Annotated in this window: 53 protein-coding genes, 2 pseudogenes and 1 riboswitch (1 of these 56 cut by a window edge); of the genes and pseudogenes, 20 read left to right on the top strand and 35 right to left on the bottom strand. The window is 69.4% G+C overall.

Annotated elements, in window-relative coordinates; translation table 11 throughout:
- The 22 genes from ileS to NI2_RS29360 form a co-directional block, all read right to left on the bottom strand.
- Positions 1–164, bottom strand: partial view of an isoleucine--tRNA ligase gene (ileS, locus tag NI2_RS29465; RefSeq protein ID WP_067497498.1) — the start only. The gene continues 2,971 nt to the left of window position 1, outside the view; 164 of the gene's 3,135 nt are visible here — the first part of the coding sequence; the start codon lies at positions 162–164; its stop codon lies off the left edge, out of view.
- A 270-nt stretch (positions 165–434) separates the two neighbouring features.
- Positions 435–635 (bottom strand): hypothetical protein, encoded by a 201-nt coding sequence (locus NI2_RS29460; RefSeq protein ID WP_067497495.1) that lies wholly within the window; start codon positions 633–635, stop codon positions 435–437.
- Between the two features lie 86 nt (positions 636–721).
- Entirely contained in the window at positions 722–1,585 is an 864-nt protein-coding gene (wag31, locus tag NI2_RS29455) for a DivIVA-like cell division protein Wag31 (RefSeq protein WP_067497492.1), read from the bottom strand.
- Between the two features lie 60 nt (positions 1,586–1,645).
- Positions 1,646–1,948, bottom strand: a complete 303-nt coding sequence (locus NI2_RS29450) for a YggT family protein (protein ID WP_067497489.1) — start codon at positions 1,946–1,948, stop codon at positions 1,646–1,648.
- Between the two features lie 89 nt (positions 1,949–2,037).
- Entirely contained in the window at positions 2,038–2,793 is a 756-nt protein-coding gene (locus tag NI2_RS29445) for a cell division protein SepF (RefSeq protein ID WP_067497486.1), read from the bottom strand.
- 107 nt (positions 2,794–2,900) lie between these two features.
- On the bottom strand, positions 2,901–3,638 hold the full coding sequence (locus NI2_RS29440; protein ID WP_067497483.1) for a YggS family pyridoxal phosphate-dependent enzyme: 738 nt from the start codon (positions 3,636–3,638) through the stop codon (positions 2,901–2,903).
- Positions 3,639–3,672: 34 nt separating this feature from the next.
- Complete coding sequence (pgeF, locus tag NI2_RS29435; RefSeq protein WP_067497480.1) at positions 3,673–4,404, bottom strand: peptidoglycan editing factor PgeF; 732 nt, start codon at positions 4,402–4,404, stop codon at positions 3,673–3,675.
- Positions 4,405–4,553: 149 nt separating this feature from the next.
- Positions 4,554–5,813, bottom strand: coding sequence for a cell division protein FtsZ (gene ftsZ, locus NI2_RS29430; protein WP_067497477.1), 1,260 nt, complete (start codon positions 5,811–5,813; stop codon positions 4,554–4,556).
- 131 nt (positions 5,814–5,944) lie between these two features.
- Positions 5,945–6,622: a cell division protein FtsQ/DivIB gene (locus tag NI2_RS29425; protein WP_067497572.1), complete on the bottom strand. Its 678-nt coding sequence runs from the start codon at positions 6,620–6,622 to the stop codon at positions 5,945–5,947.
- 8 nt (positions 6,623–6,630) lie between these two features.
- Positions 6,631–8,073 (bottom strand): UDP-N-acetylmuramate--L-alanine ligase, encoded by a 1,443-nt coding sequence (murC, locus tag NI2_RS29420; RefSeq protein ID WP_067497566.1) that lies wholly within the window; start codon positions 8,071–8,073, stop codon positions 6,631–6,633.
- Between the two features lie 125 nt (positions 8,074–8,198).
- Positions 8,199–9,308: an undecaprenyldiphospho-muramoylpentapeptide beta-N-acetylglucosaminyltransferase gene (murG, locus tag NI2_RS29415; RefSeq protein ID WP_067497474.1), complete on the bottom strand. Its 1,110-nt coding sequence runs from the start codon at positions 9,306–9,308 to the stop codon at positions 8,199–8,201.
- The gene (ftsW, locus tag NI2_RS29410) at positions 9,305–10,753 is read right to left on the bottom strand and encodes a putative lipid II flippase FtsW (protein ID WP_243750119.1); all 1,449 of its coding nucleotides are present in this window, start codon (positions 10,751–10,753) and stop codon (positions 9,305–9,307) included. Before ftsW ends, murG begins: the two co-directional genes overlap by 4 nt.
- Positions 10,750–12,186, bottom strand: a complete 1,437-nt coding sequence (gene murD / locus NI2_RS29405; RefSeq protein ID WP_067497471.1) for a UDP-N-acetylmuramoyl-L-alanine--D-glutamate ligase — start codon at positions 12,184–12,186, stop codon at positions 10,750–10,752. The genes ftsW and murD overlap by 4 nt, the downstream gene beginning before the upstream one ends.
- Positions 12,187–12,236: 50 nt before the next feature.
- Complete coding sequence (gene mraY / locus NI2_RS29400) at positions 12,237–13,313, bottom strand: phospho-N-acetylmuramoyl-pentapeptide-transferase (RefSeq protein ID WP_067497468.1); 1,077 nt, start codon at positions 13,311–13,313, stop codon at positions 12,237–12,239.
- On the bottom strand, positions 13,310–14,809 hold the full coding sequence (locus NI2_RS29395; RefSeq protein ID WP_067497465.1) for a UDP-N-acetylmuramoyl-tripeptide--D-alanyl-D-alanine ligase: 1,500 nt from the start codon (positions 14,807–14,809) through the stop codon (positions 13,310–13,312). The genes mraY and NI2_RS29395 overlap by 4 nt, the downstream gene beginning before the upstream one ends.
- Positions 14,806–16,530 carry a UDP-N-acetylmuramoyl-L-alanyl-D-glutamate--2,6-diaminopimelate ligase gene (locus NI2_RS29390; RefSeq protein ID WP_084476956.1) on the bottom strand — a complete coding sequence of 575 codons (1,725 nt, stop codon included), beginning with the start codon at positions 16,528–16,530 and terminating at the stop codon, positions 14,806–14,808. The genes NI2_RS29395 and NI2_RS29390 overlap by 4 nt, the downstream gene beginning before the upstream one ends.
- A gap of 57 nt (positions 16,531–16,587) precedes the next feature.
- Complete coding sequence (locus NI2_RS29385; protein ID WP_067497462.1) at positions 16,588–18,471, bottom strand: peptidoglycan D,D-transpeptidase FtsI family protein; 1,884 nt, start codon at positions 18,469–18,471, stop codon at positions 16,588–16,590.
- Positions 18,468–19,397, bottom strand: coding sequence for a cell division protein FtsL (gene ftsL / locus NI2_RS35400; protein ID WP_243750118.1), 930 nt, complete (start codon positions 19,395–19,397; stop codon positions 18,468–18,470). The genes NI2_RS29385 and ftsL overlap by 4 nt, the downstream gene beginning before the upstream one ends.
- Positions 19,394–20,392: a 16S rRNA (cytosine(1402)-N(4))-methyltransferase RsmH gene (gene rsmH, locus NI2_RS29375; RefSeq protein WP_067497458.1), complete on the bottom strand. Its 999-nt coding sequence runs from the start codon at positions 20,390–20,392 to the stop codon at positions 19,394–19,396. The genes ftsL and rsmH overlap by 4 nt, the downstream gene beginning before the upstream one ends.
- Positions 20,393–20,584: 192 nt before the next feature.
- Entirely contained in the window at positions 20,585–21,016 is a 432-nt protein-coding gene (mraZ, locus tag NI2_RS29370) for a division/cell wall cluster transcriptional repressor MraZ (RefSeq protein WP_067497455.1), read from the bottom strand.
- A 429-nt stretch (positions 21,017–21,445) separates the two neighbouring features.
- A complete protein-coding gene (locus NI2_RS29365) occupies positions 21,446–21,868 on the bottom strand; it encodes an SCO2097 family morphological protein (RefSeq protein ID WP_067497452.1) in 423 nt (140 codons plus the stop codon).
- 125 nt (positions 21,869–21,993) lie between these two features.
- On the bottom strand, positions 21,994–22,443 hold the full coding sequence (locus tag NI2_RS29360; protein ID WP_067497449.1) for an SAV_6107 family HEPN domain-containing protein: 450 nt from the start codon (positions 22,441–22,443) through the stop codon (positions 21,994–21,996).
- A 100-nt stretch (positions 22,444–22,543) separates the two neighbouring features.
- Between NI2_RS29360 and NI2_RS29355 the strand changes: the two genes are divergently transcribed.
- From NI2_RS29355 to NI2_RS29335, 5 genes are all read left to right on the top strand, one after another.
- Positions 22,544–23,179, top strand: coding sequence for a GNAT family N-acetyltransferase (locus NI2_RS29355; protein WP_067497446.1), 636 nt, complete (start codon positions 22,544–22,546; stop codon positions 23,177–23,179).
- On the top strand, positions 23,176–24,753 hold the full coding sequence (locus NI2_RS29350) for a phytoene desaturase family protein (protein ID WP_067497442.1): 1,578 nt from the start codon (positions 23,176–23,178) through the stop codon (positions 24,751–24,753). Before NI2_RS29355 ends, NI2_RS29350 begins: the two co-directional genes overlap by 4 nt.
- A gap of 172 nt (positions 24,754–24,925) precedes the next feature.
- Positions 24,926–25,729, top strand: coding sequence for a carotenoid biosynthesis protein (locus tag NI2_RS29345; RefSeq protein WP_067497560.1), 804 nt, complete (start codon positions 24,926–24,928; stop codon positions 25,727–25,729).
- Positions 25,730–25,826: 97 nt separating this feature from the next.
- Positions 25,827–26,570, top strand: a complete 744-nt coding sequence (locus NI2_RS29340; RefSeq protein WP_067497557.1) for an LppM family (lipo)protein — start codon at positions 25,827–25,829, stop codon at positions 26,568–26,570.
- Between the two features lies 1 nt (position 26,571).
- Positions 26,572–27,744 (top strand): glycosyltransferase family 2 protein, encoded by a 1,173-nt coding sequence (locus tag NI2_RS29335; protein WP_067497439.1) that lies wholly within the window; start codon positions 26,572–26,574, stop codon positions 27,742–27,744.
- An 84-nt stretch (positions 27,745–27,828) separates the two neighbouring features.
- Here NI2_RS29335 and NI2_RS29330 read toward each other — a convergent pair whose 3' ends face one another.
- Positions 27,829–28,536, bottom strand: coding sequence for a hypothetical protein (locus NI2_RS29330; protein WP_067497436.1), 708 nt, complete (start codon positions 28,534–28,536; stop codon positions 27,829–27,831).
- Positions 28,537–28,794: 258 nt separating this feature from the next.
- Positions 28,795–28,891: riboswitch (SAM riboswitch) on the top strand.
- A gap of 6 nt (positions 28,892–28,897) precedes the next feature.
- On the opposite strand from NI2_RS29330, the gene NI2_RS35790 reads away from it, so the two are divergent.
- The 5 genes and pseudogenes from NI2_RS35790 (at position 28,898) to NI2_RS29305 (ending at position 32,523) form a co-directional block, all read left to right on the top strand.
- Positions 28,898–29,281: an LLM class flavin-dependent oxidoreductase gene (locus tag NI2_RS35790; RefSeq protein WP_067497433.1), complete on the top strand. Its 384-nt coding sequence runs from the start codon at positions 28,898–28,900 to the stop codon at positions 29,279–29,281.
- Positions 29,278–29,919: pseudogene (locus tag NI2_RS29320) on the top strand (LLM class flavin-dependent oxidoreductase); the annotation flags it as partial. The gene NI2_RS35790 and the pseudogene NI2_RS29320, both read left to right, overlap by 4 nt.
- A gap of 61 nt (positions 29,920–29,980) precedes the next feature.
- Positions 29,981–30,790 (top strand): DUF1684 domain-containing protein, encoded by an 810-nt coding sequence (locus NI2_RS29315; RefSeq protein ID WP_067497430.1) that lies wholly within the window; start codon positions 29,981–29,983, stop codon positions 30,788–30,790.
- Positions 30,791–31,840, top strand: coding sequence for an LLM class flavin-dependent oxidoreductase (locus tag NI2_RS29310; RefSeq protein ID WP_084476954.1), 1,050 nt, complete (start codon positions 30,791–30,793; stop codon positions 31,838–31,840).
- 98 nt (positions 31,841–31,938) lie between these two features.
- The gene (locus NI2_RS29305) at positions 31,939–32,523 is read left to right on the top strand and encodes a DUF2867 domain-containing protein (RefSeq protein WP_067497427.1); all 585 of its coding nucleotides are present in this window, start codon (positions 31,939–31,941) and stop codon (positions 32,521–32,523) included.
- Between the two features lie 34 nt (positions 32,524–32,557).
- On the opposite strand, the gene NI2_RS29300 is transcribed toward NI2_RS29305, so the two are convergent.
- Positions 32,558–33,499 (bottom strand): methylenetetrahydrofolate reductase, encoded by a 942-nt coding sequence (locus tag NI2_RS29300; protein ID WP_067497554.1) that lies wholly within the window; start codon positions 33,497–33,499, stop codon positions 32,558–32,560.
- A 374-nt stretch (positions 33,500–33,873) separates the two neighbouring features.
- Between NI2_RS29300 and NI2_RS29295 the strand changes: the two genes are divergently transcribed.
- From NI2_RS29295 to NI2_RS29280, 4 genes are all read left to right on the top strand, one after another.
- Positions 33,874–35,028 (top strand): polyprenyl synthetase family protein, encoded by a 1,155-nt coding sequence (locus NI2_RS29295; protein WP_084476952.1) that lies wholly within the window; start codon positions 33,874–33,876, stop codon positions 35,026–35,028.
- A 19-nt stretch (positions 35,029–35,047) separates the two neighbouring features.
- Complete coding sequence (gene crtI / locus NI2_RS29290) at positions 35,048–36,622, top strand: phytoene desaturase family protein (protein WP_243750117.1); 1,575 nt, start codon at positions 35,048–35,050, stop codon at positions 36,620–36,622.
- Positions 36,623–36,723: 101 nt separating this feature from the next.
- Positions 36,724–38,385, top strand: a complete 1,662-nt coding sequence (locus NI2_RS29285; RefSeq protein ID WP_067497420.1) for an alpha-(1->6)-mannopyranosyltransferase A — start codon at positions 36,724–36,726, stop codon at positions 38,383–38,385.
- Positions 38,382–39,428, top strand: coding sequence for a phytoene/squalene synthase family protein (locus NI2_RS29280; protein WP_067497417.1), 1,047 nt, complete (start codon positions 38,382–38,384; stop codon positions 39,426–39,428). The genes NI2_RS29285 and NI2_RS29280 overlap by 4 nt, the downstream gene beginning before the upstream one ends.
- A 77-nt stretch (positions 39,429–39,505) precedes the next feature.
- Here NI2_RS29280 and NI2_RS29275 read toward each other — a convergent pair whose 3' ends face one another.
- On the bottom strand, positions 39,506–39,874 hold the full coding sequence (locus tag NI2_RS29275; RefSeq protein WP_067497548.1) for an Rv2175c family DNA-binding protein: 369 nt from the start codon (positions 39,872–39,874) through the stop codon (positions 39,506–39,508).
- Positions 39,875–40,001: 127 nt separating this feature from the next.
- Here NI2_RS29275 and pknB point away from each other — a divergent pair, with 127 nt between their 5' ends.
- A complete protein-coding gene (pknB, locus tag NI2_RS29270) occupies positions 40,002–41,921 on the top strand; it encodes a Stk1 family PASTA domain-containing Ser/Thr kinase (protein WP_067497545.1) in 1,920 nt (639 codons plus the stop codon).
- Positions 41,922–42,019: 98 nt separating this feature from the next.
- Here pknB and NI2_RS29265 read toward each other — a convergent pair whose 3' ends face one another.
- Complete coding sequence (locus tag NI2_RS29265; RefSeq protein ID WP_067497414.1) at positions 42,020–43,405, bottom strand: class II 3-deoxy-7-phosphoheptulonate synthase; 1,386 nt, start codon at positions 43,403–43,405, stop codon at positions 42,020–42,022.
- Positions 43,406–43,599: 194 nt separating this feature from the next.
- Here NI2_RS29265 and NI2_RS29260 point away from each other — a divergent pair, with 194 nt between their 5' ends.
- Positions 43,600–44,097, top strand: a complete 498-nt coding sequence (locus NI2_RS29260; RefSeq protein WP_067497411.1) for a polyadenylate-specific 3'-exoribonuclease AS — start codon at positions 43,600–43,602, stop codon at positions 44,095–44,097.
- 54 nt (positions 44,098–44,151) lie between these two features.
- Here the strand turns inward: NI2_RS29260 and qcrB are convergent, their stop codons facing one another.
- Genes qcrB through ctaE form a run of 4 tightly spaced genes read right to left on the bottom strand, consistent with a single transcriptional unit; the run spans position 44,152 to position 48,487 of the window.
- Positions 44,152–45,783 carry a cytochrome bc1 complex cytochrome b subunit gene (qcrB, locus tag NI2_RS29255; protein WP_067497408.1) on the bottom strand — a complete coding sequence of 544 codons (1,632 nt, stop codon included), beginning with the start codon at positions 45,781–45,783 and terminating at the stop codon, positions 44,152–44,154.
- Positions 45,780–46,919 carry a cytochrome bc1 complex Rieske iron-sulfur subunit gene (gene qcrA, locus NI2_RS29250; protein ID WP_067497406.1) on the bottom strand — a complete coding sequence of 380 codons (1,140 nt, stop codon included), beginning with the start codon at positions 46,917–46,919 and terminating at the stop codon, positions 45,780–45,782. Before qcrA ends, qcrB begins: the two co-directional genes overlap by 4 nt.
- Positions 46,920–46,959: 40 nt before the next feature.
- Positions 46,960–47,817 carry a cytochrome bc1 complex diheme cytochrome c subunit gene (qcrC, locus tag NI2_RS29245; RefSeq protein ID WP_084476949.1) on the bottom strand — a complete coding sequence of 286 codons (858 nt, stop codon included), beginning with the start codon at positions 47,815–47,817 and terminating at the stop codon, positions 46,960–46,962.
- Positions 47,818–47,875: 58 nt separating this feature from the next.
- A complete protein-coding gene (ctaE, locus tag NI2_RS29240; protein WP_067497399.1) occupies positions 47,876–48,487 on the bottom strand; it encodes an aa3-type cytochrome oxidase subunit III in 612 nt (203 codons plus the stop codon).
- Positions 48,488–48,667: 180 nt separating this feature from the next.
- Between ctaE and NI2_RS29235 the strand changes: the two genes are divergently transcribed.
- A complete protein-coding gene (locus NI2_RS29235) occupies positions 48,668–49,087 on the top strand; it encodes a hypothetical protein (protein WP_067497396.1) in 420 nt (139 codons plus the stop codon).
- Positions 49,088–49,166: 79 nt separating this feature from the next.
- Positions 49,167–50,228, top strand: coding sequence for an anthranilate phosphoribosyltransferase (gene trpD / locus NI2_RS29230; protein ID WP_067497393.1), 1,062 nt, complete (start codon positions 49,167–49,169; stop codon positions 50,226–50,228).
- Positions 50,229–50,233: 5 nt separating this feature from the next.
- On the opposite strand, the gene NI2_RS29225 is transcribed toward trpD, so the two are convergent.
- The 5 genes from NI2_RS29225 to NI2_RS29205 form a co-directional block, all read right to left on the bottom strand.
- Positions 50,234–50,509 (bottom strand): Lrp/AsnC family transcriptional regulator, encoded by a 276-nt coding sequence (locus NI2_RS29225; protein WP_067497390.1) that lies wholly within the window; start codon positions 50,507–50,509, stop codon positions 50,234–50,236.
- Between the two features lie 4 nt (positions 50,510–50,513).
- Positions 50,514–51,053, bottom strand: a complete 540-nt coding sequence (gene trpF, locus NI2_RS29220; protein ID WP_481850187.1) for a phosphoribosylanthranilate isomerase — start codon at positions 51,051–51,053, stop codon at positions 50,514–50,516.
- A gap of 107 nt (positions 51,054–51,160) precedes the next feature.
- Complete coding sequence (locus NI2_RS29215) at positions 51,161–53,026, bottom strand: DEDD exonuclease domain-containing protein (protein ID WP_371852022.1); 1,866 nt, start codon at positions 53,024–53,026, stop codon at positions 51,161–51,163.
- Between the two features lie 132 nt (positions 53,027–53,158).
- A complete protein-coding gene (locus NI2_RS29210; protein ID WP_067497381.1) occupies positions 53,159–54,169 on the bottom strand; it encodes a tetratricopeptide repeat protein in 1,011 nt (336 codons plus the stop codon).
- Positions 54,170–54,179: 10 nt separating this feature from the next.
- Positions 54,180–55,409, bottom strand: coding sequence for an ATP-binding protein (locus tag NI2_RS29205; RefSeq protein WP_067497542.1), 1,230 nt, complete (start codon positions 55,407–55,409; stop codon positions 54,180–54,182).
- A gap of 661 nt (positions 55,410–56,070) precedes the next feature.
- Here NI2_RS29205 and NI2_RS29200 point away from each other — a divergent pair.
- Together NI2_RS29200 and NI2_RS29195 are read left to right on the top strand one after the other, a co-directional pair.
- Positions 56,071–56,640 (top strand): C40 family peptidase, encoded by a 570-nt coding sequence (locus tag NI2_RS29200; protein WP_067497378.1) that lies wholly within the window; start codon positions 56,071–56,073, stop codon positions 56,638–56,640.
- A gap of 219 nt (positions 56,641–56,859) precedes the next feature.
- Positions 56,860–57,337, top strand: a pseudogene (locus NI2_RS29195) (protein p60 precursor); the annotation flags it as partial.

The following is a 57,337-nucleotide window of genomic DNA, read 5'->3' as shown; positions in this document are numbered from 1 at the left end:
ACGAACTCACTGTTGCCGTCGCGGTTGTCGATGCTGGCGCGGAAGGTGTCGTCGCGGGCCCAGTAGTCGAGCACCGTGGTTTCCAGTTCCGGGAACGTCGCGCCGGAACCGGCACCGAAATCGACCCGGGGGTATGCGCCACCGGTGGTTGTCTCGTCCGCCATTGCGGAATGCTCCTCGTGCCGCCGCGCCGCCGGCGCGGATCCGTGGCACGGGGACGATGCCGACGCAGGTGCGCCGAAACCGCGGTACCACCCCGTTTGCCCGCGCCGGGAAAGCACGCGAGCCTCTCGTTGCGAGCTGTGACGGGCTCACCCGTTCGGTTCTACTGAGCGCAAATGCGCCGTTCTTCCGAAGACTCCCCGGTGATGGCCGGATCAACGCCGTGTGTCAGACGATTCTAACCGGGCTCGTCCAGCCCATATTCCGCGCGGTCAGTCCTTGCGGGCATGTCGCCCCGGCGGGACCGGGTCGTTCTCGGGTCGCCCACCGGCGAGCGCGCTCACCAGGAGGGTGCCCGCGCCGATGACGCAGATCAGGATGCAGCCCCACGCCCACGCCACCGAGCCGGTGGCGAGTGCCGCCACGAGCAGTGCGAATCCGATCGCGGCCAGAACGAGCGTCAAGACGAGCATGCTGACTCCCAAGCAACCGAGCAGCCCGACGAACTGGGCGTTCCCGAATCACGCGACGCGCTGCGCCGCGCGACCCGGGTTCCAGTTTACTTGGCGCCCTTGGCGAAGGAGGAGGCCGGAGCCAAACTGTTGGACGATCCGTTGGTGTCGCCCGCGAACTCGCCGCCGTCGACCGGAACGGCCGAGCCACGGTTCTCCAGTTCCTCGAGCTGCGACTCCAGGTAGGACTTCAGGCGCACGCGGTACTCGCGCTCGAAGGTCTTGAGCTGCTCGATCCGGCTTTCCAGCACCGTGCGCTGCTGAGTGATGGTCGCCATGATCTCGGCGTGCTGACGCTCGGCGTCGGCGGTGAGGGCCTCGGCCTTGTCCTTGGCCTGGCGGATCTGGGTCTCGGAGCGGTTCTGCGCGTCGGCGAGCATCGCGTCGGACTTCTGCCGCGCGTCGGCGATCATCGCCTCGGAGCGGGTGCGGGCGTCGCCCACCAGACGCTCGGAGTTTGCCCGCGCGTTCGACAGCAGGCTCTCGGCCTCGGTCTTGGCGTCGGTGGTGAGGCGATCGGCCATCTCCTGCGCCAGGGTGAGGACCTTCGCGGCCTGCATGTTTGCGTCGGGGCCCGAGTTGTCGCGGACGGGCGCGGCCACCGGCATCGGCGCGGGCGGCGCCGCCGGGACCGGCGCCGGAATAGGTTCCGGCGCGGGCGGCGGTGCCTGTTGGACCGGGGCCTTCACGGCGGCGACCGGGGCCGCCCCGCGATTCTTCTTCGCGTCGGCTAGCTCGGTGTCGAGCTCGGCGACCCGCTGACGCAGGTCGGCGTTCTCCTCGATCAGGCGCGAAAGCTCCTGCTCGACGAGATCCAGGAAGGCATCGACCTCGTCCTCGTTGTAGCCGCGCTTACCGATCGGCGGTTTGCTGAACGCGACGTTGTGCACATCGGCGGGAGTCAGCGGCATCGAAGGATCCCTTCACGCGGTCTTTGGAGAACTAGCAAGCGGTCTTCTCGACTCATTGTGTCACACGGAGGTCACGGGCTGCCCGAGCCTACCCACGATGGACATCAGGATGAACACGACGAAGAGCAGAACCATAATCGACAGATCGAGCCGAATACCGCCCAGATTCACGGGAGGTATCAAGCGTCTCAACAGTTTCACCGGCGGATCGGTGACGGTGAAGATGAACTCCAACACGATCACCACCACGCCGGTCGGGCGCCAGTCACGCGCGAAACTGCGGATGAACTCCACGATCACCCGGCTGATCAACAACAGCCAGAAGATGAAAAGCACGAGGTACAGAACCGCGAACAGGGCCACGGGTTCACTCTGCCGCAAAATCGGCGACGTGCAAAATGGCCGCGCCGCGCAATGCGCGGGCGGCCATCATGACAGTTCACCGGTCGTCGCTATTTCTGGTTGTAGAAGCCGTTTTCGGCGATCCGGCGGCGCTCCTCGGCCGATACATCGACATCGGCGGGTGAGAGCAGGAACACCTTCGTCGCCACCTTGTCGAACGAGCCACGCAGCGCGAACGCCAGCCCGGCCGCGAAATCGACCAGCCGCTTGGCATCGGCGTTGCTCAGGTCGACCAGGTCCATGATGACCGGGTTTCCCTCGCGGAAACGCTCACCGATGATCCTGGCCTCGCTGTAATCGCGCGGACGCAGCGTGGTGATCTTGGACAAGGGACCTCCGTCCTCGAAGATCCCGGGCCGCCGCACGGGCGCGGGCTCGGGGCGCAAGCGCTCCTCCAACCTGCGCTCCTCGGCGTCGGGATCGACCGCGAGCGCGCCACGGGTCGAGCCGCGCATCCCCGGCGCGACCCCGCCCGCCCGGAACGCACGGCCCGACGAGGGCGCCGTCTCGATCCTGGTCGGGCGCCGCGGCGGCTCGTAGCGATCCTCGGCGTAGGCGTCGTCGACGTAGTCGTCGCGACGCGCCTGATAAGCCGGCTTGTAGGCGGGCTGGGGGAAGTCGTCGGCTTCGTCGCCGAAACGTTCGGAGCCGTAACGATCTTCGGCGTAGCGGTCGTAGCTGCGCGGGCGAGTACGGCCGGCGCGCTCCTCGGGGCCGCGCGAGGCGTGATCGTCGACGTAGTCGTCTTCGTACTCATCGAGCGGAACCATGCCGAAGTACGCCTTGAACTTGTGCAGCGTGCTCATCCTGGACGACCTTCCTTCGGCCCCGGTGGCGGCCGGGTGTTGAAGTTCTTGCTCAGCGCCTCGTCGGCCAATCGTATGTGTCGAATGTGACTGATGAGGTTTCTTTGCTACGCCGAGGTTATCGGTCGGGCGCCCATCAAGGCGGTACCGACACGCACACACGTCGAACCGTGTTCGACCGCGATCTCCAAATCACCCGACATACCTGCAGAAAGTTCGGTGGCATCGGCGTGTTGCGCGAGCAGCGAAGTGTGCAAAGTCGCAAGCTTCGCAAAGGACGCATGAATGTCGGCGTCAAGGGGTGGAATCGCCATCAGACCGGCCAGATGCAGTCCGGGGGCCTTCGCTACCAGGTCGGCGAGGGCGGGCAGATCAGCCGGTTCGACACCCCCGCGTCCGGGGTCGGCGTCCAGGCTCACCTGCAGCAGCACACGCAGGGGCGCGGTACGCTCGCCGGCTGCCTGTGCGTCGGTCACCGCCCGGTCCAGCGCGTTTGCCAGCCGTTCGCTGTCGACCGAGTGCACGGTGTGTGCCCATCGGGCCACGGCGCGGGCCTTGTTGCGCTGCAGGCGGCCGATCATGTGCCATTCGACGTCGTCGTAGGCCAGCTCGGCGACCTTGGCCGAGGCCTCCTGCTCACGCGACTCGCCGAACTCGCGCCTGCCGAGGCGGTAGAGGATGTCGACATCGGCGGCCGGGAAGAATTTGGTCACCGGCAGCAGTCGGACGGAGCCCGCGGGGCGACCCGCGGCGGCCACGGCGGCGTCGAGCCGCGTGAGCAGCCCGTCCAGGCGGGTCGAGAGTTCGCTCGCGCGATCGGTGCCGGTCGAGGTCTCCTGGGTCATGCGGCCTCCCCTCGCCGGGTGGTGTGCTTTCGGCTCATGCGGTCGCGTCCATCCAGATCACGCCCGCGATGCGGCCGGTCGGGGCGCCGCGGCGGTGACTGAACAGGGTTTTGTCCTCGATGGTGCAGCGCGGGTCGAGGGCGATGCCGCCGACGCCCGCCTCGGTGAGCTGCCTGCTGATGCCCGCCCGCAGATCCAGGCCCGGCGTCTTGCGGACCGTGGTGGTTGCGCTACCGGGCAGGTGGGCCTCCACGTCGGCGCGCATGGCGGCGGGCACCTCGTACTGACGACCCGATGCGGCGGGTCCGAGGAAGGCGCCGATGCGCTCCATCCGGGCGCCGACCGAGACCATCGCCTCGAGTACCCGCGGCACGATGCCGATTCTGGCGCCGATGCGGCCCGCGTGCACCGCCGCGATCACGCCTGCCTCGTCGTCGGACAGCAGGATCGGCACGCAGTCGGCGGTGAGGACGACCAGGGCGAGGCCGGGCACGGTGGTGACGAGTGCGTCGGTCACCGGGACCGGTTCGGCGCGCGGCCCGTCGACGATCTCGACATTGCGGCCGTGTACCTGCTCCATCCACACCAGCCGGTCCGGGGTGAGCCCGATGCCCTCGGCCAGGCGGATCCTGTTGCGGCGCACGGCCTCCGGATCGTCACCGACGTGATCGCCCAGGTTGAACGAGTCGTACGGGGCGACGGAGAAGCCACCGGCGCGGGTGGTGGTCACCCGGCGAACGGTCACGGTGGGGGGTGCGGAAGTCATGGTTCGAGGGTAGTGCGGTCGGCGGGTCGATCGGTGCGCGCGCGGGGTGACATCGGTCAACCCGCCGCTGGCCGCGGCGGCCCCGGGGCTGAGCCGGAGACGCGAAAGCGCCCGAACTCACCGGGGAGTTCGGGCGCTGTTGTCCGTGCCTAGCGGCGCATGAAGATCGGCACCTCGATGTCGTCGTCATCGTCGCCGTCGTCGCGCGGTTCGGGATTGTTGACGCGGTTGAGCGCCTGTTCGGTGACCCGCTGACGCTCCGACTCCCGGTACCGCTCGGTGTCGCGGTAGTTGGGCGCCGCCGCCCGTCCGCTCGACATCCCCGCGGTGGCGGGCTCGGTGGGCCGGGCCGGGGCCTCCGTGCTTCGGCTCTGCCCGACCTCGCCCGCACGACCGGAGCCGATCGGGTTGGACGAGGACCGGCCGGTCTGCATGGTGTTCTCGACCGCGCGCCGCGAGGGGCCGCCGCCGTCGAAACCGGCGGCGATCACGGTGACGCGCACTTCGTCGCCGAGCGAATCGTCGATGACCGTACCGAAGATGATGTTGGCCTCGATGTGGGCGGCCTCCTGCACCAGCGAGGCGGCCTCGTTGATCTCGAACAGACCGAGATCGGAACCACCCGCGATCGAGAGCAGCACGCCGTGCGCACCGTCCATCGACGCCTCGAGCAGCGGCGAGTTGATCGCCGTCTCGGCAGCTTTCACCGACCGGCCCTCACCGCGCGCCGAACCGATGCCCATGAGGGCCGACCCGGCACCCGACATCACGCTCTTGACGTCGGCGAAGTCGACGTTGATCAGGCCGGGGGTGGTGATCAGGTCGGTAATACCCTGAACACCGTTGAGCAGCACTTCGTCTGCCGACCGGAAGGCATCCATCAGACTCACCGCCGCGTCGCCCAGCTGCAGCAGCCGGTCGTTCGGAATGACGATGAGGGTGTCGCACGACTCGCGAAGCAGGTTGATGCCCACTTCGGCCTGGTTCCCACGCCGTTTTCCCTCGAAGGAGAACGGCCGGGTCACGACACCTATAGTCAGCGCGCCCAGCTTGCGAGCGATGCTGGCGACGACAGGGGCGCCACCGGTTCCGGTACCACCGCCTTCGCCTGCGGTGACGAAGACCATGTCGGCGCCCTTGAGCACCTCTTCGATCTCGTCCTTGTGGTCTTCGGCCGCTTTGCGACCGACTTCCGGATCGGCTCCGGCGCCCAGTCCTCGGGTGAGTTCACGGCCGACATCGAGCTTCACATCGGCGTCGCTCATCAGCAGGGCCTGTGCGTCGGTATTGACCGCGATGAACTCGACTCCCTTGAGTCCCTGTTCGATCATCCGGTTGACGGCGTTCACGCCGCCGCCGCCGATACCGACGACCTTGATCACGGCAAGGTAGTTGTGCGGGGGCGTCATGGGCTCTCGCCTTCCTTCGATCTAAAACCCTCAACCTCAACCATAGGGTTGGCGTTATGTCAAGTATCCGACTGCTGCGGAACGCTATTCGCAGCCACCGCGATCCCGGCGCAGGCGCGCCGAAGTTTCGCTCACTTTACCGTGACCAGATTCGGACTCGAAACGTCGAACACGGTGCCTTCCCGGGTGAGCAGCGGCATTACGACGGCAGCTTTGCGCTCCCCGTCGCCCGTGCCGCCCCACACTACCTTTCTTCCGTCGCGCAGGTTGAGCGAGACATCCGAATCCGACCGTGCGACAACCTCACCCACCTGCACCGACAACGCGGGCGGCAACGTGACCAGCACGGCGACGGCGGCGCGGGCCGCATCCGGTCCCGGCATCGAGTTCTCGGTGACCAATTTCGGCACACCGATCGGCGGTGCCGGCTCGATCGCGAATTCCACACTCTCGGCGTCGATCAGGTGGGCGCCGTCGGGAGCGTCGATGTACACCACCGGAGTTCGCTCCACGACCGTCACCAGCACCGTCGACGGGAACTTTCGCTGCACCCGGACCGAGCGCACCGTGGGAATCGCGGCCACGCGGCGGGCGATCTCGGTGGTGTCGATGCGCAACATCGAACGCCCGTCCGGGATTTCGAGCCGCTCGCGCACCTGTTCCTCGGGCACGGCGGTCAGGCCGTCGATCCGCACGGTCCGTACCGACAGTGCCGGGGTGAACCATGCGAGCACCGCGAGCACGGTGACGACGACCAGCCCGACCGCCGTCCAGAGCCGGTAGCCGTGCCACCCGCGCGCCGCGGGCATCGGCAATCTCACCGGCTGCCCTGCTGCGGGCGGGCCCGCAAGCCGTCGAGGATCTGGTTGCCGAGCATGGTGACATCGCCCGCGCCCATGGTGATCACGACATCACCGGGCTGCGCGAGCGCCGCGACCTGACGGCCGACCTTCGACATATCCGGCTGATAGTGCACGGGTTTGGTCACCGACTGGGCCACCAGCGCACCGTTCACGCCGGGCAGCGGTTCCTCGCGCGCGCCGTAGACGTCGAGCACGACCACCTCGTCGGCCAGGCTCAGCGCGGTGCCGAACTCGGCCGCGAAAGTGGCGGTGCGGCTGTAGAGATGCGGCTGGAAGACCACGATCACCCGGCCGCGTTCGATGCGCGCTCCGTCGCGCGCCTCCTGCGCGACGAGCTGCGCGGCGGCCTCGAGCACGGCCCGCACCTCGGTGGGATGGTGGGCGTAGTCGTCGAAGACGCGCACGCCGTTCTCGCGACCGGTGAACTGGAACCGGCGGTGCACGCCACCGAAACCCTCCAGGCCCTGCACGATCTCGTCGATGTCGGCACCGGTCGCCCGGGCCGCGAGCAGCGCGGCGAGGGCATTGAGGGCCATGTGCCTGCCGGGCACCGACAGACGGACCGTGCGCGGCGTCGTCTCGCCGCCGAGCTGGAATTCGACGATGCCGCCGACATCGCGCGGCTGCCAGTCGAGCAGCCGGGCACCGACGGGCACGGGCGCGTTCGTCAGGTCGCCGGAGCCGTAGCCGAGCACCTGCACACCGCGTTCGGTGAGCCGGGGCGCGACCCGTTCGGCCAGGGCGAGCGAGCCGGGATCGTCGAGGCAGACCACCAGCAGCCCGCCGGGGGCGAGCCGGTCGGCGAAGTCGTCGAAGACCTGGATGTAGGCCTCGTCGGTGCCGAAGTAGTCGAGGTGGTCGGATTCGATATTGGTGACCACGGCGACGTCGGGGTCGTATTGCAGCAGCGAACCGTCGGATTCGTCCGCCTCGGCGACGAAGATGTCACCGCTGCCGTGGTGGGCGTTGGTGCCCGCCTCGTTGAGTTCGCCACCGACCGCGAACGAGGGGTCGGCGCCGCAGTGCTGCAGTGACACGATCAGCATCGAGGTGGTCGAGGTCTTGCCGTGGGTACCCGAGACGAGCAGGGTCTTGTGCCCGCGCATCAGGGCGGCGAGCACGGTGGGACGCATCAGCACGGGAATGCTGCGCCGATTGGCTTCGACCAGTTCGGGGTTGGTCTTCGGAATGGCGGCGTAGGTGGTGACGACGACGGTCGGGCCGCCGGGCAGCAGGTCGAGCGCGTCGGCGTCGTGCCCGATGCGCACCTGCGCGCCGCGGGCCCGCAGCGACAGCACGCCACGGCTCTCCCTGGCATCGGATCCCGACACCGCACCGCCGCGCGCCAACAGGATTCGCGCGATACCGGACATGCCCGCACCGCCGATTCCGACCATGTGCACCCGCGCGAGTTCGGCGGGCAACGCCGAACCCACGGGCTCGCCCGCGGCGTTCACCGCGGTGCCCGTGCTCGGGCGGCCCGGCTGGTCACGCTCGGCTTCCGCCTCCGGCCGCTGACCGCTCATCGGGCGAGCCCGGCAACGATGCGTGCCACGGTGTCGGCGGCGTCGCGGTGACCGGCGCCTGCGGCGGCGCGGCTCATCTCGGCGAGTCGGGCGGGGTCGAGCAGCAGCGGAATCACCTCGTCCATCACGAATTTCGGGGTCAGCTCGGCGTCGGGGACAATTCTGCCACCCCCCTTGGTCACCACGGGGCGCGCGTTGAACTCCTGCTCGCCGTTGCCGTGCGGCAGAGGCACGTAGAACGCGGGTAGCCCGACCGCCGACACCTCGGCGACGGTCATGGCGCCGGAGCGGCAGACCACCGCGTCGGCGGCGGCGTAGGCCAGATCCATCCGCGACAGGTACGGCACCGCCACATACGGTGCGGGCGCGTCGGCGGTACTCACCTCGACGCTGTTCTTGGGGCCGTGCGCGTGTAGTACCGAGATCCCGGCGGCGGCCAATTGCGGTGCGGCGCCGGAGATCGCCTCGTTGAGGCTGCGCGCGCCCTGTGAACCGCCGAACACCAGCAGAACCGGGCCATCGGCGGGCAGACCGAAGTGCGCACGGGCCTGCGCGCGCAGCGCGGGACGGTCGAGTTCGGTGATGGCGGCGCGCACCGGGATGCCGACGACCTCGGCGCCGGCCAGGCCGGAGTCGGGAACGGCGGCAAGTACTTTGGTTGCCAGCTTGGCGCCGACCTTGTTGGCGATGCCCGCCTTGGCATTGGCCTCGTGCACGACGACCGGCACCCGGCGCTGCCTGCCGATGCCGCGGGCGGCGAGGTAGGCGGGCAGGGCGACGTAACCGCCGAAGCCGACGACGACATCGGCCTGCACCCGGTCGATCACCGCGCGGGTGGCGCGCACCGAGGAGAACACCCGTCCGGGCAGGCGAAGCAGGTCGGCCGACGGCTTGCGGGGCAACGGGACCGGCGGGATCAGCTCGAGCGGGTACCCACGGTCGGGCACCAGTTTCGTCTCGAGTCCGCGCTCGGTGCCGAGTGCTGTCACCCGGATCGAATCGTCGAGTCTGCGCAAGGCGTCGGCCACCGCCAGCGCGGGTTCGATGTGGCCTGCGGTTCCCCCGCCTGCGACGATCACCGACAACCCGGATCGCGGGCTACTCACTTGGATCTACCTCGTTCTCTAGCGTGTGGCATCGGATAGGTCGGTTCCCATGCTCTGGTCGACCGTAGCGAACTGGTGCCGCGGCTTTCCGGCGCGCGTCGCCTGCGCGGGGCATCGGGTTGGCGGCGTGGGGCCTGACGTGGGCGTTCGGTGTTGGCGCGCGGCGCGGGCTTGCGCGGTGCCGGGGTGTACACCTCGGGCACGGGCAGCCGCAACAGCCTGCTGAGCCTGCCGTCCTGGCCCGCTTTGAGCGCCGCGACCGCCTCGGGCTCGTGCCTGGCCGCACTGGCGATGATGCCGAACATGAACAGCGTGATCGCCAGCGACGAACCACCGGCCGACACCAGCGGCAGCTGCAGACCGGTCACCGGCAGCAGGCCGACGACGTAGCCGATATTGATCAGGGCCTGCGCGGTGATCCAGGTGGTCGCGGTGGCGGTGAGCAGGCGAAGGAACGGGTCGACCGAGCGCAACGCGATGCGGATGCCGGTGTAGACGAACATCGCCAGCAGGGCGAGCACCGCCATGCAGCCGAGGAAGCCGAGTTCCTCGCCGATGATGGCGAAGATGAAGTCGTTGTGCGAGTTGGGCAGGTAGCTCCACTTGGCGCGGCTCTGCCCGAGCCCGCGACCCAGGATGCCGCCGTCGGCCAGCGAGTACTTGGCCTGGCGGGCCTGATAATTGGCGCCCTGGGGATCGTCACCGGGATTGAAGAACGCGCGCACCCGGTCGGACCGGTACCCGGCCGACAGCGCCAGCACCGACGCGACGACCAAGCCGCTGACCATGATCCCGACGAACAACCGCACCGGCAGCCCACCGAACCACAGCAGCGCCATCAGCACGATGCCGAGCGCGATCGTGGTCGACAGGTTCGGCTCGAGCACCACGAGCAGACACACCAGCAGACCGGCGGGCACCAGCGGTACCAGGATGTCTTTGAGGTGTGCCCCGCGCCGCGACGCGAGCAGGTGCGCGCCCCACACCACCAGGGTCACCTTGACGACCTCGGACGGCTGGATCGAAATGGGCCCGATGTCGAACCAGCGCCGCGCGCCACCGTGCACCGCGCCGATGCCCGGAATGAGCACGAGCACCAGCGCGATCACCGAGATGCTGAACGCCGGGAACGACCACTGCCGCAGAACCCGCAGCGGCAACCGCAACGCGATGTAGAACGCGACGGCGCCCAGCCCGGCGAACATGGCCTGCTGGATGAACAGCGAATACGCCGATCCACCACCGGCATAGGCCTCGACGCTCGACGCCGAGAGCACCATCACCAGGCCGAGCACCGTCAGCAGGGTCGCGATGGTGACGACGAGGTGGAACGAGGCGAGCGGACGGGCCAGCCATGCGCCGAAACGCTCCCCCGCCCATCCCGGCTGCGGGGCGATCCGTTTCCGGCGCCCCCCGGTCGGGGTGGTCTGGCCCGTCGATGTCATAGCGCCCGCCCGATGTCACCGTCTTCCAGTGCCGTGACCGCGTCGGCGAAGCAGCGTCCGCGGTGGGTGTAGTCGTCGTACATGTCAAGGGACGCGGCCGCGGGTGCCAGCAGCACGGTGTCTCCCGCCCGGGCCATGCCCGCCGCGGCGCGCACGGCGCGGCCCATCACCGCTTCGGCACGCTGCGATCTCGACGACTCCATGTCTGCATCGTCTCCCGCGTCCAGTGCGATGACCGGGACTTCGGGCGCGTGTCGCGCCAATGCGGCGGCGATCACCGGCGCGTCGGCCCCGAACAGGACCGCGCCCACGAGCCGGTCGGCGACCTCCTCGATGAGGTCGTCGATGGTCGCGCCCTTGAGCAGGCCGCCCGCGACCCACACCACGTGCGGGTGCGCGAGGATCGATGCGCGCGCGGCGTGCGGGTTGGTCGCCTTGGAGTCGTCGATGAAGTCGACGCCGCCCAGTTCCCGCACGAACGCGGTGCGGTGCGGGCCGACCTTGTGTTCGGCCAGGCCCTCTTTCACGAACTGCGGTGCCACGTCGATGGCCCTGGTCAGCGCCGAGGCGGCGAGCGCGTCGGCGATGCCCGCGGGCCCCTGCGGGCTGATGTCGGAGGTCTCGGCGAGGATCGCGGCCTTGGTGAAGGCGCGGTCGAGGAGTTTGCCGTCGACCACGCCGAGTTCGCCGTCGGCTGGCACGCCCACGCGGAACCCGACCGTGCGCCGCGCCTTGGACTTGCGCGCCAGCGCACCGGCGACCGGATCGTCGAGGCCGACCACGCCGATGCGGCCGGTGAGGGCACGCGCCTTGGCGGCGGCGTAGGCGTCGAGCCCACCGTGCCAGTCGAGGTGGTCCTCGGCGACATTGAGCACCACACCGGCCTCGGGCCGCACCGACGGCGCCCAGTGCAGCTGGAACGACGACAACTCGACCGCGAGCACCTGCGGTCCGGGATTGCGGCGCAGGGCGTCGAGGATGGGCAGGCCGATATTGCCGCAGGCCACACTGGCGATGCCCGCGGCGCGCAGGATCGAGTGCGTCATCTGGGTGGTCGTGGTCTTGCCGTTGGTTCCGGTGACCACCAGCCACTTGCGAACCGGGCCGTAGATGCGAGCCTGATCGACCCACCAGGCGAATTCGACGTCACCCCAGACCGGGATGCCCTCGGTGACCGCCGAGACGAGCACCGGCGAATCGGGCCGCCAGCCGGGGCTGGTGATGACGAGGGCGAACCGGGTGAGGTCGGCGTGCTCGAGTTCCACGGTGGTGGCGATCTCGAGTCCGAGTTCGGCGGCCTCGGCCAGGGCTTTGGCGCCGCCGTCGGTGACGACGGGGTGCGCGCCGATATCGCGTAGCGGTTCGATCAGGGAGCGTCCGGAGACGCCCCAGCCGGCGACGAGAACGTCACGGCCACGCAGGAATTCGAGCATGGGGCCCGGGGAACGCAGGGCACGGGGCGAGTGTTCTACCATTTCCGCTCTCACCCGACCTGGGACAGGTATTCGCTGTAGAACAGTCCGAGACCCACGGCGGCCGCGATGCCTGCCAGGATCCAGAACCGGATGATCACCGTAGTCTCCGCCCACTTGCTCAATTCGAAGTGGTGGTGGAACGGCGCCATCTTGAACAATCGGTTGCGGGTGGTGCGGTACACCGCCACCTGCAGCACCACCGACGCCGCCTCGGCGACGAACAGCGCGCCGATGACGACCATCAGCAGCTCGGTGCGGGTGGTGATGGACAGACCGGCCAGCATGCCGCCGAGGGCCAGCGATCCGGTGTCGCCCATGAAGATCTTGGCGGGCGCGGCGTTCCACCACAGGAAGCCGATGCAGGCGGCGGCGGCCGCCGCGCAGACCAGCGCGAGGTCGAGGGGGTCGCGCACGTTGTAGCACCCGGGTCCGGGGCTGGTGGCGCAGGCGTTGCGGTACTGCCAGAAGGTGATGATGACGTAGGCGCCGAGCACCAGGCTCATCGATCCGGCGGCGAGACCGTCGAGACCGTCGGTCAGGTTGACCGCGTTGGACCAGGCCACGACCAGCAGACACACCATGATCACGAACACCAGCGCGCCCATCGACACCGTCGACCAGTCACGCACGTACGAGATGTGCTTGCTGCCGGGGGTGAGCCCGTTGTCGGCCCGGAATTGCAGCACCAGCACCGCGAAGATCACCGCGGCACTGATCTGGCCGATGTACTTACCGGCCGCCGACAACCCCAGATTGCGCTGTTTGCGCAGCTTGATGAAGTCGTCGAGGAAGCCGACCACACCGAGTGCGGTGGTGAGCCCGAGTACGAGCAGGCCCGAGGCCGTCGGCCCCTCGGCGTCGTAGCCGAGGCCGATCAGGTGCGAACCGAGGTATCCGGCCCACATACCGATCAGGATGGCGACGCCACCCATTGTCGGGGTGCCGCGTTTGGCCTGATGGCTGGCCGGACCGTCGACCCGGATCTCCTGGCCGAAGCCCTGTTTGGCGAAGACCCGGATCAGGAACGGCGTCAACAGGATCGACACCGCGAGCGCGATCCCCGCCGCGAACAAAATCTGCCTCATCGAGCTGCCTCCGAGCTACCTTCCCCTGCCCTGGTCAGGTGTTCGGCGACGGCCCACAGACCGACCGCTTTCGACGCCTTGACCAGTACCACATCGCCGGCGGCGATTTCGTCGTCGAGCAGCGCGATGGCCGCCGAGATATCGGGTACGAGGATCGACTCCTCGCCCCATGAGCCTTCCATCACCGCTCCCTGGTGCATTCCCCGGGAGGGTCGTCCGGTGCCGACCACGATCAATCGGTCGACGTCGAGTCGCACGGCGAGCCGTCCGATCGCGTCGTGTTCGATGACCGAGGTGTCGCCGAGTTCGCCCATCTCCCCGAGCACGGCCCAGCTGCGGCGCGGTTCGGGGCCCGACTTGGCGAGGGTGACCAGCGCCTTGAGCGCGGCCCGCACCGAGTCCGGGTTGGCGTTGTAGGAGTCGTTGATGACGGTGATGCCGTCGGGCGTGGTCCGCACGTCCATCCGGCGCACCGACGCGGCCGTCGCCCCGGACAGTGCCTGAGCGACGGTCGCCAAGTCGGCGCCGCACTCCAGGGCGACGGCGGCGGCCGAGAGTGCGTTGCCCACCTGGTGCTCACCGTGCACGGCCAGCTGCACCGGCACCGAGTCGCCACCCGCGTGCAGGGTGAAGCGGGCGCGGGCCTGGTCGTCGGTGGTCACGTCGGTGGCACGGATGTCGGCGTCGCCGGACAGGCCGACCATCACCACGCGCGCTTTCGTGCGCGAGGCCATGGCGGCGACATTCGGGTCGTCGGCGTTGAGCACGGCCAGGCCCTCGGCCGGGAGTGCTTCGACCAGTTCACCCTTGGCCTGCGCGATGGCCTCGCGGCTGCCGAACTCACCGAGGTGGGCGGTGCCGACATTGAGCACCACACCGATGCGCGGCGGCGCGATGCGGGCCAGAGCGGCGATGTGGCCGACGCCGCGCGCCGACATCTCGAGGGCGAGGAACTTGGTGTCGGCGTCGGCGCGCAGGGCCGTCCACGGGTGGCCGAGTTCGTTGTTGAACGAACCGGGCGGAGCGACCACGGGACCCAGCGGTGCGAGCACGGCGGCCAGCAGGTCCTTGGTCGAGGTCTTGCCCGACGACCCGGTGACACCGACGACGGTGAGACCGGTGCGCTCGGCCAGCCGCTCGGTGCTCACGCGTGCCAGTTCGGCCAGGGCCGCGAGTACGGCGGCACCGGAGCCGTCGCCGTCGTGGCTCAGTGCCACCGAGGTGGCGGGCACGGTGCCCGCGTCCGGCGCGACGACGATGGCGGGCACGCCGATCGGGCGGGCCGCCAGCACGGCGACAGCTCCGGCCTCGACCGCGTTCGCCGCGTAGTCGTGTCCGTCGGAGTTGGCGCCGGGTAGTGCGAGGAACAGATCACCGGGACCGATTCGGCGCGAATCGAATTCGACCGACCCGGTCACCAGTGCCTGGGGGTCGGGTACGTCGTGCAGCTCGCCGCCGACGACGTCCGCGATCTCCCGCAGTGTCATCTCGATCATGAAACCGTCAAGTCCTCCGAGTCCGTGTGCGGACTGTGTTGTGCCAGTAGAGAATCCAGCTCCGCGGCGAGGACCTCACGGTCGTCGAAGGGATGCTTGACGCCCTGGATCTCCTGACCCGCCTCGTGGCCCTTGCCCGCGATGAGCACCACGTCGCCGGAACGCGCCCAGGCGAGTGCGGCGGCGATGGCCGCCGCGCGGTCACCGATCTCGCGGATCTCGCCGCGGTCGGTGGCCGGGAGTTCGTGCGCACCGGCGACCACGGCGGCGCGGATGGCCGCCGGGTCTTCGGTGCGTGGATTGTCGTCGGTGACGATCACCAGGTCGGCACCGCGTGCCGCCGCCGCGCCCATGAGCGGGCGCTTGGCCGCGTCCCGGTCGCCGCCCGCGCCGACGACCACCGCGAGCCTGCCGCGGCCCGCGTCGGTGAGGTGCGCGCGCAGGGTGGCGACCACCGATTCGATCGCGGCGGGCTTGTGCGCGTAGTCGACGACGGCGAGGAAGTCCTGTCCGCGTTCGACGCGCTGCATGCGGCCGGGCACGTCGACGGTGGCCAGCGCGGGCGCGGCGATCGCCGGATCGACCCCGGCGGCCGCGCAGGTGGCGACGGCGAGCAGGGCGTTGGCGACGTTGTAGCGGCCCGGCAGGCGCAAGCGGACGGTCAGCTCACCGCTCGGGCCGACCGCGGTGAACTCCTGTTCGCCGCCGGTGGTTTTCACCTCACCGACAACCTGCCAGTCCGCGCCGGTCGACGCGGCGTGGGCGGGTGCCCCCGCACCTGACTCCCCGGATGCGCCGGTGCGCCCGGGCTGCTCGGAGTCGGTGCCCGCCGCGCGATCAGAGCTGCCGACCGTGCGGCTCCGGGAGGTGTTCGCGGGGTCGCCGGTCGAGACCGTGATCGGGGCCGCGAGGTCCGCGGCAAGGCGCTTGCCCCACTCGTCGTCCACGCAGATCACCGAGGTGCGCGCGGCGATGGGCGAGTCCGGTTCGAAAAGGCGGCGTTTCGCGGCGAAGTAGTCCTCGAAGTCCTTGTGGAAGTCGAGGTGGTCCTGGGAGAGGTTGGTGAACGCGCCGACGGCGAAGCGCACACCGTCGACCCGGCCGAGGGCCAGCGCGTGGCTCGACACCTCCATCACCACCGCCTGCACACCCTGCTCGACCATGGCCGCGAACATCGCGTGCAGCTGCGGCGCCTCGGGGGTCGTGAGCGCGCTCGGCACCCGCTGTCCGCCGATGCGGGTTTCGATGGTGCCGATCAGGCCGGTCGACAGACCCGCCGCGACCAGACCCGCCTCCACCAGGTACGACGTGGTGGTCTTGCCGGAGGTGCCGGTGATGCCGACGATGCGCAGGCGATCGCTGGGGTGACCGTAGATCTCGGCGGACAGCTCGCCGAGCACGGCACGCGGGTCCTCACGCACCAGCACGGGCACCGCGACCTCGCCGATCAGTGCGGCACCGGCCGCGTCGGTGAACACCGCGACCGCGCCGCGCGCGACGGCGTCGGCGGCGAAACGGGCGCCGTGCGAGGTGGCGCCGGGCAGGCCGGCGAACAGGTCACCGGGGCGGACGGCGTTGGATCGTTGCTCGATGCCGGTGACATTCACCTCGGCCGGTACCGGAGTGAGTGTGGTGGCGCCGGTGAGCTCCAGCAGGGCCTGCAGCGGCGTCGACGGCGGGGTGTTCGGCCGGAGCGCGTGCGGGCTGGACTGCGCGGGCACAAGGCTCCTCTCTGAGAGTGATCGAGCGCGTGGGCAAGACGACGAGTCAGGTTACCGTCAGAGCCCGGCCTCCAGCACCAGCGGCCTAGGCTCCGGCGACGGCGGCACCCGGTCGCGCTGCAACGCCCAGGAAGCGATGGTGTGGAACAGCGGCGCGGCCGACCCGCCACCGGAGCCGTCGGAGCTGCGTACCGGCGCGTCGAGCATCATGCCGATCACGTAGCGCGGATTGTCGGCGGGCGCCATTCCGGCGAAGGTGATGTAGAACGACGAGGTAGAATAGCAGCGGCACGCCGGGTCGACCTTCTGCGCGGTGCCGGTCTTGCCCGCCACCTGGTAGCCCTCCACGGCGGCCTGCGGCCCGGTCCCCATCTGCACACCCATCGGGTCCTTCTGCACGGTCGCCTGGAAAACCGTGCGCAAGGTGGCGGCGGTCTGCGGGCTGACCACCCGCACGGGCTCGGGCTGCAGTTCCTCGGTGCGGGTGCCGTCGGGTGCGATCCTGGCCTTCACGATGCGCGGCGGGATGCGCAGCCCGTCGTTGGCGATGGCCTGGTACATGCCGGTCATCTGCAGCGTGGTCATCGAAAGGCCCTGGCCGATGGGCAGATTGGCGAAGGTACCGCCGGACCACTGGTCGCGGGCGGGCACCTGCCCCGGGCTCTCGCCTGGCAGGCCGATGCCGGTGCGCTTACCGAGACCGAAGCGGTCGATCATATCGGCGAAGCGGTCCTCCCCCACCCGTTGCGCGAGCATGAGGGTGCCGACATTGGACGACTTCCCGAAGATGCCCGTGGTGGTGTAGGGCGCCACGTCGTGTTGCCAGGCGTCGTTGACGGTGACGCCCGACATCCTGATCGAACCGGGCACCTGCAGTACTTCGTCGGGGTTGGTCAGCCCGTATTCGAGCGCGGCGGCGGCGGTGACGATCTTGTTCACCGAGCCGGGTTCGAAGGGCTCCGACACCGACGGGTTGCTCATGTTCGCCGAGGCCCAGTGCTGGGGTCCCAGTGCGGGATTGAAGGTGTTGTCGTTGGCCATGGCCAGGACCTGGCCGGTCTTGGCGTCGAGCACGACCGCCGAGGCCGAGGCCGCGCCGGAGAGCTGTTTGGCCTGCTGCACCTGCTGCTGCACGAAGTACTGCATGTCCTCGTCGAGGGTGAGCTCCACGCCGTGCCCGTTCACCGCGGGCTGCTGGTCGCGGTAGCTGCCGGGGATCACCGCACCGTCGGAGCCACGATCGTAGGTGCGTGAACCGTCGGTGCCGGCGAGTACCGAGTCGAGTGCCGATTCGAGGCCGATCTGGCCGTGCCCGTCCCAGCCGGTCGCACCGACCACGTTGGCCGCCAGCGCCCCGCCGGGATATTCGCGCAGGTCCTGACGTTCGGAACCGACCTCAGGGAACTTGGTGGTGATCTCGGAGGCGATCCGGGGATCGACATTGCGGGCCAGGTAGTGGAAGGGCTTGTCGCTGCGCAGCTTGTCGAGCAGCTCTTCCTCTTTCGGGCCGCTCGCGCCGAGCTTGTCGTGCACGAACCTCGCGATGTCCTTCAGGCGCTGCTCGGGGTCGGGCGCGTTCTCCTTGGTCTTCTTCGCGTCGGCGAGCTGCTGGCGCACCCGGACCGGTTGGAACGTCAGCGCTTTCGCGGTGATGGTGAAGGCCAGCGGGTTGCCGTAGCGGTCGGTGATCGGGCCGCGCACGGCGGCCTCGGTCTCCTTGGTCGTGCGCTGCGAGGCGGCCTGCGCGGAGAGTCCCGGTGCGGCGATGCTCTGGATGTAGAGCAGTTGCAGCGCGACCACGGCGAGGGTGGCCAGCATGGTGACCCGGCCGACGCCGAGGCGCAGCCGGATCGGCCGGTCCGGCGAGAGCGACCCGCTGCGCCGGGCCCTCGACGAGACCGGCCCGCGTCGCTGTCGCGACGCGGGCCCGCTCTGCCTCATCGGCCTGCCTCGGGAGCGACGATCTGCGGCGTCTCGCTCGGCGGGCCCGCGTCCGGTAACGGCGCGACATCCGGTGCCGGGGGCGGCGTGTCGGCCGGGGCCGCGGCCACCTCCACTCGATCGGGGACCAGTTGGGGTGCCGGTGCCTGAACCGGCGACTCCGACGGTGCCACGGGAGCGCCCTCGCCCGCGGGCGGGACCTGTGCCTGCGGCGAACCCGGTACATCCTGCGGCGATTCGGGCTGCGCCTGCGACGGATCCACCACGGGCGCGTTCGCCGCTCCGGCCTGGCCGCCCGGTGCCGCGAGCACGGCGGGCGGAGTGTTGTTCGGAGCGGCGGGGTCGGTGGCCGGGGTGCCCGGCTGCACCGGAACCACCCGTTCGCCCTGCGCCTGGTGACCCGGCGCCGGGTTCTGTGTGGTCGTCGGCGGCCCGTTCAACGGCGGCGCGGGTGCCCCCTGGGCGGGCGTCGGCGTGCCGATCACGGTCACTTCCCCGCCGGGACCGATCACCAGACGCGCCGGATCCTTGGCCGGGATCATGCCGAGTTCCCGTGCGCGCGCGGCCAGTTCGGGAGCGGAGTCGGCGGCCGCGACCTCGCGCTGCAGTGCGGCCCGCTCGTCGGCGAGTGTTCGGTTGTCCGCGCGCATGTCGCCGAGCAGGTAGCTGTCCTCGGCGGCACGGGTGGTGAGCAGCAGGGTGAGCGCGAGACCGCAACCGAGCAGGCCGATGATCGCGGTGACGAACGGGATGCGCCCGGCCATGGTCGAGGAACGATCGGGCAGCGATATCCCGTCGAGCAGCTGCTGGCGGGTGCGTTTGCGCGCGTAGGCCCGCTGCGCGGCACCGGACTTCACTCGTTCGGCCGCCTGCACGCGCCGGGCAGTACGCCCCGGCACGGCAACGGTGCTCGTCCGCACGCTCATCGTGTCCCCTCCTGTGTCCTCCCTGACCTCTCCGTGATCCGTTCGGCCGCACGCATCCGCACCGGGGCGGACCTCGGGTTGGCCTCGATCTCGGACTCGGTCGCCTTTTCCGCGCCGCGGGTGAGCATCCTGAACTCCGGTCCCATGCCGGGCAGTTCGACCGGCAGGTCCATCGGGGACCGGGACACGATCCGTGGCGCGAATTCCTGCTTCACCAGCCGGTCTTCGAGCGACTGGTACGACATCACGCAGATCCGCCCGCCCACGCGCAGCGCGTCGAGCGCCGGGGGCAGCGCGGCCCGCAGCGAGTCGAGTTCCCCGTTGACCTCCACCCGCAGCGCCTGGAACGTGCGCTTGGCGGGATGCCCGCCGGTGCGCCGCGCGGCGGCCGGGATGGTGGCGTACAGCACCTCGACCAGTTCGGCGCTGGTGCTGAACGGCTTGACGGCGCGGCGGCGCAACACCTCCGAGGCGATCTTGCCCGCGAACCGTTCGTCGCCATAGGTTTTCAGCACCCGGGCCAGGTCGCCGTGGCTGTAGGTGTTGAGTACGTCGGCGGCGGTGATGCCGGTGGTGGGGTCCATCCGCATGTCCAGCGGCGCGTCGACGGAGTAGGCGAAGCCGCGGTCGGCCTCGTCCAGCTGCATCGATGACACGCCGAGATCCATGAGAATGGCTGACACCGAACCGGTTTCGGCCAGTCCCGCCTCGGCGAGCGCCTCGGGGATACCGTCGTAGCGGGTGTGCACCAGCGTGATCCGGTCGGCGTAGGGCGCCAGGCGCTCGCCGGCCAGTTTCAGCGCGTTGGTGTCGCGATCGAGCCCGACCAGCCGCGCGTTCGGATAGGTGCGCAGGAAGTGTTCGGCGTGCCCGCCGAGGCCGAGGGTCGCGTCGAGGTAGACCGCACCCGGCTCGTCGAGTGCCGGACCGAGCAGGTCGTCGGCACGCTCGAGCAGCACCGGCACATGACGGGGGTTCTCGGTGTCATGGTTCACCTCGACCTCCCGGGATACTGCCTCGCGTCGCAGACGGGTCGCCTTGCCACACAGTGCTTTTGGAATGAGTTGCTTACTCGGATGAGTGCGAATGCGTCGAGGTCTCTGACCGGGGCGCGGCACCTGGCGTCGGGGAAGTACGTCAGGGTCCACGCCCGGGCAGAGGCCTCGCAGCACTCGCGTGCTGCGGGGTCAGAAGATCCCGCCCAGCGACTCGTCTCTGGCTTGCGCGTAGTCCTCCTCGTGCTCGGCGAGGTAGGACTCCCACGCCTGCTTGTCCCATATCTCGAGGAAGTCGACCGAACCGATCACCACGCAATCCCGGGTGAGTCCGGCATAGCGTTTGTGGTCCGGCGACAACGTGATCCGGCCCTGTGCGTCCGGACGCTGCTCGTCGGTTCCGGCCGCCAGTGCCCGGACGAAAGCCCTTGCCTGCGGGTTGCTTCGAGACGCCGCCGCGGCCCGCCGGGCGAGCGCGGTGAACTCTTCTTTCGGATACACGGCAAGGCTGTGGTCTTGACCCTTCGTGACCATCAACCCTCCCGCCAGATCGTCTCGGAACTTCGCAGGCAACGTCAGTCGCCCTTTGTCGTCCAATCGGGGGGTGTAGGTACCGAGAAACATTCCCGGCCACCTCCCTACTGGATCACCTGGCCGTACGGCCTCTCCTGTAGTGCGCGACCCACATTACCCCACTTTCCCCCACTTTCAATCGAAACCCTGGGTGATCCTGCTCCCCGCCAACACAATTCCGCAGGTCATGTCAGCTATCAATGAGATTCGGGATTATCGCGTGTTAGGACGACCCGCGCGGGTCGGCAATCCCCGCTTCCGACAACGTTCAGCAAACTTCCCAGGTGCCATCGGCGGGCCTGTCGTTCGACGGCGTACGAGACCGCCCTGGTGGGGGATGGTGGGGAAGGTGGGGGAACCGCCCTGCGAGTGCGATCCGGGCCGACCCGGACGCGGGCATGCGAAAGCGGTGCCGCACCCGCGACCGGGTGCGACACCGCTTGCTATGCCGTTGTGCTCGACCTCACGGTCGGAGCAGGGCTACTCCTGCTCGAATCTGCGGCGGAATCGGTCTTCCATCCGCTCCGAGAAGCCGCCCGACTTGCGCGGCCGCTGGCCACCGCGCCCGCCCGACGGGCCCGCGCCCGCCGGCGGTTCACCGGGGGCGTCCGCCGCACCCGGCCGACGCGAGCTGCCGATCATCAGGAGGACACCGGCGCCGAACATGGCGATGAAGCCCACGAGACTGATGATCGGGAACCCGCCCGGCTTGAACGGGGCGGCGATGCCGGCGACGAGCAGGAACAGGCCGACGGCGAACAACGCCGCAGCTTGGAGCCTGCGTCGACTCGACGTGGAGCGAAGTCGTCCGCCGCGGACGGACGAGGCGAACTTCGGGTCCTCAGCATAGAGAGCGCTCTCGATCTGTTCGAGCATGCGCTGCTCGTGCTCGGAGAGTGGCACGGTACCTCCCCCGGCACTAGGCGTGGCTGGTCGCCTCCGGGTAGGCGACAGGTAGCCGACCTTGGCGGCTATCTGCTCCCCATGATACGAGTTCGATCGAGGCCGTACCACCTACTCGGTGATAACTAAGCGGTCATGTCCCGGTCGCGACTCGGCTGCGGGCGTGTCTTGGCGGCGGCGACCAGCGCATCGTCGACGTCGTAGAGGAACGCGCCCACCCGCGAACAGAACTCGTCGGCTTGTGTGTCGGTGATCGTGCGGTCCAATCCGGCCTCGAGGGCGGCCCGCAGCGGCGAGTGCGCCTCGAAGTAGTCGGCCCACATCGCGAACTCCGGCGTGGCGCGTCTCAGTAATACCCAGGCGCTGCGCGAACGAGCCCGCGGCGCGCGATCGGCGCCGGTGAGCGCGATCATCGCACCGGCGCCACGCAGCGCGGCCAGATAGGCGGTGCGGAACCGCTCCCCCGGCTCGTGCTCCCAGGCCGAGTCGGTGAGCAGCGCGTCGGCCTGTCGTAGCAGCCCGCCGGCGCGGCCGTCGTGGCCCGCGTGCGCTCGACCATCGTTGTGACCAGGCATCTGCTGCCCCTTTCGCCCCTCGCACAGATCGAACAACCATTCGAACGTTTGAATTGAGATTGAATATAGGGACACCCACCGACAAGTTCCGACGAGAGCGATGACAGCCGTCAAGCCCAATCACCACACTCCAGCACCTGTGGTCGTCGACCTGAGCGTCGCCGCCCTGCGGGCCCGCCTGCACGACGCCCTCTCGGTGTATGTGGCCGCGATGGACTATCCGCGCGGCACCGAACATCACCGGGCCCCGATGTGGAACGAGCACACCACCCGGGCGGGCTGGCGGGCGGTGGCCGCCGTGCTGCCCGACGACGCGGGCACGGTCGACCTGCGCACCGCCCCGCTGCTCGCCATCGCCTACGGATACAGCGGCGCGCCGCGGCAGTGGTGGCATCAACAGGTACACACCGGGATGCGCCGGTGCGGCTGGCCGGAGGCCGCCGCGCGCGAGCTGCTCGCCGACTACTTCGAGCTCACCGAGCTGCACGTGCACCCGGCCGCACAGGGTCGCGGGATCGGGGCGACGCTGCTCGAGCGGTTGCTCGCCGACCGTCCCGAGGCGGCGGTGCTGCTGTCGACGCCGGAGGTTCCCGAGGAGGACAACCGGGCCTGGCGGTTGTACCGGCGGGCGGGATTCACCGATGTGATCCGCAATTTCGTCTTCGCGGGTGATACCCGGCCGTTCGCGATCCTCGGCCGCAGGCTGCCGATGCCACCGGCGGGCGAACGGGCATGAGCCGGAGCGAGACAACGGTCGTCGTCGGATCGGGGCACAACGCGCTGGTCGCCGCCTGCTATCTGGCGCGGGCCGGGCAGCGGGTCCAGGTGCTCGAGCGGGACACGGTGCCCGGTGGGGCGGTGTCGACGGTCGAACGGTTCCCCGGCCATCTTGTGGATCGCGGTTCCTCGGCGCACATCATGGTCCGGCACACCGGGATCATCGAGGAACTCGAGCTCGAGCGGTTCGGGTTGCGCTATCTCGACTGTGATCCGTGGGGATTCACGCCGTCCGACGGTGTACGCCCACCGATCGTCTTCCACCGCGATCTCGACGCCACCTGCGCGTCGATCGCGGCGGCGTGTGGGACGAAGGATGCCGGGGCCTATCGCCGTTTCGTCGAGGTGTGGGGTGAGCGAAGCGCTGGGGTGATGCGGGCGTTCGGTGGTCCGCCGACGCCGGGGAGGCTGGTTCGCGCGTTCTGGGGGCTGGACGCGCGCGACGGCGGGTCGGCGCTGTCGCGGGAGTTTCTGCAGACCGGCGACGCGCTGCTGGACTACTGGTTCGACGACGAACGGCTCAAGGCGTCGCTGGCATGGTTCGGTGCGCAGTCGGGTCCACCGATGTCGGAACCGGGGACCGCGCCGATGGCCGGTTTCGCCGCGCTCATGCACACCTTGCCGCCCGGGCGGGCCGTGGGGGGAAGTGGGGCGCTCAGTGCGGCGCTGATCGCACGGCTGCGCGCCGACGGCGGTGAGGTCCACACCGGTGATGCCGTCACGGAGCTGCGGCGGTCGGGGCGCGGGTGGCAGGTGCGCACGGAATCGGGGCGTGAGCTGCGCGCCGACACCGTGATCGCGGGCTCGCACATCCTCGCCACCCTCGACCTGTTGCGCGCGGGCGGTTTCGAGGAGACGGTGCTCGACGACTGGCAGCGCCGCATCCGGGTCGGCCCCGGCATCGGCATGGTGGTCCGCCTGGCCACCGACCGACTGCCGTCCTACCCCGGCGCATCGGCCGCGGAGTCCGCACACGGCCTGCAGTTCCTCGTATCGGATCGCAGGCAGTTGCGGGCGGCGCACGGCGCGGCCTCGGCCGGTGAACTGCCGCCACGGCCGGTGGTGCTGGCGATGAGTTTCAGCGCGCTCGACCCGACCATCGCCCCACCCGGTGAACACCAGCTGTCGCTGTGGGCGCAGTGGCACCCCTACGAACTCGCCGACGGCAGCGATTGGTCGGCGCACGCCGAGCAGGAGGCCGATCGGATCATCGCCGAAGTCGACCGGTACGCACCGGGCTTCGCCGATTCGGTGGTGCAGCGGTTCGTCCAGACTCCGGTGGACCTGGAACGGGAGATGGGCCTGCGCGGCGGCAATGTCATGCACGTGGAGATGTCTCTTGACCAGATGATGCTGTGGCGACCGCTGCCGGAGCTGTCGGGTCAGCGGGTACCCGGCGCGCCCGGCCTGTACCTCACGGGCGCGTCGACCCACCCCGGCGGCGGGGTGTCCGGCGCCAGCGGACGCAGTGCGGCTCACCTCGTGCTCGGCGACCGGCGCACCCGCCGATTCCCCTTCCCGCGCAAGCGATGACCGCGCTCGATTCGGCACCGGGTGCGCCGGCCGGGTGCTCGCACATGTCGTGTGGTGCGGCGACCGGTCGGCTGACGTCGTGAATACCGGCCGCGCGGTCAGCCGCATCGCCGCCACCGCCCGCAGCTGGGTCGGTGCCCATCGTCCGCGGACGATCCCGGCGGTCGCCGCGATGGCGCTCGTGCTCGTGCAGATCACCTATCCGCTGAGCGCGGGGACGTGGCGTGATCGGATCACGGTGGCCGTGGTGGTGCTGTCGGTGTCGACCGCCCTGCTGCATGCCGTCACGACTCGCGGATGGCGTTGGGCGGCAGGGTTTTTCGTCATCGTCTCCGGGATCGGGCTCGCCTCCGAGATCGTGGGTACGGCGACCGGGGTGCCCTACGGCGCCTATGCCTATGCGACGGATCGGCTGGGGCCCGCACTTGCCGATGTGCCGCTGGTGGTGCCGCTGGCGTGGACCGGTGGGCTGTATCCGATCTGGGTCGTCGCGGGTCTGCTCGCGGGGATCGATGCGGCAAGAACCGGTGGCCACGGCACGGGAAGCGCCGCCCGGGTGCCCAGGGTCGGCGGGCGGGCCGGCGTCATACGCGCCGCACTGCTCGTTGTCGGGGCGGTGGGATGGGATCTGTTTCTCGATCCGCAGATGGTCGCCGACGGGCAGTGGACGTGGTCGGTCACCGACGCCGGTCTGCCGGGGCTGGCGCAGATCCCCTACACCAACTATCTGGGCTGGATGCTCGTCGCGTCGCTGATGGCGGTGCTGCTCACCGCACTCGATCGGCTGCTCCCCCGCGCCCACGATCCGTCGGTGGCGGTGCCGGTCGCGGTGTTCGCGTGGACCTGGCTCGGCTCGGCCCTCGCGCACGCGGTGTTCCTCGGCCTTCCCGCATCGGCGGCCTGGGGTTTCGCCGGGATGGGACTGCTCGGAATCCCGTTGGCTCGCCGGGCTGCCGCACGGTGGCGAAATCCCTGATCGCGGCGGGTGGCGGGAGGTGGTTGGGCCCGTCGTGTGGGTTCTGCGGCCCGAGCCTGGCACGATGTCAACCGTGCAGCCGAGTCTCGTCGCCGACATGCCTTCCCCCTCGCGCCGTTCCGGGCCCGCCCGGCGCGTCGCGGCGGTCGCCGTTCTGCTGGCCCTGCTGGTGCCCGCGCTGACCGGATGCCTGCGGGTGCAGGTGTCGATGGGGGTGTCGTCCAACGACCGGGTATCGGGACGGATCGTCGCCGCCGTGGCCCCGCAGGGCCCCGACGACAAGGGCCCGCAGCTCAAGGCGCCCGAATCGCTGGCCGCCAAGGTGCGCGTCGACCCGTACAACCAGGACGGTTACGTCGGCACGCAGGTGTTCTTCGACGACCTGACCTTCGGTGAGGTCAGCCAGCTCGGCAGCCTGTCGGATCAGACCCAGGGCATGTTCACCCTCGAGTTCAAACGCAACGGCGACCTGGTGAGCCTCACCGGTCGCGTCGACCTCGAGTCGGTGCCGCCGCACGGGTCGGACGTGCAGTTCTCCATCGCGTTCCCGTCGCGTGTCGCCAAGACCAACGGCACCCGCGAGGGCGACAACACCGTGTCGTGGAAGCTGCCCGCCGGTGAGTCCTCGACCCTGCGTGCCGAGGTCAAATACGCCGACCCCAACACCCGCTCGTTCGCGGGCTGGGCGGGCATCATGGGCGGCATCACCCTGGCCGTGGCCGCGATGATCGCCGGTCTCGCCTACCGCGATCGCAACCCGCGCCCGCCGAACGCGCCGCGCCCCAACTTCTCGCCGTCGGAGATGTGGCGCGAGATCACCCAGCGCAGGCTGGGCCGCTGACATGGGCGCGGCGGGACGCTACCTGACCTGGGCGGGCACCGGTCTCGCCGCGATCGGCGCCGGCACCGCCGCCTACAACCTCGCCACCCTGCGCACCCTGCCCCGGCAGGTGTCGGGAGTGATCGAACCGGTCACCGTGTGCGTGCCCGCCCGTGACGAAGCCCAGCGGCTGCCCGACCTCATCGCCGACCTGCGCGCCCAGACCGGGATACCGCGGCTGCGGGTGCTGATCCTCGACGACGCCTCCACCGACGGCACCTACGAGGCCGCGATCGCCGCGATCGGCGGCGACGAACGATTCACCGTGCTCCGCTCGTCCGCCCACCCGGCGCCCGGATGGACCGGGAAAGCCGCCGCCTGTGCGCGACTGGCCGCCAGGACCGATGCGGCGGCACTGGTCTTCGTCGATGCCGATGTGCGCCTCCAACCGCAGGCGATCGCCGCCGCGGTGACCGAATTGCGCAAGCGGGGCGCGGGTTTGGTGTCGGCGTGGCCGACGCAGGATTCGGGTTCGGTCGCCGAGCAGCTGGTTCAGCCGCTGCTGGCCTGGTCGTGGGCGTCGACGCTCCCGGTGGGTCCGGCCAATCACAGCTTGCGCCCTTCGACGGCGGTGGCGTGCGGGCAGTTCCTCGCCGTCGACGCCGCGGCGTACCGGGCGGGTGGGGGTCACGCCGGTGTGGCGGCCAGTGCCACCGAGGATCTCGATCTCGCGCGGGCGCTGCGCCGGGCGGGTCATCGGACCGCGCTCGTCACCGCCGGGCCCGCCGCCCGCACCCGCATGTACACCGGCGCCGACGACCTCGCCGGCGGCTACACCCGCTGGTTGTGGTCGGCCTACGGCGGCCGGGTCGACACCGGGGCGGCCATCGGTGTCGTTGCCGCCCTTGCCTATTGGATTCCGCCGCTGGCGGTTCTCGTCGGTCGTGGCCGGGTGCGCCGGGCGGGCCTGCTCGGCTACCTGGCTGCCGTCACCGGTCGGCTCACGGCCCGAACCGTCGAAACCCGGCGCCCACCCACGGGCGCCGACCTCGGCTCGGCACTGGCCCATCCGGTGTCCGTCGGCTACTACCTCACCCTGTGGGTTCGCTCGCACCGCCTGCATCGCACCGGGCGGCTGCGCTGGAAGCAGCGTCCCCTCGTCACACCGGAAACGTCGCTCGCTCGTCACGGCTGACCCACGCGGTCAGGTATTCCACGCCGCTCGGTGGGTCCACGGGAAGACGTGCGGTGTCGACGGTCCGCCCTCGCGGAAACGGGATCAGGCGACCTCGGTGATGCCGACGGTCGGAAAGAAGAAACACGAGCGACCCGCGTTGTCGGTGGTACCGAAGACGGCGGCGAGGACGGTGCCCTTCCCGGTGTAGACCGGGACCGCGCGCACACCGCCGACCGGGATCGCGGTGCCCAGGAAATCGCGGATGACGTTCTCGGCGAGCGGCCGGAGTTCGGCGGGAACCTCGGGCGGCACCATCGCCCGGACGATGTCGGCGATCGTCCCCATCGAGGCCATCCCGCCTTGACCGGTGCTGAGGTTGAGCCAGGCCACCTGCATACCGGAAGTCTTGGTGGCGGCCGTGTCCGGTTCCAGGCCGTACGGGAGGAAGGTGAACAGCGTCTGGCCTGATTTCACGGCCGTGAGGTCGAGGCCGGGGATCGGGAGGGTGTTCGTCGGCCAGGGGCCGGGAACCGCACCCGCGACGGCCGGGACCAGACCGAGACCGGCACCGGAACAGTTCGCGGCGACCGTCGGGTACAGGAAGGGCTGGATACCGAGGGCCTCGAGGGTTTCGACGACCGTCTGATATGCGGCGAGGAGATCGCCGGGGCCTGCGGCTGGTGTGGCCGGGGCGTCGCGGGTGACGGCGGGCCGCACCGGTGGATCGGCGGCGACGGGGGCGGCAAGCAGCACGGCGGCGGCGCAGGCCGTCAGCGAGGTCAGTGTGGTCAGGCGACGCGCAACAGTCACGGCGAACTCCTCATCGACGCTGAGAAGGCCGAGATTACTCCGGCGATCCGGTGAATCCGCGCAGGTGAAGTGACCGAGTATTCGGCGCGTCGCGTACCGCCACAGCGGGGGGCCGGGGTGGGTCGACCGGGCCCGACGTCGGCGATTGTGCCCGCACCCGCACCCGATTCCAACCGCTGCGCTCACGCTGATTTCTACCGTTGTACGCCATCACAGCTGTGCCACATGCTGATCCGGCTCGACGCTTCGGCAGCGGGCGCACCATCCAGAGCGACTGAGAGACCTGGCTCTACGACGTCGCAGCAACTCGCCCGGTCTGTCCGGGTGTGGGTGCTTCTGCCGGGTTCGATGGAGGAGATCGATGAAATTGCTGCTCATGACGCTGATCACCCGGGTTCCCGATCCGGTGACCGGTGTCGTGCCGAGCACCCGTGACCGTTTCCGCGAGGTTGTCGAACAGGCCAGGCGCGCCGAGAAATTCGGCTTCGACGGGTTCGCGGTCGGCGAACGGCACGAAGACGCACACGGTGGAGTCGATCGGACGAGCACGGCCGGTCACATCCGGAACGCGCTCGGCCGGGAGACGTTCGCCGGGACGGATCGCTCGGCCCGGGATGCCGCGGGACGCGGTGGGCTGCGGCACGTGGGCACCGCCTCTTCGGCACACCGACGTGACCCCACTTTTCGCGACCGCCTCGGTCTCCCCCGACCCGTCAGCCGATACGCCGCGGGAGCAGCGCTGTGACCTCGAAACCGCGCAAGCAGATCCATCTCGCCGCGCACTTTTCCGGCGTGAACAACACCACCGTCTGGGCCGACCCGGCCTCGAAATCGCAGGTCGAGTTCGCCTCGTTCGAGCACCTGGCCCGCACCGCCGAGCGTGGCCTGTTCGACTTCTTCTTCCTGGCCGAGGGGCTGCAGCTGCGTGAGCATCGCGGCCGGATCCACGACCTGGACGTGGTCGGCCGCCCCGACACGTTCACCGTGCTCAACGCGGTGGCCGCGGTCACCGAACGGCTCGGGCTGGCAGGCACCGTCAACAGCACCTACAACGAACCGTTCGAGCCGGCCGAGCAGTTCGCCGCCCTGGATCACCTGTCCGGTGGCCGGGCGGCCTGGAATGTGGTCACCTCCTCCGACGCGTTCACCGGCGAGAACTTCCGGCGCGATGGCTATCTCGAGCACGGCGCCCGGTATCAGCGCGCCGCCGAAGTGGTCGAGGCGGCCCGGACGCTGTGGGACAGCTGGCCCGCCGACACCCTGGTGGTCGACCGTGAGCACGGTGTGTTCGCTCGCGAGATCCCCGAAACCTCGTACCGGAGCTCGCAATGCGACATCCGCGCGCCGTTCGTCGTCCCACCCGCACCGCAGGGTCACCCGGTGTTTAGCTTTCCGCGTACGACCCCGACGGACCGCTGACCGTCACCGAAGGAGCCCGCGCGTCATGACCGTCACCATCGACAACCTCGACACCACAACCACTTTCGCCGACGACTGGGCCCGCTGGCACCACGCCCGCGAGGACGGGCTGCGCGACCCGCTCGGCTGGCTCAGCCTCGCCGGACTGCACTGGCTCACCGATCGTCCCGAACGCCTCGACGGCGTGCCCGGCACCTGGTGGGTCACCGACGAGAAGGTGTTCGTCACCGCCCAGCCCGCCGACCGGCTCGATGTGGAGGGCGACCGGATCGCCGGAGTCCGCATCCTCGAACCCGGCGAGGGCGCGCCCGGGGTGAGCGTGTTCAACGAGGAGCGCGTCCTCGAAGTGATCCGGCGCTCCGGGCAATTCGCGGTCCGCGTGCACGATCCGGCCGCACCGACCCTGGTCGCGTTCACCGGCGTGCCCGCCTACCCGGCCGACCCGCGCTGGGTGGTGACCGGCCGCTTCACCCCGTTCGAGCAGCCACGCACCGTCACCACCGGCGCGGTGGTCGAAGGGCTCGAACACCACCACCCGGCGGCGGGCATCGTCGAGTTCCGCCTCGGCGACAGCCAGGAGGCGTTGCTGGCCTTCGGCACTCCGGACGATCTGAAGGTGCTGTTCACCGACGCCACCAGCGGGATCACCACCTACCCGGCGGCGCGCTCGCTCGCCATCGGCGCGGTGGCCGCCGACGGAACCGTCACCCTCGACTTCAACCGGGCGGTGAACCTGCCGTGCGCGTTCACCGACTACGCCACCTGCCCGGTGGCCCCGCGGGAGAACCGGCTGCGGGCGGCGGTGGAAGCGGGAGAACAGGATCCGAGATCATGAGTGCGCCGCTCTCGATCCTGGATCTGGCACCGATCTGCGAGGGGTCGAGCGGCCAGTTCCGCCTCGCTCACACTGCTCGGTCTGGTCGCGGCGGCCACCGAGCGGATTCGGGTCGGCACGGGCGCGGTGCAGGTGGGTCAGCACACCTCGGCCTCGATCGTCGCGGCGCTCGGCACCGTCGACGCGCTGCATCCGGGTCGGCTCGATCTCGGCCTCGGCCGATCCGGACATCGGCGCACCCAGTACGGCGCCGCGACCACCACCGCGAAGGGCGGGCGGCCGGTGCTCGACGCGGTCGTCGGACGCACCCAGGTGCGGGACGGAGTGGTCGTGCCACCACCGTTCGACCCGCGACGGGTCCTCGATCGGTCGGAATTCCTCGCCTCACTCGAGGCGCTGCAGCAGCCCGGCGCGCGATCCCTGGACTTCGCGGACCAGGTCGCCGAGATCACCGCCCTGCTCGACGGCACCTACACCACGTCCGACGGTGTCGCGCTGCACGCGGTTCCGGGTGAGGGCATCGATGCCGAGCTGTGGATCTTCGGCAGTTCCGCCGGGGAGAGCGCGGAACTGGCAGGCCGGCTGGGGTTGCCGTTCGCGGCGGCCTACCACGTGGCACCGGGGACCGCGCTGGACGCGGTGGCGGCGTACCGGGCGGCGTTCCGGCCGTCGCGGGTGCTCGCCGCGCCCTACGTCATCGTGTCGGCCGACGTGGTCGTGGCCGCCGACGACGACACCGCCCGCAGGCACGCGAGCACCTACGGGCACTGGGTGCACAGTGTGCGCAGCGGCGCGGGCGCGGGCGAGTACCTCGATCCGGCCACCGCCGCACCGCTCACCGACGACCACTTCCGCCTGGTCGAGGACCGGTTGACCGCCCAGATCGTCGGCTCACCCGCCACCGTGGTCGAACGGCTCGACGCACTGCGCCGGGTGAGCGACGCCGACGAACTGCTGGTCACCACCATCACCCACGCGCACGCCGATCGGCTCGAATCGCATCGGTTGCCGGCCGGCGCGTGGGGTCTGCGGGCGTCACTGGCCGCGTAACCGGAGTGTGCGACGGCACGGCGAGCAGAGCTGTACGGAGGCGTATAACAGCGGTAGCCTCAGTTGTTATACGCCCCCGTACAGATCGAGGTCATGTCATGCGACTTCCCGCCTCCGCACACTCCGCCCAGCCGTGGCGCATCCACGAGATCGCGCGCGACTTCGACATCGAAGATGTCTGGCAGTTCCGCACTCCCGGCGCGGGCCCCGACGATTTCCCCGCCTTCCTCGCGGCACTCCAGGCGGAGAAGGCGTCCGAAAGCTCGGGCATCAGCGGCGTGCTGTTCAAGATCCGCTGGAAACTGGGCGAGATCTTCGGCTGGGACGACGAATCGGCGGGCACCGGCACCCGCGTCGGCTCCCTACGCGACCGCCTCCCCGCCGACCTGCGCGACACCCCGACTCCCGACGACAGCGACAGCCCGCTGACCAGCCTCTACGTCCTCGACGACGAGTACGCGGCCGAAATCGCCAACGGCACCATGCACGGCGTCATGCATCTCGGCTGGGTGCCCGACGACACCGGCTATCACCTGCAGATGGCCGTTTTGGTCGAACCAAACGGCCGCCTCGGGCGCCTCTACATGGCCCTCATCAAGCCGTTCCGCTACCTCATCGTCTACCCGGCCATGACCCGCAACTGGGAACGAACCTGGCAGACCCTCGCCGCTGCGAGGCGGTGACAACGCGCCGAAAGCCGCTCCGTCCAGCTGCCGGTCAGGCGCTGAGGGGGGCGGCGGTGACGCCGTAGCCGAGGTTGGCGAGGACCTCGCTGGTGGCCTTGGCGAAGTTGAGGGTGATGAAGTGCAGGCAGGGGGCGTCTTCGTCGATGAGGCGCTGGGCCATCTCGGTGGCGATCTGGATGCCTTCGGCGCGCACGGCGGCGCGGTCCTCCTCGGGGCCCGTGCCCGCGGCGCGGGTGAGGCGGGCGACGATGTCGGCGGGCACCGGGCGGCCGGACAGCTCCTCGGCGCGCGCGACGGTGCGCAGCGAGGTGATGGGCATCAGTTCGGGGACGATCGGCTTGGCGCCCTCGACGGGGTCCATGGCGATCACGCGGTCGCGCAGGCGCAGGTAGTGCTCGACGTCGAAGAACATCTGCGTGATCGAATACTCCGCGCCCGCACGCAGTTTCGCGCACAGGTGGCGGGTGTCGTGGTCCAGGTCGGGTGAGCGGTGGTGGCCCTGCGGGAACGACGCGACACCCACGTGGAAGTCGCCGAGATCGCGGACGATGCGCACGAGTTCCTCGGCGTACTCGACCCCCTCGGGGTGCTTGCGCCACTCACCCAGCGGGTCGCCGGGCGGGTCGCCGCGCAGCACGAGGACGTTGCAGATGCCGGAGTCGGCGTAGGAACCCACCAGCGAACGCAGTTCGGCGATGCTGTGGCCGACGGCGGTCAGGTGGGCGACCGGCAGCAGGGTGGTCTCCTGCGCCAGGGCGCCGGTGATGCGGACCGTGCGGTCGCGGGTGGAGCCGCCCGCGCCGTAGGTCATCGACACGAAGGCGGGGTGCATGCGTTCGAACTCGCGTACCGCGCGCCACAGTCTGGCCTCACCGGCCGCGTCGCGGGGCGGGTTGAACTCGACCGAGAACGGCACGCCCGTGCCCGAATGCGTGCGCAAACTCTGCACCACCGAGGGCGTGTTCGAGACGATCGACTGCTGCTTGGCGGGCCGATCGGGGGTCGAACGTCCCCGTCCACTGTCGAAAGTCACCGGCTCAGTCTAGTGGGACGTTCCGGGCCTACGGCGCCGACCGGGGAACTCCGATACCGGTCACGGCACGTCCCCGCCGGGCACAACCCCGCAGGCCGCAGCACCCGCCGAGGGGAAATCCCCTGTTCGGAGCGGAGAATGTCAAGCCGGGTGGACACATGGACCGAGGAGCCCCGGACCCGAGGAAACGCCGGGTGTGGGATCGGTCGCAGCGGCCCTGTGCGCCCGCTGACGCTCCGCGCGGCCCGCGTATCGTCGAGACGACGCTGTGCACGCACCGCAAGGGTGCGTCATCGGATCCTGACGCTCGCCATTTGGAGGCCGCCCTGTCCGCCGGAATCGGTACCCCGCTCTCCCGGTCCGCCGCCGACGTGCTCACCTCGGTCGACCTAGTCGCGCTCACCCCCGGCACTCCGGCCTTCGTCGCGGCGGTCGAGCAGGTGCTCACGGAGTTCTTCGCGAGCCGCCGCGAGATCGTCGAACCCCTCGGTCCGGTGTTCGTCGACGCGGCCGAGGCGCTGGAACAGTTCGTGGTGCGCGGCGGTAAACGCACGAGGCCGGGCTTCGCCTGGACCGGCTGGCTGGGCGCCGGTGGCGACCCGTCCACCCCCGAGGCGGCCTCGGTACTCACCGCGTGTGCCGCACTGGAACTGGTGCAGGCCTGCGCGCTGGTGCACGACGACATCATCGACTCCTCCCGTACCCGGCGTGGCTTCCCGACGGTGCACATCGACTTCACCGATCGGCACCGCACGGCCGGTTGGTCCGGTGACGGTGAGGCATACGGGTCGGCGGTCGCCATTCTGATCGGCGATCTGGCGCTGGCCTGGGCCGACGACCTGGTGAACGCGGCCGGACTCGACACCGCGTCCTTCGCCCGGTTCGCCCCGGTATGGGCGCGCATGCGCACCGAAGTGCTCGGCGGGCAACTACTCGACATCAACGGCGAGGCCGGCGGCGACGAGTCGGTCGAGGCCGCGCTGCGCATCAACCGCTACAAGACCGCCGCCTACACCATCGAACGGCCGCTGCATCTGGGTGCCGCACTGGCCGGCGCCGACGACGCGCTGGTCGCGGCCCTGCGCACCTATGGAACCGATGTGGGTATCGCGTTCCAGCTGCGCGACGACCTGCTCGGGGTGTTCGGCGATCCGGCCGTCACCGGCAAACCGTCGGGCGACGATCTGCGCGAGGGCAAGCGCACCGTGCTCATCGCCGAGGCGCTGCGCCGGGCCGACCCGGAGTCGGCCGCGCTGATCCGCACCGGGCTCGGCACCGACCTCGACGACGAGGCCGTCGACCGGTTACGCGCGGTACTGATCGACCTGGGCGCCGTCGACGACGTGGAGCGCCGCATCACCGAACTCACCGAGACGGGTCTGGCCGCGATCGCGCACAGCGCCGCCACCCCCGCCGCCAAGCATCTGTTGCACGATATGGCGTTGGCCGCCACTCGCCGTACCGCCTGAGGACGTTGTGAAAACTGTTGTGGGACAAACGAATCATGTCGTCGTCGTGGGAGCCGGGCTGGCCGGGCTCGGCGCCGCGCTGCACCTGCGGGGTGCCGGGCTCGAGGTGACCGTGCTCGAGCGCGCCGATCACCCCGGCGGCCGGGTGGGCCGTTACCGCTTCGCCGACTACGAGATCGACAGCGGCGCAACGGTGCTCACGCTGCCCGAGACGATCGATAACGCCCTCGCCGCGGTCGGGCAGACCCGGGAGGACGTCGGGCTGCGCATCCATCGCCTGGCTCCGGCCTATCACGCGCGTTTCGCCGACGGCAGCGACATCCGGGTCTTCGACGACGCCGAACAGATGGCGGCCGAGGTGACCCGCGCGTGCGGTCCCCGCGAGGCACGTGGCTATCGGCGGCTGCGCGATTGGCTCGGCCGGATGTACGAGGCCGAGTTCGACGAATTCATGAACGCCGATTTCGATTCGCCTCTCGACATGGTCCGCACACCGGCCGCCCGGTCGGCGCTGGCCCGGGTGGTGCGCCTCGGCGGGCTCGGCAAACTCGGGCCGCGGGTGCGCTCGTACCTCCGCGACGAGCGGCTGACCAGGCTTTTCACCTTCCAGGCGCTCTATGCCGGAACGGCGCCGGACCAGGCCCTCGCCGTTTACGGCGCCATCCCGAACATGGACACCTGCCTCGGGGTGTACTTCCCCGAAGGCGGAATGCGGGCCGTCACCACTGCGCTGGCCGAGGCCTTCACGGCCGCGGGCGGGCGCCTCGAGCTCGGCACCGAGGTCACCGGCATCGAGTACGCGACCCGCAAGGGCACCGCGTCACCCGGTGCCCGCCACGCCGAGGCCGTCCGCACGGTCGACGGGCGAAACGTCGCCTGCGACGCGGTGGTCATCACCGCCGACCTGGGCTCGATCCGCCGCTTCGGGCTGCGCAACCGGCGTGGACTGCGGGCCTCGCCGTCGGCCGTCGTCGCGCACGGCACCGTGCCCGCCGAGGTTGCCGCGCGGTGGCCGGTGCAGGCCCATCACACGATCGAGTTCGGGGCCGCCTGGGAGCAGACCTTCCGCGAGATCGCCGCGGGCAAGGGCCGGGGCAAACTGATGAGCGACCCGTCGCTGCTGCTCACCCGCCCCGCGCTCACCGACGCGGGCCAGTTCGTCGACCGCGCCGACGGCCGCTGGGAGCCGCTCTCGCTGCTCGCGCCGTGCCCCAACCTGACCTCCGCGCCGCTGGACTGGGACCGCATCGGCCCGGCCTACCTGCGTGAACTGCTCGCGACGCTCGAGCAGCGCGGCTACACCGGCATCGGTGAGTACTTCCGCGTCGATCACCTCGACACACCGGCGACCTGGGCGGCCCAGGGCATGATCGCGGGCACACCGTTCTCGGTGGCGCACCTTTTCCGGCAGACCGGACCGCTGCGTCCACGCAACCTGCCAAGGGGCGTAGACAATGTCGTTCTCGCAGGTTGCGGTACTACTCCGGGGGTCGGTGTGCCCACCACGCTGTTGTCGGGCGAACTGGCGGCGGCGCGAATCACCGGCAGCCGGGCGCACACCGGCAGCGACCACCGGGTTAGTGTTCGGAACTGAAGCCGTAAACTGACGGCCGACTTATCAGCTCGCGGTTGCGACCGCCGACCATCCGGGGGGACCGACCGAAGATGCCGCCCCCCGAGACGACCGTAGGCCCCATGGACACCACGCGCACCCTCGAACCGCAGCGCCATCTGCCCGCCGGGACCGATCCCGGCGTCCGGTCGCGGCTGCGCACTGTCGGCGATTTCGCCCGGAGCCCCGAAGGTCACGCGGCCTTCATGGGATTCTTCGGCGCCATCATGATCACCTTCGGCGGTTTCGGTGCGGGCGCCGTCCGCAAACGCGATCCGCTGCTCGAGGCGCTGCACCTGTCGTGGCTGCGATTCGGCCACGGCTACGCCCTGTCGATGATCGTCATCTGGGCCGGTGTGCTGCTGATGATCACCGCGTGGGTGCGCCTGGGCCGCACCCTCATCGGCAACGGTGAACCGAAGGTCACGCTCAACGAGCTGCGGGTGATCGTCGGAATCTGGATCACCCCACTGCTTTTCGCGGCCCCGATGTTCAGCCGCGACGCCTACTCCTATCTCGCCCAGGGTGCGCTCCTGCGCGACGGTTTCGACCCCTACCAGGTGGGTCCCGTCGCCAATCCCGGTGTGCTGCTGGACAATGTGAGCCCCGTGTGGACCACCACCACCGCGCCGTACGGGCCGGTGTTCCTGCTGATGGGCCGCGCGATCACCACGCTCACCGGTGACAATGTGATCGCCGGGACCATCGCGTTGCGCTTCGTCATGCTGCCCGGCCTGGCGCTGATGGTGTGGGCGGTGCCCTATCTGACCAAGCATCTCGGCGGCAAACCGACCGTGGCGCTGTGGCTGGCGGTACTCAATCCGCTGGTGCTCGTGCACCTCATCGGCGGCGTGCACAACGAGATGCTGATGGTCGGGCTGATGTGCGCGGGTATCGCGCTCGTGCTCGAGCGTCATCATGTGGCGGGCATCGTCGTGGTCGCTATCGGCGTCGCGATCAAGGCGACCGCAGGCGTGGCGTTGCCGTTCCTGGTGTGGATCTGGATCCTGCACGAGAAGGAACGGCGGGCGGCCGAACGCCGGGCTCGCGCCGACTCCGATGCCGGTCTCGCCGAGGAACTGAAGCATCCCGACGCGGCCCGGCCCTCGGCCGACATGCCGCACCCGCTGCTCGTGTTCACCAAGATCGCCGGCATCGGCATCGGCGTCTTCGCACTGGTCTTCGGTGCGGCATCGGTGATCGCCGGGGTCGGCTTCGGCTGGGTGACCGCGTTGCAGGGGTCGAACAAGATCATCAACTGGCTGTCGCTGCCGACGATCCTCGCGCACATGGTCACCTGGGTGACGCCGTGGTCGCTGGATTCGGTCCTGTCCGTCACCCGCGAACTGTGCAAGGTCGCCCTGGTGGTCCTGCTCGTGGCGACCTGGTGGCGCTTCCGCCACAGCGAGCGTGAGGCTGTGATGGGCATCATCGTCGCGTTCGTGGCGATCGTGCTGCTCTCCCCCGCCGCCCTGCCCTGGTACTACTCGTGGCCGCTTGCGCTGGCCGCCGGTTTCGCGCTGTCGACGGTGACCCTGCAGTGGCTGGTCGGTATCTGCACCTGGCTGATGCTGGTGTTCCAGCCGGACGGCTCGATCGGCCTCTACAACTTCTGGCACGTGGCGCTGGCGACCTTCGCCGCCGTGGTGGCCGCCGTGTCGCTGCGCCACGTCGACCCGCTGCACCTGCGTTCGGCGAGTTCCCGCGCGATAGCCAAGGAACACGCACCGCCCGTCGCGGCATGAGTGTGCCCACCGCGCTGGACGACGCCTACGCGACCTGTCGCCGCATCGCCGCCGAGCACGGACGCACCTATTTCCTCGCCACGGCCTTGCTGAGCCCGGAGCGGCGCCGGGCCGTGCACGCGCTGTACGCGTTCGCGCGGATGGTGGACGACATCGTCGATCACGCCGACGACCCCGCGTGGATCCTTGACCCGGCCGACCGGCCGCGAGCCCTCCCGTCGAGCGTCGCCCCGGGCGCACACGATCCTGATCGCCGCCTCGCCCACGACAGCGACGGCATCTCCCCCGCTCAGCACCTCGATCTGGTCGAGAAGCAGCTCCGGCTGGCCATCGAGCAGGGCGACCTCGACACCGCCGACGTGCGGCGCCGCCAGATCATCACCGCGACGGCCGACACCATCGCCCGCTACGACATCGCGCACGACCACATCTGGACGTTCCTCGATGCCATGCGCATGGACGTCCCCGGCACGACCGTGCACCGCAGGCGCTACGCGAGCATGGCCGAGTTGGCCGAGTACATGCGTGGGTCGGCCGCCGCCATCGGCCTGCAGTTGCTGCCGGTGCTGGGCACCGTGGTCCCGGTGGCCGACGCCGAACCCGCTGCCGCCGCGTTGGGCGAGGCGTTCCAGGTCACGAACTTCCTGCGTGATGTGGCCGAAGACCTCGATCGCGACCGCATCTACCTGCCCGCCGACGAACTGGCCGCGTTCGGTGTCGACGAGACGCGACTGCGCGCGTGCCGGACGGCCGGGCGAACCGATCAACCGACGCGACGCGCCCTGGCCCATCTGATCGCCGTCAACCGCGACATCTACCGCCGCGCGGTCCCCGGCATCGACCTGCTGGCTCCCCGGGTCCGTCCGGCGATCCGAACCGCCGCCGTGCTCTACGCCGATATCCTCGACCAGATCGAAGCAGCCGACTACCAGGTCTTCGCCACCCGCGCGACGGTCCCGAACCACCGCCGAATTTTGGTCGCCGCCAAGGGTTTCGCCACTCAGCGCCGCGACCGGCCGGGGCTCGACTCCCGCGAGAGGTAACCCACCCCCACGCCGGGCAAGGGCGCACTGGCCATCCGGTCCGCCGGGCGCGTCCGCTCAGCCTGTTCGGCAGGTCCTCAGAAAGGTTCGGCGGCGGCGCGGCGGACGACCTCGCGGGCCAGCGGGCCGTGCAGGGCGTCGACCGGGCGGCCGGGCAGAGAGTCGTCCTCGGTGTAGATCCAGCGGAGGATGTCCTCGTCGCTGTACTTGCCGTCGCGCATCACCGTGATCAGGCCGGGCAGCATGCGGACGATCTCGTCGTTGTCGTCGAAGAAGCGGGACGGAATGCCGACGACACCGCCCCGGCGCACCGCGATGAGCTGGTGATCGCGCAGCATCTGGTGCACCGCGGTCACCGGGACGCCGAGTATGTCGGCGGCCTCGGGCAGGGAGACGAGGGTTTCGGTGTCGGGCAGCACGTCGTCGCTGCAGGGAAAGGCACTCACCCGCACAACGGTAGTACGTGACGCGGCGCATCCATCGGCGGGCATGCCGTCGCACCCGGTTACGATCGTGGGGGCCGCACCACCGTGGCCAGTTTGTCGTACGCCGGAGGAACCTGTGATCGGCCAGATGCTGGAAGGGCGCTATCGTATCGACGCGCCGATCGCGCGCGGCGGAATGTCGATGGTGTTCCGCGGAACCGACACCCGGCTCGACCGTCCCGTCGCCATCAAGGTGATGGACCCCAAGTTCGCGAGCGACCCACAGTTCCTGAGCCGCTTCGAGTTCGAGGCGCGCGCGGTGGCCAAACTCAAGCACCCGTCGCTCGTCGCGGTGTACGACCAGGGTGTCGACGGCGAATACCCCTTCCTCATCATGGAATTGGTCGAGGGCGGCACCCTGCGTGAGCTGCTGCGCGAACGCGGCCCGATGCCGCCGCACGCCGTGCGGGCCGTCGCCGAACCGGTGCTGCGCGCCATCGGCACCGCGCACGACGCCGGCTTGGTGCACCGCGACATCAAGCCGGAGAACGTGCTGATCTCCGACGCGGGCGAGGTGAAGATCGCCGACTTCGGCCTGGTCCGCGCCGTGGCCGCCGCCAACACCACCTCCGCCAGCGTGATCCTCGGCACCGCCGCTTATCTGTCGCCGGAGCAGGTCACCACCGGCACCGCCGACGCGCGCTCGGACGTGTACTCCTTCGGCATCCTGATCTTCGAACTGCTCACCGGCCGCGTGCCGTTCACCGGCGACAATTCGCTGTCGGTGGCGTACCAGCGCGTGGAGAACGACGTACCGGCGCCGAGTCAGTTCATCGACGGTGTGCCCGCCGAATTCGACGCCCTCGTCGCCGAGGCCACCTCCCGCGACCCCGCGAAGCGCTTCGCCGACGCCAACCAGATGGCGGCCAACCTGCAGGCCGTCGCGATGACCTTGAACCTGCCGCCGTATCGCGTTCCGGCACCCCGTGATTCGGCCGAGCATCTCAGCGAGGCCTTTCGCGCACCCGTGGCCGCGGCGAATCCCGTTGGTGTCCCACATGAACCCGCACCGCCGCGTCCGATCGCCCAACCGCAGCACACCCGGGTGGTCACCGCGCAACGGCCCCGACTCGACGAGCACGCCGATCCGCCCGCGCCCCTGCACAATCCGTTCGTCCCGGCCGAGACCCATACCCGCCGCACCGGCCTGGTGTGGGTGGGTATCGTCACCGCGCTGACGCTGCTGGTCGGCATCGGCGGCTGGTGGCTCGGCGTCGGTCGCTACACGGCGGTGCCGCCGATCGCGGGCATGGACAGCGAGCGGGCCGTTGCCGTGCTGGAACAGGCCGGATTCGAGACGGTACTGCGGCAGAAGGCGTCCGACACGATCCCGGTGGGCGGCGTGGTCGGCACCGATCCGTCGGCGGGCTCACGAGTCACCAAGAGTTCCACCATCGCCGTGCTGATCTCCAACGGCAAGCCGCGCGTCCCCGAGGACATCAAGCCCGGCGACCAGATCAGTGCCGTGAACGCCGCCATCCGCGACATGGGCCTGCAACCCATCGACAGCGGCGAAGCGGCCAGCACCGCCCCGAAGGGCTCACTGGCCAGGGTCGAGCCCGCCCCCGGCACCGTGCTGCCGATGGGCGCGCAGGTGAAGGTGTACCGCAGCAAGGGCTCCCAGCCGGTGAACGTGCCCGACGTGCGCGGCAAGACCACCGAGGAAGCCACCCAGGCGCTCACCAAGGCCGGACTCACCGTCCGTGAGGTGAAGGTGCAGTTCGACAAGAGCATCGAGGCCGACAAGGCCATCGGCACCGACCCCGCCGTCGGCACCACCCTGCAGTCCGGCGACAGCGTCACCCTGCTCGTCTCCAACGCGATCAAGGTCCCCAACGTGATGGGTCAGAACGTCGGCAACGCCCGCGCCAAACTCCAGCAACTAGGCCTGCGGGTAGAGGTCAAATCCCTCACCGACTCCGACAGCTCCCTGGTGATCGGCCAGGTCCCCGGCATCAACACGAACGTGGAGGCGGGCAGCGTCGTATCGCTGACCGCCCTACCTTGAAGAGATCGCGCCCCGGAAAAGGACGACAAGCCCGACAAGGACGACAAGGAAAAGCCCGGCCGCGGCGGTAACCGCTGACCGGGCTCTACCGAACCGGCTCAGCGCAGCATCTCCGCCACCAGAAACGACAGTTCCAGCGACTGCTGAGTGTTGAGCCGGGGATCGCAGGCAGTCTCGTACCGCCCACCGAGATCCAGATCGGAGATGTCCTGCGCACCACCCAGGCATTCGGTGACGTTCTCACCGGTCAGCTCGATATGCATGCCGCCAGGATGAGTGCCGAGCGCGTGGTGGACCTCGAAGAACCCCTGCACCTCGTCGACGATCCGATCGAAGTGACGGGTCTTGAACCCGGTGGACGACTCGTGGGTGTTGCCGTGCATCGGGTCGCACTGCCAGATCACCTGGTGGCCGGTGGCCTGCACCTTCTCGATGATCGGCGGCAGCACATCGCGCACCTTGCCGTTGCCCATGCGCGCCACCAGGGTGAGCCGGCCGGGTTCGTTGTTCGGGTCGAGCCGCTCGACGTATTCCACCGCCTGGTCGGGGGTGGTGGTCGGGCCGATCTTGAGGCCGATGGGGTTGGCCAGCAACTCGGCGAAGGCGATGTGGGCACCGTCGAGCTGACGGGTGCGCTCACCGATCCACAGGAAGTGCGCCGAGAGGTCGTAGAGCAGCGGTTCACCCGTCTCGCTCTCGCTGAGGCGGAGCATCGCGCGCTCGTAGTCGAGGACGAGCGCCTCGTGCGAGGCGTAGATGCGGGCGGTCTTGAGGCTCGGGTCGTTGACCTGACAGGCAGCCATGAACCGCAGACCCTTGTCGATCTCCTCGGCCAGGGTCTCGTAGCGCGCACCCGCGGGCGACTGGGCGACGAAGTCACGGTTCCAGTCGTGCAGGCGGTGCAGGTCGGCGGTGCCCGCGCTGGTGAGGGCACGGACCAGGTTCATCGCGGCGCTCGCGTTGGCGTAGGCCCGGACCAGGCGTGACGGGTCGTGGCGGCGCAGCTGCTCGTCGGCGACCAGGGAGTTGACCATGTCGCCCCGGTAGGACTTCAGGCCGAGCGCGTCGATGTCGGCAGAGCGCGGCTTGGCGTATTGACCGGCGATGCGGGCCACCTTCACCACCGGCATGCTCGCGCCGTAGGTGAGCACGACAGCCATCTGCAGCAGGGTGCGGATATTGCCCCTGATGTGGGGTTCGGTGTTGTCGGCGAAGGTTTCCGCGCAGTCACCGCCCTGCATCAGGAAGGCCTCGCCGCGCGCCACCTGCGCCAGCTGCGCCTTGAGGTCCTCGACCTCGGCGGGCAGGCAGATCGGCGGCACGCTCTCGAGCACGGTGCGCATCGTGGTGGCCTCGTCGGCGTCCCAGGACGGCTGCTGCAGGGCGGGGCGAGCCAGAGCGGCGTCCAGTCGCCTGCGCAGATCGTCAGGCAGCGGCGGCAGTTCCGGCAGGCGGTCAATCGGTACGTCGACGGTCCAGGTCACCAGATCAGAATACGGACTCACCGAAGCCGGCGAATATCCGGCGTACCTGCGACGGGCCGACGGGACCCCCGGCAGCGACCCCTGCGCACCACGCGCGAAGTGCCCGCATAGGGTTTCACTCAATTCATCGTGGGTCCGCCTGCCTCGTCGCGCCGGACGGGACGGGCGCCCACCGGCACGAAGAGGCGATCTCCCTGCGATATTTCTACGATTCGGAATTCGTCGAGGACGGCGTGACGATCGATCTGATCTCGATCGGTGTCGTCTGCGAGGACGGGCGCGAGTACTACGCCGTCTCCACCGAATTCGACGCCGGACGGGCCGGGCCGTGGGTGCGCCGCAATGTGCTGCCGAAGCTGCCGTCGGCCGGTTCGCCGCTGTATCGCACCCGGGCCCAGATCCGCGACGACCTGTTCAAGTTCTTCCTGCCCCGGCCCGGTGTGTATCCGGAGCTGTGGGCCTGGGTCGGCGCCTACGACCACGTGGCGCTGTGCCAGCTGTGGGGCGACATGACCGCCCTGCCCAAGAACATGCCCCGCTACACCAACGAACTGCGCCAGCACTGGGTGGCCCACGGCAGCCCCGAACTGCCGCCCATCCCCGACGACGCGCACGACGCGCTGGCCGACGCCCGCCACAACCTGGCCAAGTTCGAGGCCATCGAATCCCACCGCCGCACGCCGCGCCTCTGAATACGACGAAGGCCCCGAGTCGAAACCGACTCGGGGCCTTCGTTGTTCGCGGAATCAGTGACCGCTGTGGTCACCGTTGCCGGTGCGAGCCTGGTGCTCGGCGAGGGCGCCGAGCATCTTGTGCTCCTCGGCCTCCTCGATCTCGGCCCAGGCCTGACCCTCGGCGCGCGGGTCGGGGCGAAGGAAGCTGCCCGTACCCGGCTTGCCCGCCGAACCGAGGCGGTTCATCTTCTTGGGCACCGGGGCACCCTGGTACTCCAGCGGGATGGCGTGGCCGTGTGCGTCGACCCCACCCAGCGGCTGATGCACCTCGATGTACTCACCGTGCGGCAGACGCTTGATCACACCGGTCTCGATGCCGTGCTCGAGCACCGCACGGTCGCTGCGCTGCAGGCCGATGCAGAACCGGTAGGTGATGAAGTATGCCAGCGGCGGCAGCAGCAGCAGGCCGATACGACCGATCCAGGTGGTCGCGTTCAGCGAGATGTCGAACTTCAGCGCGATGATGTCGTTGACGCACGACAGCGTGAGCACCACATAGAACGCGATGGCCATCGCACCGATCGCCGTGCGCACCGGTACGTCGCGCGGACGCTGCAGCAGGTTGTGATGCGCGCTGGTGTCACCCGTGAGGCGCTTCTCGATCCACGGGTAGGCGATCAGCAGCGTGAACACCAGGCCCATGACCAGCGCGACCCAGAACGCCGCCGGGATCGTGTACCGACCGAGGTAGAGCTCCCAGGCAGGCATCAGACGCGCCATACCGTCGGTCCACATCATGTAGAAGTCGGGCTGCGACCCCGCCGACACCTGCGACGGGTTGTACGGACCGAGATTCCACACCGGGTTGATCTGCAGGACACCGCCCATGATGCCGACGATGCCGAGGGTGAAGGCGAAGAACGCGCCCTGGTCGGCGGCGAACACCGGGACGATGCGTGCACCGACCACGTTCGTCTCCGTGCGGGCCGGGCCGGGGAACTGGGTGTGCTTCTGGTACCAGACCAGCGCCACGTGGGCACCGATCAGCGCCAGGATGATGCCGGGCAGCAGCAGCACGTGCGCGATGTAGAGACGCGGGATGATGATGTCGCCGGGGAAGTCGCCGCCGAACATCAGCCAGTGCAGCCAGGTACCGACCACCGGGACACCGATGGTGATGCCGGAGAACGCGGCACGAAGACCGGTGCCCGAGAGCAGGTCGTCGGGCAGCGAGTAACCGAAGAAGCCTTCGAACATCGCCAGGATCAGCAGCAGCGAGCCGATCACCCAGTTCGCCTCACGCGGCTTGCGGAACGCGCCGGTGAAGAAGATGCGGAACAGGTGGATGATGATCGACGCCGCGAACAGCAGTGCCGCCCAGTGGTGGATCTGGCGGACGAACAGACCACCGCGCACCTCGAAGGAGATGTTCAGCGTCGTCTCGTAGGCCCGCGACATGCCGACGCCGCGCAGCGGCTGGTAGGCGCCGTCGTACACGACGTGCGCCATCGACGGGTCGAAGTACAGCGTCAGGTAGATACCCGACAGCAGCAGGATGATGAACGCGTACAGCGCGATCTCACCGAGCAGGAACGACCAATGGGTCGGGAAGACCTTGTTGATCGACCGCTTCACGAACGCCGCGGCGCGATACCGCTCGTCCATCTCGTTGACCTGGTTGGCGGCCATAGTTCCAGCACTCATGAACGACGCTCCCAGAAGGCCGGGCCGAGCGGCTCGATGAAGTCGCCCGCGGCGACCAGGAAGCCCTCGGAGTTGACGGTGATCGGCAGCTGAGGCAGCGCGCGAGCGGCCGGACCGAAGACCGGCTTACCCCACTCGGTCGCCGAGAACTGCGACTGGTGGCACGGGCACAGGATCCGGTTGGTCTGCTGCTCGAACAGCGAGGTCGGGCAGCCGAGGTGGGTGCAGATCTTCGAGTAGGCGAAGTAGTCGCCGTAGTTGAAGCTCTCCTGGCCCTTGCGCTTGATCGCCTTCTCGGCGTCCTCGGTGCGCAGACGGATCAGCATGACGGAGTTACGGATGCCGCGCAGCGACTGCAGGGTGGCGTGCGAATCGCCGCGCCACTTCTCTTTCCAGGGGAAGACGGTTTCCATCGCGCCCGCGTCGAGATCCTCCGGGCGCACCAGGACGATGTCGTCGGGGCGGCCGGTGTCGCGGCGGATGTAGACGGTCTCGCCGGGGTAGTCCGGGGTCCAGCCCGATACCCACAGCGGCGACTTGTCCTTCTTCGCCCACGGGTTCTTGATCATGCCGCCGATGAACACCATCGCGGCACCCAGGCCGAGCACACCGACGCCGGCACCGGCGGTGCCGAGCATCATCTTGCGGCGACCGAGGGTGGAGGTCTCGAGCGCGTCCTGCAGCTCGGCGGCCAGGGTACGACGCTCGACCTCGTCGGACGGGCCGTCGTGGCGCTGCTGGATGGAGATCTCGGCGGGGATGAACCGCTTACGGATCAGCACCACGGCGATACCGATGACCAGCACCGAGATGCCGAAGGTCAGACCGATGAGCGGGGTGAACAGCGAGTAGGCCTCGTGGCCCTCGTCGCCCTTGCCCTTCCACTCCCACGGCCAGAACAGGAAGACACCGATCAGCGCGGCGGCCGCGAGACCGGAGATGGCGAACCAGAACGTGACGGCACGCTCGGCGCGCTTCTCGGCCCGGGTGCCTGGCACCGGCCAGCGCTCGCTGCGGTACACGACCTCGACGTCGTCTCGCGCGGTACCGAGTTCGACGAGCTCGTCACGCGACATCGCGTCCAGTTCGTCTTCGGTGGGTTCGCGACCCATGTCGCTTCGCTCCTGTCCACTCATGACTGTGTCCTATCCGACGCGCCGAGCGCGGCCTGCCCGATCACGTGCGGGAACCGATCCACATGGCCGCACCGACGGTGGCGGTGATGCCGATGACCCAGATGGCGAGACCTTCGGTCGCCGGACCGAAACCGCCGAGATCCCAGCCGCCGGGCGACTTCTCCTCGGCGGAGTTCTTGACGTAGGCGACGATGTCGCGCTTCTCTTCCGGCGTCAGCTGCCGGTCGGAGAACTTGGGCATGTTCTGCGGACCGGTGAGCATCGCGTCGTAGATCTGCTGCTCGTTGGCCGGCTCGAGCGGCGGAGCGAACTTACCGCCCGAAAGCGCGCCTCCACGACCGGTGAAGTTGTGGCAGGACGCGCAGTTCATGCGGAAGAGCTCCGAACCGCGGCCGATGTCGTCGCCGCGCAGCGATTCCTGGGCGATCTCGCCGTTGGCGTCGCGGATCACCGAGGGGCCACCGCCGTTGGCGGCGACGTAGGCGCCGAGCGCGTCGGTCTGATGCGCGTCGAACTTCTCCGGCTTGCGCATGGCCTGGGCCTCGTTGCGCACCATCGGCATACGGCCGGAGGAGACCTGGAAGTAGACCGCGGCCTCACCGACACCGATCAGGCTCGGCCCGCGATCGGGCACACCCTGCAGGTTCGCACCGTGGCAGGTGATGCACGAGGTCTCGTAGAGCTGCTTGCCCTCACGGATCAGCGCGGACTGGTCCTCGTTCGCGGTGGCGATCTGCGGCTCGGGGGTGAGCGCGCTCGCCAGGAAGCCGGCTCCGACGAGGCCGACCATCAGCGCGAGCGCACCCGCGATACGACGGCGGGCGCGACGCTGCTTGCGCGTCTTGGCAGCCTGACCGGCGCCTGCGGGCTCGGGGGCCGACGGGGGAGATGAACTCATCTGTAGTCCCTTTGGAGTAGACGGAACCGACTTGTGCAAAAGCTTGTGTGCCCGCGGGCTAGCTGACGAAGTAGATCGTGGCGAACAGCCCGATCCAGACGATGTCGACGAAATGCCAGTAGTAGGACACCACGATGGCGGCGGTGGCCTGAGCGGGGGTGAACTTGCTCAGCGTGGTGCGGATGAGCAGGAACACGAACGCGATCAGACCGCCGATCACGTGCAGACCGTGGAAGCCGGTGGTGATGTAGAAGACCGAGCCGTAGGAGCTGCCCGCGATGGTCGTGCCCTCGTGCGCCAGGTGGTAGTACTCGTACGCCTGACCGGCGACGAAGAAGGCACCCATCAGCAGGGTGATCGTGTACCAGCGGCGCAGGCCGAACACATCGCCCTTCTCCGCGGCGAACACGCCCATCTGGCAGGTGAACGACGATGCGATCAGCACGGCCGTCACCGGAACAGCCAACGCGAGGTTCAGCTCGGTGGGCTCCGGGGGCCAGTTGCCGTGCGCTTGCGCGCGCGCAACGAAGTACATGGCGAAGAGGCCGGCGAAGAACATCAGCTCGCTCGACAGCCAGATGATGGTTCCGACGCTGACCATGTTGGGCCGGTTCAGCGAATGCACACGCTGAGTAATGGCCGATCCTGGGGTGCCTACTGCGGTCGTCACGGGGTAAGTATGACTCTTCGTAGTACGACAGCTGTACCCGGGTACGAAAGTTTGTCGCGCGGACCGGAAAACCCACGTACAGAGGGGGTCCGAAGCAACCGTCGGCGTGTTGGCGACTCTTCGCGTGACAACTCATTGTGACAGCGTTGGATGTGGATAGGCTGAGACGAGGAGGCGACGATGGTCGTAGTGCGGATGTGGCGGCGGCTCTTCGGTGGGCAACCCGGTGGGCTCGATCCCACGCGCGAGGATCTGGTCGTCGTCGCGTCGAGCTTCGACGACGCCGAGGCGTCCTCGGTGGCGCTCGACCGGGCTGTCGATCTCGATCGCGGCGCCCAGGCGGTGTTGCGGCACCATCTGCGGCTGCCCGCCGACCGCATCGACGAGGCCTGTGCGATCGCCGGATACGACGGCTACGAGCGCGCGGAGGCGGTGCGCGGGGTCTCCGACGATCTGGTGCCCGTGCTGCTGCAGCGGGTACAGCTGCTCGACCCGCTGACGATCTCGCAGGAACGTTCACGGATGGCGGGCCTGGCGCAACGCCACGACGGGGTCGCCGACGGGTGGGACGCGCTGCAGCCGCCACGTCCGGCCGCCTAAACTTGCCGATCGAGCGCACAGTGGTTGCGCAAGCGCGCAACCTCGTTGCGCCCGTCGTCGAAACGGAGATGCAGAGCAGATGAGCGTGCGCAGTTGGGCCCAGGTGCTCGGGACCCTCGCCGACGGCGGCGATCTGACCGCCGAGGACACCACCTGGGTGATCGATGAGATCTTCACCGACAACGCGACCGCCGCCCAGATCGCGGCCTTCGGCGTCGCCATGAAGATCAAGGGCCCGACCCCCACCGAGCTGGCGGGCATGGTGTCGGGGATGCTCGGACACGCGCGGCTGGTGCACGTGGACGGGGACGCGGTCGACATCGTCGGCACCGGTGGCGATCGATCGGGATCGGTGAACATCTCGACGATGTCGTCGGTGGTCGTCGCGTCGGCGGGGGTGCCGGTGGTCAAGCACGGCAACCGGGCCGCCTCCTCGAAGGCCGGTGGCGCCGACGTGCTCGAGGCGCTCGGGGTGAAGCTGGCGCTCGGCCCGCAGTCGGTGGCGCGGTCGGTGCGGGAGGCGGGCATCGGGTTCTGCTTCGCGCCGCTGTTCCATTCGGGGTTGCGTTTCGCTGGTGCGGCGCGCAAGGAGATCGGCATCCCGACCGTGTTCAATGTGCTCGGCCCGCTGACCAATCCGGCGCAGCCGCGCGCGGGGCTGATCGGGTGCGCGTTCGCGGATCTGGTGCCGGTGATCGCGGGCGTGTTCGCCCAGCGTGGGGCCAGTGCGCTGGTGGTGCGCGGGCGCGACGGGCTCGACGAGATCACCACCTCGGATCTGACCGATGTGTGGGTCGTCAGCGGTGGGCGCGTCGAGCAGACGGTGCTCGACCCGACCGCGCTCGGCATCCCCCGCGTCGATCTCGACGAGTTGCGTGGCGGCGACGCGGCCGAGAACGCGCGGATCGCGCGGGAGGTCTTCGCCGGGACACCGGGGCCGGTGCGGGACGCGGTGCTGCTGAATTCGGCCGCGGCGATCGTCGCCTACGACCTCTCACGTGGTGTGGGCGATGTCGATCTCGACCTGGACGCCGCGCTCTCGGCAGCGATGGAACGCGCCGCCGCCGCGGTGGACAGCGGCGCGTCCGCGAAGTTGCTGCAGACCTGGGCCGAACTCACCCAGGTCCTCGACGACAACTGAAAGCCCTACTCCCCCAGGGAGAATCCGGCTTCCACGTCGGCACTGGAATAGGACTTGAAGGCGATGTGGGTGGTGGTGCGGACCACCCCGTCGACCTTGTCGATGCCCTCGGTGACGACCTCGGCGATGCGCTCGTGATCGCGTACCCGCACGATCGCGATCAGGTCCACATCGCCGGCGCAGGAGTACACCTCGGCGACTCCTGCGGTATCGGCGAGCGCCTGTGCGGTCTCGGGGATGCGAGAGTTCTCGGCCTGGATCAGCACGATCGCGGTAATCATGGGATCAGCCTAGAACTTCGGGCCGCTCGGTGGCCGCTTTGAACCGTCGCATGAGGTCGTAGCTCTTCACACCCGGTGCCGTTTCCAGCGAACTCGACACGTCGACGCCGTAGGGACGGTGGCGGGCGATGACGTCGGCGACATTGTCCGGGTCGAGGCCACCGGCCAGCACCACCCGTCCCGGCTGGGCGCGCACCCAGTCGGGGAACTCCTCGAAGACGCCGCTGCCCGCGCTGGCGTCGTAGAAGAAGTATTCGCTGGTCTGCTCGGGTGCGGGCGAGGTCGAGGAGCAGAAGGCCAGGTTCGGCAGGTCGGCCCACCGGTAGAGCTGGACGACGTCGAAGGCGTCGGCCACCTCGGCGACTTCGGCGTGTTCCAGGGCGACCGCGAAGGTGGTGATGCGACCGCGCGCGTAGTCGGCGAGGGCACGGGCCTGCTCGGGCGTGCGGTACCGCTTGCTCTTGGGCGTGACCATGACGCCGATCGCCGAATAGCCCAGCTCGACCGCCCAGTCGATCTGTTCCTCGGTGGTCAACCCACACACCTTCACGAACACCGCCACCAGTCCTTTCCACCGTGAACGCCACCATCCATGATCCAGGACGGGCCAGGGGTGTGTCGGTCAGGGCGGTGGAACATCGCCGGTCGTGTTCACCGCTCCGCCAGATACTGCTCCTGCTCGGACCGCACTTCCGCCGCCTCCCGGGCCAGCTGCGCCCAGGCGACCCAGCGGGCGGCACCGTGCAGCGGTTCGCAGTACCCGTCGCTGGTCCGGACGATCCTGGCGCCGGGTTTGGCGAGCCAGCGCGCGATCACCCCGACCTCCTCCGGCGGCGCACCGAGGAGTGGAGGTACGTCATCGGAGAACATGAGCGGCCGATCCGCGCTGTGCACGGTTGTCATCGCGGCGTCGGGAACCCCGGGGATCGGCATCGCTTGTCGTCGCAGTGCGCGACCGTTGCTCGTGGCCGCGTCGCCGAGATCGGGCACGACCGTTTCCGCGGCCGCCACGATTTGATCGACGACAGCCATGGGTGGGGTGCCGCGGCGGGCGACGCCCGCGGCGGCGAGGCGGCCGTGGCGGATGACGGAGAATTCCCAGCCGCCCGCGCCGTCGGGAAGGGCGATGATCAGTTCGGCAAGGCGGGCCAGAGCAGCGAGTCGTTGGGTGCGAGCCAGTTTGGTGACCACGGCGGCGGTGCGATCACGCAGGCGGGCAGCCGCCTCGAAATGCTCTGCCGTGGAATAGGTTTCGATGCGGTCGAGCATGGCGCGCAGGAGAGTGTCGGAGCGACCCGTGAGCAGATCGCGAACCGAATGGGCGGCGGGTGCGTAGGCGTCGGCGTCCGAGCCGTCGTCGCTGGCGGCCGGGCATCCGCCGACGATCGCTGGTTGGCATGTGTGTTTCGCGGCGCGGGTGAGCCGGGTGGCACAGGTGCGCAGACCCGCGAATTCGGCGATGGTCAGGCCGACATCTACGGCGTCGGCGCGAGAGTTGAACGGGCCCAGAGCAGTTCGGGCCGGCGTGCGAACGGCGACCAGGCGCGGGAAGGGTTCGTCGGTGAGAGTGAGCCACCAGCCACGCTTGGGGAACTTCGAACGGCGGTTGTAAGGCGGGGCGTGGGCGGCGAGCAGTCGCAGTTCGCGAACACCGGCCTCGAGTCCGTGCGCGCAGACCACGTGGTCGACCCGTTGTGCCAGCGCCACCATCTCTTTCATGCGGCCGCGCGTCTCCGAACCGGTGAAGTAGTTGCGCACGCGGCGGCGCAGATTCACCGCCGTCCCTATATAGAGGACTTCGTCGGACGGGCCGCGGAACAGATACACACCCGGCGCGGCAGGGAGATCGTTGGCGAATGTCCTTTTGGCGCGCTGTGTTCCGGTGACACCGGGCAAATAGTCGAGCAGCTCCGTCAGGCTCTGCACACCCTGGTTACCGACGCGGGCGATCAGCGCGTGCAACACGTCGACCGTGGCGCGGGCATCGTCGAGAGCGCGGTGCGTCGGCGTGGTCGACGCACCGAGGATCTGTGCCAGCACCCCCAGCCGCGCCGACGGCGCCTCGTCGCGAGTGAGCACCCGCCGCGCCAGCTTCACCGTGCACAACACCTGCGGATTCGGCCACGGAATGTCCTGGCGCGCGGCAGCGGCTTTCAGAAAAGCCGTGTCGAACCGGGCATTGTGCGCCACCAGCACCGCCCCCGCCGCGAACTCGAGAAACCCCGGCAACACTGCCTCGATTCGCGGCGCGGCATACACCATGGCCGTGGTGATCCCGGTGATCTGCACGATCGCGGGCGGAATCTCGTACCCCGGATTCACCAGGGTCGCGAACTCCCCCAACACCTCTCCCCCACGCACCTTCACGGCCCCGATCTCGGTGATCGCATCACCGTCGGGGCTGGTCCCGGTGGTCTCCAGGTCGACGACGACGAAAGTGGTGGCATACAACGGCGTATCGAGCTCGTCGAAGGCCAGCTGCCGCGCGGCCGGGAGTACAGGGTCGGGCACGGACAGCAGAGTAAGGAAGGGGTCCGACAGTGTTGGTTGGAGCGCTGGCGCGCTCGAGTCGGCGGCCCCTGCGGTCCCGATGCTGCGCGGCGATCCCTCCGCCTTGCCAGGAGGTTGCCTCGGTGAAGGGTGGGGGGTTCAGCGGGGCACGTGCTGTGGCCAGGCGGGGAGGGGTGGGGTGGGACGAGCCGTCAAGTACCGGCTCCACTCGGGGAAGGTGGGCAGCGGCTGCGGCTTGTAGTAGGTGAGCGGTGGGCGCAGGGTCGTGGTGGGGCGGGTCGAGGCGTCGTCGGTGTCGACTCCCGACACAGCGCGGGCCAGTCCGACGACGAACAAGAAGACGAGTACGGCGATCACGCCTGTGCTCGATCGTCTGACACCGCCGACGCTCGGACCGCCGAGGTACTCGCGGCGCACCGCCGGGTCTCGCAACGACCCGGAAGGATCGGGTACCTGCCGCAGCAGTTCCCGCGCCGTGGGCCCGTGGGCCGGTTCGAGTTCGGCGGCCCGCAACAGCCACCGCTCGGCATCTGCCCGCCTACCCGACCGCGCGGCGTCCGCGCCGAGCAGATACATGGCCTCGGCGTTGTCGGGTTCCAGCCGCAACGCCTGCTCGAGTGCCGCACGGAACGCCGCGGCGCGCTGGGCGTCGGCCTCGGCGCCGTGCCAGAGCACGCGGGCACGCGTGATGTAGAGGAGGGGTTCCTGCGGGTCGAGTTCGATGCCGACGTCGACGGCGGCCAGCGCCGCCTCGCGGTCCCGGGGCGCCAGCACGACCGCGAGTACCCGGTGACACTCGGCCGACCAGGGGTTCAGGTCTACGCAGGTGTACGCCGCGCGCACCGCCTCGTCCTGATGGGCGAGCGCCGCGATCCGATCGGTGTCGGTCAGCCGGTCGAACAATCCGTGTTCACTGAGCGCCAGCAGGACCCACGCGAACAGGTGCTCGGGGTCGTGGCGCAGCGCCGTGCGTGCCGCCGCGCTCGCGGTGGCGAAATCCGCGGACCTCAGCCACGTGTGCGCGACGTGTGCGTGGGCATCGGCGTTGTCGGGCTCGACGGCCAGCAGGGCGGCCAGCTCGGCGCGCGCCGCCTCGAGTCGGTCCAACTCGACCAGTACGACGGCCCGGTCGAGTCGCGGTTCGCTCATCGGTGCCGGTTCAGCGCTTGATGCGCTTCAGGTACCGGGCGAGGTCGTCATAGCTCCCGTCGCCGTTGGCGAATTCGACCACATTGCGGGCGGATTCGAACCAGGCACCGGTACTCGGCCGCACCTGGGCGAGCGCGGCCCGCACATCGGGCATGCCGACGGGACGCACCTCACCCGTGCGCATCGAGTCCGCCATCGCCAGCTGGGTGGCCGAGGTGCAGATGTGGGCGAGGTCGGCGCCGGACAGGCCCTCGGTGTGCGCGGCGAGGGCAGTGAGGTCGATGCCCGCGATCGGACGGTCGCGCAAGTGGTAGTGCAGGATCGACCGGCGCGCGGCCGCGTCCGGCAGGGCGACGAAGATCATCCGGTCGAAGCGGCCCGGCCTGCGCAGCGCCACATCCACGTCCCACGGGTGGTTCGTCGCGCCAAGCACGAACACGCCCTCATTGCTGTGGGTCGCCGAATCCATCTCGGTGAGCAACTGGTTCACCACCGTGCGCATCGCCGAGGAACCGTGCATCTGGCTGCGCTTGTGTCCGAGCGCGTCCACCTCGTCGAGGAACAGCACGCAGGGGGCGTTACGGCGGGCCATCTCGAAGATGCTGTGCACATTGCGCTCACTCGACCCGGTGTAGATGTCGAGGATGTCGGCGATCTCGATCGGGTAGAAGTTGGCGCCGAGTTCCCCCGCCACCGCCGAGGCGATGAAGGTCTTGCCGCAGCCGGGCGGGCCGTAGAGCAGCAGGCCGCCGCGGGCGGAGGTGCCGAACGCCTTGGCGAGCTCGGGATTGCGCAGCGGACCGAGCAGGGTGAGGTCGAGTTGTCGCTTCACCTCGTCCATGCCACCCACATCGGCCAAGCCGAAGCGAGGGCGTTCGAGAGTGGCCGCGTCGTCGTCGGTGACGAACTCGGTGGGGGCATCGACGAAGGCCGGGGCGATGATGTCGCCGACCTGACTCTCGGCGGCCGCCCAGTCGTAGCCGGTCGGCACGGCAGCGGGCGGGGCGGCGGGCGCCGGTCGCGGCGAGCCACCACTCAGTGCGGTACTGCACCGCGTCATCAAGGCGAGGACCTGTGCGTTCCCCGGCTCGTCTCCGAGTGCGACACCACAATGAGCCAGCGCGTCGGCATACCGTTGCCGCTCGATCAGCAGCTCGATGACGCACACACGCAGCGCGAGCACCCCCGGACTGCGGTCGAGCATCGTCAGCATGTCGGTGAGTACCTGGTCGTCGGCCACCTCTCCCCCTTCGAACCGCGAACATTCGACCGTACCGTAACCGCCCCAACGGGTTTCGCTGAATCGGCCGAAGATCGGTCCCACCCACCGGGACCAGGTCCGCGAGCCGGGTGCCCGACCCGATGCCGATCATTCGCCGCGAAGATTTCGCACCGATGCGAACAAAATGACCGCGAGCAAACCCAATTGAGACCGGCATCACAGATATCGCGGTTATGCATTACTGCCGCCGAAACGATCGGATAAGTGACGTTTCCAGATTCCGACCGCGACAGAGGGCGGCGCGCCCGGTGTGTTGACTGGACGTCAACGGGCGGGTCGGCTTGGCGCCACGCTCGCATAACCTGCGACTTCACTGAGAATTCACGGCGTGTCGCACAGACACACCGACCCGACGCCGCACTGGGCAGCAGCCGGCCCGCTCGAGAAATTCGACCTGGCGTTATCTTTTCGTGATTCGGTGTGACTCACGTCGCACGTTCGTTCCGGTCGAATCGACGAATTCCCTTCCAGGACGCATGTCCGACTTTACAAACCACCGTGATTGGTTCGTAACCTTTTCGAGACCTCACGGAGTCCGCCAGGCCGCAACGGCTCGGCGCGAGGAGTCCGCCCCGTCATACGGACGGGACGTCGTGGGGCAGATTGGAAGTACCGCATCATGGCGACCAACACCGTCAAGCGTCAGGCGCAGCGTGCCGTTGCCGCCGGAGCCGTCGGCGCTGCCACCATCGGCGCGTTCCTCCTGCCGGCCGCTCCCGCGTCGGCGACGCCCGTCACCGTGCCCGGCATCGGCACCTTCGAGGTGCCCAACGAGATCCCGATCCCGGCGGGCATCCCCGGCATCGAGGCCCCGGCCGCGCCGCACGTGTTCACCGCACCCACCGCCACCGCCGCCGACATCGCCCTCGATGCCGCGCTGAGCAAGGTCGGCTCCCCCTACGTCTACGGTGCCGCGGGCCCGGACGCCTTCGACTGCTCGGGCCTGGTCCAGTGGGCCTACCGCCAGGCGGGCGTCGAGCTCCCCCGCACCAGCGGTGCCCAGCTCGGCGCGGGCACCCCGGTCGCGCTCGGCGACCTGCGCCCCGGCGACCTGGTGTCGTTCTACGGCGGCGGCCACTCGGGCCTCTACGCCGGTGACGGCAATGTCGTCCACGCCGCCACCTCGGGTTCGCCGGTGCACGTCGCGTCGCTCGACTCGATGCCGTTCGCGGGCGCTCGCCGCTTCTGATCCAGTCGGCACGGTGCGTCGTTCTCGGGGAAGGGCGCACCGTGACCCTTTCGTGCCCCACTGGACACGAACCCTCGCCGTTCCGTAATCTGATCGAGACCTTCGTGGCGGACGAGGAAGTCCGGGTTCAGGTAAGGCGCTTGCATCGTCGGATATCGAGAGAACGGGGCACGGGGCACTGTGAGATCACAACACCGGAGATTTCACGCAGCGCGTGGATTGGCCGGAGCCCTGTCCGCGACCGTCCTGGTCTGCACCGCCGCCGTGGCCGGCCCCTCCGCGGCCGACCCGGTCGCCCTCCCCACCACCGCCGGTGACGCGATCGCCCGCATGGTCGACCTGTCCCGGCAGGCCGAAGCGGTCAACCAGGAATCCCTCACCGCGCAAACCGAACTCGATGCGAAGCTGGCCATCCAGCGTGATGTCGACGCCGAGCTCGCCGCCGCGACGGCCGTCGCCGACGCCGCCCGCGCCGAGGTGCGCAAATTCCAGCCGATGATCGACCGCGCCGCCGTGGCCGCCTACACCGGCGCGCGCACCGACCGCATGTTCGCCGTGCTGTCGAGCAACTCCCCCCAGCAACTGCTGGACAAGATGTCGACGCTCGACGTGCTGTCCCAGCAGACCGCCGACTCGGTCCGCGAATTCAAAAAGGCCGCCGACGCGGCGACCGCCGCCGAGACCACCGCACGCACCG

Source organism: Nocardia ignorata NBRC 108230 (assembly GCF_001612905.1).
Classification (GTDB): Bacteria; Actinomycetota; Actinomycetes; order Mycobacteriales; family Mycobacteriaceae; genus Nocardia; species Nocardia ignorata.
The sequence above is the reverse complement of the archived record's forward strand: the minus strand, read 5'-3'. Positions and strand labels throughout refer to the sequence as shown.

What these genes read in the sequence shown, in the direction of transcription:
- NI2_RS29460 (WP_067497495.1), bottom strand. Translation starts at nt 635, where the DNA reads ATGCTCGTCTTGACGCTCGTTCTGGCCGCGATCGGATTCGCACTGCTC.
- wag31 (WP_067497492.1), bottom strand. Translation starts at nt 1,585, where the DNA reads ATGCCGCTGACTCCCGCCGATGTGCACAACGTCGCGTTCAGCAAACCG.
- NI2_RS29445 (WP_067497486.1), bottom strand. Translation starts at nt 2,793, where the DNA reads ATGAGCACGCTGCACAAGTTCAAGGCGTACTTCGGCATGGTTCCGCTC.
- NI2_RS29440 (WP_067497483.1), bottom strand. Translation starts at nt 3,638, where the DNA reads ATGACCCAGGAGACCTCGACCGGCACCGATCGCGCGAGCGAACTCTCG.
- pgeF (WP_067497480.1), bottom strand. Translation starts at nt 4,404, where the DNA reads ATGACTTCCGCACCCCCCACCGTGACCGTTCGCCGGGTGACCACCACC.
- ftsZ (WP_067497477.1), bottom strand. Translation starts at nt 5,813, where the DNA reads ATGACGCCCCCGCACAACTACCTTGCCGTGATCAAGGTCGTCGGTATC.
- NI2_RS29425 (WP_067497572.1), bottom strand. Translation starts at nt 6,622, where the DNA reads ATGCCCGCGGCGCGCGGGTGGCACGGCTACCGGCTCTGGACGGCGGTC.
- murC (WP_067497566.1), bottom strand. Translation starts at nt 8,073, where the DNA reads ATGGTCGGAATCGGCGGTGCGGGCATGTCCGGTATCGCGCGAATCCTG.
- ftsW (WP_243750119.1), bottom strand. Translation starts at nt 10,753, where the DNA reads ATGACATCGACGGGCCAGACCACCCCGACCGGGGGGCGCCGGAAACGG.
- murD (WP_067497471.1), bottom strand. Translation starts at nt 12,186, where the DNA reads ATGCTCGAATTCCTGCGTGGCCGTGACGTTCTCGTCGCCGGCTGGGGC.
- mraY (WP_067497468.1), bottom strand. Translation starts at nt 13,313, where the DNA reads ATGAGGCAGATTTTGTTCGCGGCGGGGATCGCGCTCGCGGTGTCGATC.
- NI2_RS29395 (WP_067497465.1), bottom strand. Translation starts at nt 14,809, where the DNA reads ATGATCGAGATGACACTGCGGGAGATCGCGGACGTCGTCGGCGGCGAG.
- NI2_RS29385 (WP_067497462.1), bottom strand. Translation starts at nt 18,471, where the DNA reads ATGAGGCAGAGCGGGCCCGCGTCGCGACAGCGACGCGGGCCGGTCTCG.
- ftsL (WP_243750118.1), bottom strand. Translation starts at nt 19,397, where the DNA reads ATGAGCGTGCGGACGAGCACCGTTGCCGTGCCGGGGCGTACTGCCCGG.
- mraZ (WP_067497455.1), bottom strand. Translation starts at nt 21,016, where the DNA reads ATGTTTCTCGGTACCTACACCCCCCGATTGGACGACAAAGGGCGACTG.
- NI2_RS29360 (WP_067497449.1), bottom strand. Translation starts at nt 22,443, where the DNA reads ATGCCTGGTCACAACGATGGTCGAGCGCACGCGGGCCACGACGGCCGC.
- NI2_RS29355 (WP_067497446.1), top strand. Translation starts at nt 22,544, where the DNA reads ATGACAGCCGTCAAGCCCAATCACCACACTCCAGCACCTGTGGTCGTC.
- NI2_RS29350 (WP_067497442.1), top strand. Translation starts at nt 23,176, where the DNA reads ATGAGCCGGAGCGAGACAACGGTCGTCGTCGGATCGGGGCACAACGCG.
- NI2_RS29345 (WP_067497560.1), top strand. Translation starts at nt 24,926, where the DNA reads ATGGCGCTCGTGCTCGTGCAGATCACCTATCCGCTGAGCGCGGGGACG.
- NI2_RS29340 (WP_067497557.1), top strand. Translation starts at nt 25,827, where the DNA reads ATGCCTTCCCCCTCGCGCCGTTCCGGGCCCGCCCGGCGCGTCGCGGCG.
- NI2_RS29335 (WP_067497439.1), top strand. Translation starts at nt 26,572, where the DNA reads ATGGGCGCGGCGGGACGCTACCTGACCTGGGCGGGCACCGGTCTCGCC.
- NI2_RS35790 (WP_067497433.1), top strand. Translation starts at nt 28,898, where the DNA reads ATGAAATTGCTGCTCATGACGCTGATCACCCGGGTTCCCGATCCGGTG.
- NI2_RS29315 (WP_067497430.1), top strand. Translation starts at nt 29,981, where the DNA reads ATGACCGTCACCATCGACAACCTCGACACCACAACCACTTTCGCCGAC.
- NI2_RS29305 (WP_067497427.1), top strand. Translation starts at nt 31,939, where the DNA reads ATGCGACTTCCCGCCTCCGCACACTCCGCCCAGCCGTGGCGCATCCAC.
- NI2_RS29285 (WP_067497420.1), top strand. Translation starts at nt 36,724, where the DNA reads ATGGACACCACGCGCACCCTCGAACCGCAGCGCCATCTGCCCGCCGGG.
- NI2_RS29280 (WP_067497417.1), top strand. Translation starts at nt 38,382, where the DNA reads ATGAGTGTGCCCACCGCGCTGGACGACGCCTACGCGACCTGTCGCCGC.
- pknB (WP_067497545.1), top strand. Translation starts at nt 40,002, where the DNA reads ATGCTGGAAGGGCGCTATCGTATCGACGCGCCGATCGCGCGCGGCGGA.
- qcrB (WP_067497408.1), bottom strand. Translation starts at nt 45,783, where the DNA reads ATGAGTGCTGGAACTATGGCCGCCAACCAGGTCAACGAGATGGACGAG.
- qcrA (WP_067497406.1), bottom strand. Translation starts at nt 46,919, where the DNA reads ATGAGTGGACAGGAGCGAAGCGACATGGGTCGCGAACCCACCGAAGAC.
- qcrC (WP_084476949.1), bottom strand. Translation starts at nt 47,817, where the DNA reads ATGAGTTCATCTCCCCCGTCGGCCCCCGAGCCCGCAGGCGCCGGTCAG.
- NI2_RS29235 (WP_067497396.1), top strand. Translation starts at nt 48,668, where the DNA reads ATGGTCGTAGTGCGGATGTGGCGGCGGCTCTTCGGTGGGCAACCCGGT.
- trpD (WP_067497393.1), top strand. Translation starts at nt 49,167, where the DNA reads ATGAGCGTGCGCAGTTGGGCCCAGGTGCTCGGGACCCTCGCCGACGGC.
- NI2_RS29225 (WP_067497390.1), bottom strand. Translation starts at nt 50,509, where the DNA reads ATGATTACCGCGATCGTGCTGATCCAGGCCGAGAACTCTCGCATCCCC.
- NI2_RS29210 (WP_067497381.1), bottom strand. Translation starts at nt 54,169, where the DNA reads ATGAGCGAACCGCGACTCGACCGGGCCGTCGTACTGGTCGAGTTGGAC.
- NI2_RS29200 (WP_067497378.1), top strand. Translation starts at nt 56,071, where the DNA reads ATGGCGACCAACACCGTCAAGCGTCAGGCGCAGCGTGCCGTTGCCGCC.